The organism is Sphingomonas sp. Leaf343 (assembly GCF_001423765.1).
In the GTDB taxonomy this organism is placed as follows: Bacteria; Pseudomonadota; Alphaproteobacteria; order Sphingomonadales; family Sphingomonadaceae; genus Sphingomonas.
On sequence record NZ_LMPG01000001.1, the window covers coordinates 60,172 to 117,842 of the forward strand.

General features: G+C 68.4%; 43 protein-coding genes (2 of these 43 only partly in view). 29 read left to right on the forward strand and 14 right to left on the reverse strand.

Annotation, left to right across the window (positions count from 1 at the left end):
• The 10 genes in view from ASG07_RS00235 to ASG07_RS00280 are tightly spaced (at most 46 nt apart) and all read left to right on the forward strand, a layout consistent with a single transcriptional unit that may run on beyond the window.
• Positions 1–1,214, forward strand: the 3' portion of a protein-coding gene (locus ASG07_RS00235; RefSeq protein WP_236694454.1) for a methyl-accepting chemotaxis protein. It extends 223 nt beyond the left edge of the window; 1,214 of the gene's 1,437 nt are visible here — the last part of the coding sequence; the start codon falls outside the window, past its left edge; it ends in the stop codon at positions 1,212–1,214.
• 43 nt (positions 1,215–1,257) lie between these two features.
• The gene (locus ASG07_RS00240; protein ID WP_236694455.1) at positions 1,258–1,536 is read left to right on the forward strand and encodes an STAS domain-containing protein; all 279 of its coding nucleotides are present in this window, start codon (positions 1,258–1,260) and stop codon (positions 1,534–1,536) included.
• 15 nt (positions 1,537–1,551) lie between these two features.
• Entirely contained in the window at positions 1,552–3,678 is a 2,127-nt protein-coding gene (locus ASG07_RS00245; RefSeq protein ID WP_055840612.1) for a chemotaxis protein CheA, read from the forward strand.
• Positions 3,678–4,544 carry a CheR family methyltransferase gene (locus ASG07_RS00250; protein WP_055840615.1) on the forward strand — a complete coding sequence of 289 codons (867 nt, stop codon included), beginning with the start codon at positions 3,678–3,680 and terminating at the stop codon, positions 4,542–4,544. The genes ASG07_RS00245 and ASG07_RS00250 overlap by 1 nt, the downstream gene beginning before the upstream one ends.
• Positions 4,541–5,575, forward strand: coding sequence for a protein-glutamate methylesterase/protein-glutamine glutaminase (locus ASG07_RS00255; protein ID WP_055840619.1), 1,035 nt, complete (start codon positions 4,541–4,543; stop codon positions 5,573–5,575). The genes ASG07_RS00250 and ASG07_RS00255 overlap by 4 nt, the downstream gene beginning before the upstream one ends.
• Positions 5,572–6,123 carry a chemotaxis protein CheD gene (locus ASG07_RS00260; RefSeq protein ID WP_055842648.1) on the forward strand — a complete coding sequence of 184 codons (552 nt, stop codon included), beginning with the start codon at positions 5,572–5,574 and terminating at the stop codon, positions 6,121–6,123. The genes ASG07_RS00255 and ASG07_RS00260 overlap by 4 nt, the downstream gene beginning before the upstream one ends.
• A complete protein-coding gene (locus ASG07_RS00265) occupies positions 6,123–6,500 on the forward strand; it encodes a response regulator (RefSeq protein WP_055840622.1) in 378 nt (125 codons plus the stop codon). Before ASG07_RS00260 ends, ASG07_RS00265 begins: the two co-directional genes overlap by 1 nt.
• Before the next feature lie 26 nt (positions 6,501–6,526).
• Positions 6,527–6,967 (forward strand): chemotaxis protein CheW, encoded by a 441-nt coding sequence (locus ASG07_RS00270; RefSeq protein WP_055842651.1) that lies wholly within the window; start codon positions 6,527–6,529, stop codon positions 6,965–6,967.
• A gap of 46 nt (positions 6,968–7,013) precedes the next feature.
• The gene (locus ASG07_RS00275) at positions 7,014–8,024 is read left to right on the forward strand and encodes a chemotaxis protein CheB (protein WP_055840625.1); all 1,011 of its coding nucleotides are present in this window, start codon (positions 7,014–7,016) and stop codon (positions 8,022–8,024) included.
• Positions 8,021–8,296, forward strand: coding sequence for a hypothetical protein (locus ASG07_RS00280; protein WP_055840628.1), 276 nt, complete (start codon positions 8,021–8,023; stop codon positions 8,294–8,296). Before ASG07_RS00275 ends, ASG07_RS00280 begins: the two co-directional genes overlap by 4 nt.
• On the opposite strand, the gene ASG07_RS00285 is transcribed toward ASG07_RS00280, so the two are convergent.
• From ASG07_RS00285 to ASG07_RS00300, 4 genes are all read right to left on the reverse strand, one after another.
• Positions 8,293–9,927 (reverse strand): glycoside hydrolase family 43 protein, encoded by a 1,635-nt coding sequence (locus tag ASG07_RS00285; protein ID WP_055840631.1) that lies wholly within the window; start codon positions 9,925–9,927, stop codon positions 8,293–8,295. The two genes, ASG07_RS00280 and ASG07_RS00285, sit on opposite strands and share 4 nt — an antisense overlap.
• On the reverse strand, positions 9,924–12,449 hold the full coding sequence (locus tag ASG07_RS00290) for a glycoside hydrolase family 9 protein (protein ID WP_055842654.1): 2,526 nt from the start codon (positions 12,447–12,449) through the stop codon (positions 9,924–9,926). Before ASG07_RS00290 ends, ASG07_RS00285 begins: the two co-directional genes overlap by 4 nt.
• A 104-nt stretch (positions 12,450–12,553) precedes the next feature.
• The gene (locus ASG07_RS00295) at positions 12,554–13,717 is read right to left on the reverse strand and encodes a sensor histidine kinase (protein ID WP_055840634.1); all 1,164 of its coding nucleotides are present in this window, start codon (positions 13,715–13,717) and stop codon (positions 12,554–12,556) included.
• Between the two features lie 27 nt (positions 13,718–13,744).
• On the reverse strand, positions 13,745–15,058 hold the full coding sequence (locus tag ASG07_RS00300) for a sigma-54-dependent transcriptional regulator (protein ID WP_082474389.1): 1,314 nt from the start codon (positions 15,056–15,058) through the stop codon (positions 13,745–13,747).
• A gap of 50 nt (positions 15,059–15,108) precedes the next feature.
• On the opposite strand from ASG07_RS00300, the gene ASG07_RS00305 reads away from it, so the two are divergent.
• Genes ASG07_RS00305 through ASG07_RS00330 form a run of 6 tightly spaced genes read left to right on the forward strand, consistent with a single transcriptional unit; the run spans position 15,109 to position 22,596 of the window.
• The gene (locus ASG07_RS00305) at positions 15,109–16,389 is read left to right on the forward strand and encodes an efflux RND transporter periplasmic adaptor subunit (RefSeq protein ID WP_236694457.1); all 1,281 of its coding nucleotides are present in this window, start codon (positions 15,109–15,111) and stop codon (positions 16,387–16,389) included.
• An 11-nt stretch (positions 16,390–16,400) separates the two neighbouring features.
• Positions 16,401–17,081 carry an ABC transporter ATP-binding protein gene (locus ASG07_RS00310; RefSeq protein WP_055840640.1) on the forward strand — a complete coding sequence of 227 codons (681 nt, stop codon included), beginning with the start codon at positions 16,401–16,403 and terminating at the stop codon, positions 17,079–17,081.
• A gap of 23 nt (positions 17,082–17,104) precedes the next feature.
• On the forward strand, positions 17,105–17,842 hold the full coding sequence (locus ASG07_RS00315; protein WP_055840643.1) for a head GIN domain-containing protein: 738 nt from the start codon (positions 17,105–17,107) through the stop codon (positions 17,840–17,842).
• A 31-nt stretch (positions 17,843–17,873) separates the two neighbouring features.
• Positions 17,874–20,297 carry an ABC transporter permease gene (locus ASG07_RS00320; RefSeq protein ID WP_055840645.1) on the forward strand — a complete coding sequence of 808 codons (2,424 nt, stop codon included), beginning with the start codon at positions 17,874–17,876 and terminating at the stop codon, positions 20,295–20,297.
• The gene (locus tag ASG07_RS00325) at positions 20,290–21,549 is read left to right on the forward strand and encodes a TolC family protein (protein WP_055840648.1); all 1,260 of its coding nucleotides are present in this window, start codon (positions 20,290–20,292) and stop codon (positions 21,547–21,549) included. The genes ASG07_RS00320 and ASG07_RS00325 overlap by 8 nt, the downstream gene beginning before the upstream one ends.
• A gap of 45 nt (positions 21,550–21,594) precedes the next feature.
• The gene (locus tag ASG07_RS00330; RefSeq protein WP_156361673.1) at positions 21,595–22,596 is read left to right on the forward strand and encodes a glycoside hydrolase family 43 protein; all 1,002 of its coding nucleotides are present in this window, start codon (positions 21,595–21,597) and stop codon (positions 22,594–22,596) included.
• Between the two features lie 18 nt (positions 22,597–22,614).
• Here ASG07_RS00330 and ASG07_RS00335 read toward each other — a convergent pair whose 3' ends face one another.
• The 3 genes from ASG07_RS00335 to ASG07_RS00345 form a co-directional block, all read right to left on the reverse strand.
• Positions 22,615–24,021 (reverse strand): efflux transporter outer membrane subunit, encoded by a 1,407-nt coding sequence (locus ASG07_RS00335; RefSeq protein WP_055840652.1) that lies wholly within the window; start codon positions 24,019–24,021, stop codon positions 22,615–22,617.
• Positions 24,022–24,032: 11 nt separating this feature from the next.
• A complete protein-coding gene (locus ASG07_RS00340; RefSeq protein WP_055840654.1) occupies positions 24,033–27,212 on the reverse strand; it encodes an efflux RND transporter permease subunit in 3,180 nt (1,059 codons plus the stop codon).
• Positions 27,213–27,299: 87 nt separating this feature from the next.
• Positions 27,300–28,556, reverse strand: coding sequence for an efflux RND transporter periplasmic adaptor subunit (locus ASG07_RS00345; RefSeq protein ID WP_055840657.1), 1,257 nt, complete (start codon positions 28,554–28,556; stop codon positions 27,300–27,302).
• A gap of 420 nt (positions 28,557–28,976) precedes the next feature.
• Between ASG07_RS00345 and ASG07_RS00350 the strand changes: the two genes are divergently transcribed.
• The 3 genes from ASG07_RS00350 to dinB are packed head-to-tail and all read left to right on the forward strand — an operon-like array spanning position 28,977 to position 34,393.
• Complete coding sequence (locus ASG07_RS00350; protein ID WP_055840662.1) at positions 28,977–30,767, forward strand: thiamine pyrophosphate-requiring protein; 1,791 nt, start codon at positions 28,977–28,979, stop codon at positions 30,765–30,767.
• Positions 30,768–30,820: 53 nt separating this feature from the next.
• Positions 30,821–33,265 (forward strand): DUF3772 domain-containing protein, encoded by a 2,445-nt coding sequence (locus tag ASG07_RS00355; protein WP_236694458.1) that lies wholly within the window; start codon positions 30,821–30,823, stop codon positions 33,263–33,265.
• Between the two features lie 45 nt (positions 33,266–33,310).
• Positions 33,311–34,393, forward strand: coding sequence for a DNA polymerase IV (gene dinB / locus ASG07_RS00360; protein WP_055840668.1), 1,083 nt, complete (start codon positions 33,311–33,313; stop codon positions 34,391–34,393).
• Positions 34,394–34,397: 4 nt separating this feature from the next.
• Here dinB and ASG07_RS00365 read toward each other — a convergent pair whose 3' ends face one another.
• Both ASG07_RS00365 and ASG07_RS00370 read right to left on the reverse strand, forming a co-directional pair.
• Complete coding sequence (locus ASG07_RS00365) at positions 34,398–35,471, reverse strand: patatin-like phospholipase family protein (protein WP_082474390.1); 1,074 nt, start codon at positions 35,469–35,471, stop codon at positions 34,398–34,400.
• Positions 35,468–35,989: a ferritin-like domain-containing protein gene (locus tag ASG07_RS00370; RefSeq protein ID WP_055840672.1), complete on the reverse strand. Its 522-nt coding sequence runs from the start codon at positions 35,987–35,989 to the stop codon at positions 35,468–35,470. Before ASG07_RS00370 ends, ASG07_RS00365 begins: the two co-directional genes overlap by 4 nt.
• 179 nt (positions 35,990–36,168) lie before the next feature.
• On the opposite strand from ASG07_RS00370, the gene ASG07_RS00375 reads away from it, so the two are divergent.
• The 5 genes from ASG07_RS00375 to ASG07_RS00395 all read left to right on the forward strand — a co-directional run bounded on the left by ASG07_RS00375 (position 36,169) and on the right by ASG07_RS00395 (position 44,439).
• Positions 36,169–37,392: an MFS transporter gene (locus ASG07_RS00375; RefSeq protein ID WP_236694459.1), complete on the forward strand. Its 1,224-nt coding sequence runs from the start codon at positions 36,169–36,171 to the stop codon at positions 37,390–37,392.
• A 341-nt stretch (positions 37,393–37,733) separates the two neighbouring features.
• Positions 37,734–40,670 carry a TonB-dependent receptor gene (locus ASG07_RS00380; protein WP_236694460.1) on the forward strand — a complete coding sequence of 979 codons (2,937 nt, stop codon included), beginning with the start codon at positions 37,734–37,736 and terminating at the stop codon, positions 40,668–40,670.
• 163 nt (positions 40,671–40,833) lie between these two features.
• The gene (locus ASG07_RS00385) at positions 40,834–43,020 is read left to right on the forward strand and encodes a GH92 family glycosyl hydrolase (RefSeq protein WP_055840676.1); all 2,187 of its coding nucleotides are present in this window, start codon (positions 40,834–40,836) and stop codon (positions 43,018–43,020) included.
• Positions 43,017–43,949 (forward strand): glycoside hydrolase family 43 protein, encoded by a 933-nt coding sequence (locus tag ASG07_RS00390; protein ID WP_055840677.1) that lies wholly within the window; start codon positions 43,017–43,019, stop codon positions 43,947–43,949. Before ASG07_RS00385 ends, ASG07_RS00390 begins: the two co-directional genes overlap by 4 nt.
• A gap of 88 nt (positions 43,950–44,037) precedes the next feature.
• On the forward strand, positions 44,038–44,439 hold the full coding sequence (locus ASG07_RS00395; RefSeq protein ID WP_055840679.1) for a hemerythrin domain-containing protein: 402 nt from the start codon (positions 44,038–44,040) through the stop codon (positions 44,437–44,439).
• Positions 44,440–44,443: 4 nt separating this feature from the next.
• On the opposite strand, the gene ASG07_RS00400 is transcribed toward ASG07_RS00395, so the two are convergent.
• Both ASG07_RS00400 and ASG07_RS00405 read right to left on the reverse strand, forming a co-directional pair.
• Complete coding sequence (locus tag ASG07_RS00400) at positions 44,444–45,187, reverse strand: glycosyltransferase family 2 protein (RefSeq protein ID WP_055840681.1); 744 nt, start codon at positions 45,185–45,187, stop codon at positions 44,444–44,446.
• Positions 45,188–45,210: 23 nt separating this feature from the next.
• Entirely contained in the window at positions 45,211–48,159 is a 2,949-nt protein-coding gene (locus ASG07_RS00405) for a TonB-dependent receptor plug domain-containing protein (protein WP_082474392.1), read from the reverse strand.
• Between the two features lie 122 nt (positions 48,160–48,281).
• Between ASG07_RS00405 and ASG07_RS00410 the strand changes: the two genes are divergently transcribed.
• The 3 genes from ASG07_RS00410 to ASG07_RS00420 are packed head-to-tail and all read left to right on the forward strand — an operon-like array spanning position 48,282 to position 51,336.
• A complete protein-coding gene (locus tag ASG07_RS00410; protein ID WP_055840683.1) occupies positions 48,282–49,604 on the forward strand; it encodes an extracellular solute-binding protein in 1,323 nt (440 codons plus the stop codon).
• Entirely contained in the window at positions 49,601–50,482 is an 882-nt protein-coding gene (locus tag ASG07_RS00415) for a carbohydrate ABC transporter permease (RefSeq protein WP_055840685.1), read from the forward strand. The genes ASG07_RS00410 and ASG07_RS00415 overlap by 4 nt, the downstream gene beginning before the upstream one ends.
• Complete coding sequence (locus ASG07_RS00420; RefSeq protein WP_055840687.1) at positions 50,473–51,336, forward strand: carbohydrate ABC transporter permease; 864 nt, start codon at positions 50,473–50,475, stop codon at positions 51,334–51,336. The genes ASG07_RS00415 and ASG07_RS00420 overlap by 10 nt, the downstream gene beginning before the upstream one ends.
• On the opposite strand, the gene ASG07_RS18075 is transcribed toward ASG07_RS00420, so the two are convergent.
• Both ASG07_RS18075 and ASG07_RS00430 read right to left on the reverse strand, forming a co-directional pair.
• Positions 51,326–52,381 (reverse strand): ABC transporter ATP-binding protein, encoded by a 1,056-nt coding sequence (locus ASG07_RS18075; protein ID WP_055840690.1) that lies wholly within the window; start codon positions 52,379–52,381, stop codon positions 51,326–51,328. The genes ASG07_RS00420 and ASG07_RS18075 overlap by 11 nt on opposite strands.
• 191 nt (positions 52,382–52,572) lie before the next feature.
• Entirely contained in the window at positions 52,573–53,649 is a 1,077-nt protein-coding gene (locus ASG07_RS00430) for an extracellular catalytic domain type 1 short-chain-length polyhydroxyalkanoate depolymerase (RefSeq protein WP_055840693.1), read from the reverse strand.
• Between the two features lie 124 nt (positions 53,650–53,773).
• Here ASG07_RS00430 and ASG07_RS00435 point away from each other — a divergent pair, with 124 nt between their 5' ends.
• On the forward strand, positions 53,774–54,670 hold the full coding sequence (locus tag ASG07_RS00435; protein ID WP_055840696.1) for a cell wall hydrolase: 897 nt from the start codon (positions 53,774–53,776) through the stop codon (positions 54,668–54,670).
• Between the two features lie 4 nt (positions 54,671–54,674).
• On the opposite strand, the gene ASG07_RS00440 is transcribed toward ASG07_RS00435, so the two are convergent.
• Complete coding sequence (locus tag ASG07_RS00440; RefSeq protein WP_055840700.1) at positions 54,675–56,171, reverse strand: glycoside hydrolase; 1,497 nt, start codon at positions 56,169–56,171, stop codon at positions 54,675–54,677.
• 137 nt (positions 56,172–56,308) lie between these two features.
• Between ASG07_RS00440 and ASG07_RS00445 the strand changes: the two genes are divergently transcribed.
• Positions 56,309–57,671: the beginning of a glycoside hydrolase family 2 TIM barrel-domain containing protein gene (locus ASG07_RS00445; protein WP_055840702.1), read on the forward strand. Its footprint extends 1,856 nt past the window's final position; 1,363 of the gene's 3,219 nt are visible here — the first part of the coding sequence; it begins with the start codon at positions 56,309–56,311; the stop codon falls past the right edge of the window.

Genomic DNA, 57,671 nt, shown 5'->3' on the forward strand with positions numbered 1-57,671 from the left:
CCGTCGTGCGCATGGAGGGGCTGGCCGCCGGCGATCTGTCCTCGCCGATCGCGTACATCGATTTTACCGACTGCGTCGGCCGCATGACCAAGGCGATGCAGGTATTCCGCGAGAATGGCGAGGCGATCCAGGCTGCGGGCAAGGCGCAGGAACAGGTCGTCGGTGCCCTCGGCACCGGGCTGGCCCGCGTTGCGATCAGCGATCTCAGCCACCGGATCAACGATCCCTTCCCGGCGGATTACGAGGGCCTGCGCCTCGATTACAACCGCGCGATGGACGCGGTCGGCGCGGCATTGACCGCCGTCAGCGACGCCAGCAGCGGCATCAACAACGGCGCCAGCGATATCCGGCAGGCATCCGATGACCTGTCGCAGCGCACCGAGCAACAGGCCGCCAGCCTGGAGGAAACCGCCGCCGCGATGGACGAGATCACCGGCACGGTGCGTGAGACGGCCGCCGGTGCGATCCGCGCCAATGCCGTGGTCGGCGAGGCCCGCACCGAGGCGGAACAGTCCGGCGACGTCGTGCGCCGCGCGGTCGAGGCGATGAGCGGCATCGAGCGCGCCTCCGCCGAGATCAGCGAGATCATCAGCGTCATCGACGGCATCGCCTTCCAGACCAACCTGCTGGCGCTGAACGCCGGCGTCGAGGCGGCACGGGCCGGCGATGCGGGTCGCGGTTTCGCCGTGGTCGCCTCCGAAGTCCGGGCGCTGGCGCAACGTTCCGCGGACGCGGCGAAGGACGTGAAGGCGAAGATCATGGCGTCGTCCGAGCAGGTCGAGGCCGGCGTCGAACTGGTCAGCGAGACGGGCAAGGCGTTGCAGCGGATCATCGGCCGGATCGGCGAGATCAGCGTGCTGGTCGGCACGATCGCCACCTCTGCCGAACAACAGGCCACCGGCTTGCAGCAGGTCAACACCGCCGTGTCCGAGATGGACGGCGTGACGCAGCAGAACGCGGCGATGGTCGAGGAAGCGACGGCCGCCGCGCGCAGCCTGGCGGAGGAGGCCGATCATCTGGCGCGCGAAGTGTCGCGTTTCACGCTCAGCGGCGCGACCCGCCCGGTGGCGGTGCCGGCATCGACGTCGGTGGTCCACACCTTGCAGGCGCGGGCTGCGCAGGCCGGACGCGATATCGCCCGGACGGCGAAGCGCCGGGTGGCTGGCGGGGGCGGCGGCAGCGCCGCGGCCGAGAGCGACTGGTCCGAATTCTGACCGTTCGCCCCCGTCCCATCCGCGCCTTGCCGGGAGCCGTCCAATGACCCTGACCGCATCGACCCTCAATCTCGCCACCATCATGGACACGTCCGCGGCCGGGCCGCTGCGTCAGGCGCTGAAGCAGGCGCTGGGCCAGGGCGGACCGCTGGCGATCGACGGCAGCGGTGTGGAACGGGCGGGGCTCGCCTGCCTTCAGGTGCTGGCCGCCGGCCGATCGGCGGCGGCGCAGGCCGAGGTCGATTTCCGGATCGACCCGGTCAGCCCGGCCCTCGCCGGCATGGTGTCGCTCGCCGGGCTCGACGCCCTCCTCATCGCCTGATCCAGGAGCGTTCCCGTGGACCTCAATGCCATCCAGCAGATGTTCTTCCAGGAGTGCGACGAAGGTCTCGCCGGCATGGAAGCGAGCTTCGCCACCCTGCGGGACGGCGACCGCGATGCGGAGACGATCAACGGCGTGTTCCGTTGCGTCCATTCGATCAAGGGCGGGGCCGGGGCGTTCGGTCACGAACGGCTTCAGGCCTATACCCACCACTACGAAACGCTGCTTGACCTGATCCGCAACGGTACGCTGGAGCTGACGCCGGCGCTGCTCGACATCGTCATCGGCGCGTTCGACATGCTGTCGGACCATGTCGCCGCGGCGCGTGACGACACCGCGGTTCCCGCCGATGCCGCGATGCTCGTCCGGCTGGAAGCGGCGGCGGGCGGCGACACCGCGGCGACGCCGGCCTCCCCGCCGACTGGCACGCCGGCACCCGCGTCGGAACCGGCGTCGGCCGGGATCGGCGACGATTTCGACGACCTGATGGCGATGCTGGGCGATGTCGCTCCGCAGGCCGATACCCCGGCGGAGGATGCGCCCGCGGGCTGGCGGCTCGTGTACCGCCCGACCGCCAATGCGCTGGATCACGGTGCCGAACCGTTGTTGCTGCTGCGCGAACTGTCGCTGCTGGGCGGCGTCGTCGTCGAATGTGACGTCGGCGCGCTGCCGACGCTCGACGCGATCGATCCGGAATGTGCCTATCTCGGCTGGACGATGGCGCTGCCGGCGCAGGCCAGCGAAGACGATATTCTGGCGGTCTTCGAGTTCACCGATGCCTGCGCGATCACGCTGACGCGCGATGTCGTGCCGGCTGCGCCCCTCGCACCGGCGCCCGCTCCGGTCTCGACGGCGATCGTCCAAGCCGTGGTCATGCCGCAGGACGACGCCCCGTCGACTGCCGCCTCCGTGTCGTCCGACGAACCGAAGGCGGCCGCCAAGGGGGCGGCGACGCCACCCGCCGCGCAGACGATCCGCGTCGACCTCGACAAGCTCGACCGGTTGGTCAACCTCGTCGGGGAACTCGTCATCACCCAGTCGATGCTCGCGCAGCGGCTGACCGAGAGCCGCATGGGCGGGATTTCCGAACTCAGCGACCTTGAACACCTGACGCGCGAGTTGCAGGAATCGACGATGGCGATCCGCGCGCAGCCGATGAAGACCGTCTTCAGCCGCGTGCCGCGCATCATCCGCGAGCTGGAGGGCGAAGTCGGCAAGCGCGTGCGGCTGGAAGTCGAGGGCGAGATGACCGAGGTCGACAAGACCGTGGTCGAGCGCATCGGCGAACCGCTGACCCACCTCATCCGCAACGCCGTCGACCACGGCCTCGAATCGACCGAGGGCCGCATCGCCGCCGGCAAGTCGCCGGAGGGGGTCGTGCGCCTGTCCGCCGCGCATCACAGCGGCCGGATCGTCATCACCGTCTCCGATGACGGGCAGGGCATCAACCGCGCCCGCGTCCGCGCGAAGGCGATCGAGCGCGGCATCATCCTGCCCGACGCGACCCTGAGCGACGAGGAGATCGACAACCTGATCTTCGCACCCGGCTTCTCCACCGCCGCAACAATTTCCAACGTGTCCGGCCGTGGTGTCGGCATGGATGTCGTGCGCAAGAACATCCAGGCGCTGGGCGGCCGCATCAGCATCCAGTCGCGCGAAGGCGTCGGATCGAGCTTCTCGCTCAGCCTGCCGCTGACGCTGGCGGTGCTGGATGGCATGATCGTGACGATCGGGTCGGAGACGTTCGTGATCCCGCTCAGCCATATCGTCGAAAGCCTGCGCCCGACGCAGGAGACGCTCAACCGGTTCGGCGTCGACGGTGCGCTGCTCGACGTCCGCGGTTCCTATGTGCCGGTCTTCCCGCTCGCCGACCATCTCGGCATCGCCGATGCGGAACGTGACCCGACCAAGGCGGTGCTGATCGTCGTGGAGGGCGATCAGGGTCAGGCGGCGCTGCTCGTCGATACGATCCGCGACCAGCGGCAGGTCGTCGTGAAGAGCCTCGAGGCCAATTATCAGGAGATCGAAGGCGTGGCAGGGGCGACCATTCTGGGCGACGGGCGCGTCGCGCTGATCGTCGACATCGACACGCTGACGGCGCGTAGCCGCCTGTCGCGCGTCGCACTGGCGGAGGCAGCGTGATGGGCGCTCCGGCAACCGCCGCCTCCCCGGAACGGGGACGCGAATTCGCTTTCACCGCGACCGACCATCGCACCATCTCGACGATGGTTTATGACGAGGTCGGCATCCTGCTGCCCGACGGCAAGATGCAGCTCGTCTATGGCCGCCTGGCCCCGCGCGTCCGCGCCTGCGGCCTGTCCAGCGTCGCCGACTATATCGTGGCGATCGGCGACGATGCCGAAGAACGGGCGAAGGCGATCGATGCCCTGACCACCAACCACACCAGCTTCTTCCGCGAGAGCCACCATTTCGACGATTTCGGCACGCGGATGTGGCCGTCGCTGTCCGAACGGCTGGCGAAGGGCGGGCGCGTCCGCCTGTGGTCGGCGGCGTGTTCCAGCGGGGAGGAGCCCTATACGTGGCTGATGGCCGCGCTGGGCAGCGACCGGACCGCGGCGCAGCGGCTGCTGGGACGCGATTTCAAACTGTTGGCGACCGACGTCTCGGCCAGCGTCCTCGCGACCGCACGGGAAGGGCGTTACAGCAAGGCGACGCTGGCGACCGTGCCGGGTGCGCTGCGGACGGCGTGGGTCAAGGGACAGGGCGACCTGCTGACGGTCGATCCGATGTTGCGCGACGCGATCGCGTTCCGGCCGCTCAACTTGCTCGGCGAATGGCCGATCAAGGGGCGGTTCGATGCGATCTGCTGCCGGAACGTCATGATCTATTTCGACGAGCCGACCAAGGCGCGGCTCCAGTCGCGGCTCGCCGATCGGCTGGAAGTGGGCGGCATGCTGTACATCGGCCATTCCGAGCGGCTGGTGGGCGGCGTCGAGAAGCGTTTCGAGAATGTCGGTCGCACCGCCTATCTGAAGGTGTCGGCATGAGCGTCCGGACCCTGATCGTGGACGATTCCGCGACCATGCAGGCGATGATCCGGCGCAAGCTGGAATGCGATCCGGCGATCGAGGTGGTCGGGACCGCCGGTTCCGCGGACGAGGCCCGCGCGCAGATCAAGGCCCTGGACCCCGACGTCGTGACGCTCGACATCGAGATGCCCGGCATGAACGGGCTGGAGTTTCTGGAGCGGCTGATGCGGTTGCGGCCGACGCCCGTCGTCATGCTGTCGACGCTGACGTCGCGCGGCGCGGATGTCAGTCTGGCGGCGCTGGAGCTGGGTGCGTTCGACTGTTTCGACAAGGCGGCGTTGCCGCTCGCCGCCGACGCGAACGGCGCGTTGAGCCTGACCGATCTGGTCCGCGCCGCAGCGAAGTCGCGGCCGTCGTCGTCGCTGCGTCCGACGGCACCGCCGATCCAGCCGAAATCGGAGGTATTTCACCCCCGCGCGAGCAGCATGATCGCGATCGGCGCGTCGACCGGCGGCGTCGAGACGCTGATCGCCCTTCTCGCCGATTTCCCCCAGAACTGCCCGCCGACGGTGATCGTCCAGCATATGCCGGCCAGCTTCACCGCCAGCTTCGCCGCGCGCCTCGACCGGTTGAGCCCGCCGCGCGTGCTGGAGGCGCGGGCCGGCGCACCGCTGGTGGCGGGGACGGTCTATCTGGCCCCCGGCGGCGACCGGCATCTGGAGATCGCGGGCACCGGAACCAAACGACATTGCCGGCTGGTCGAGGATGCCAAGGTCAGCGGCCATCGGCCTTCGGTCGATCGGCTGTTCCAGTCGGTCGCCCGTGTCGCCGGCGCTGATGCGGTGGGCGTGATCCTGACCGGAATGGGCGGCGATGGAGCGGAAGGATTGAAGACCATGCGAAACACGGGGTCGACGACGATCGGCCAGGACGAGGCGACGTGCGTCGTCTACGGCATGCCGGCGGTGGCGCACCGGATCGGCGCGGTGTGCGAACAGCAGCCGCTGGGCCGCATCGCGGCGCGGCTGATCGTGGAGTGCCGGGCATGATCGCGGCCAAGCCCCGCGACGGCTTTCGCCGGATCACCGTGGCGCAGGGCGAGACGCGGGTATCGGACGAGCAGGACGTCGTCATCACGACGGTGCTGGGCAGCTGCATCGCCGCCTGCTTCTACGATCCGGTCGCGCAGATCGGCGGCATCAACCATTATCTGCTGGCGGACGGCACCTCGACCGACACCGGATCGATGCAGCGTTACGGCGTGTATGCGATGGAGGTGCTCATCAACGCGATGCTCGCGATGGGCGCGTCGCGGCACCGGCTGAAGGCGCGGATCTTCGGCGGCGCATCGATGCGCAGCGGCTTTCGCGACATCGGCGGCACCAACATTGCTTTCGCCCGGTCGTTCCTTCGCGACGAGCGCATCCCGCTGGTCGGCGAGGATGTCGGCGGCACCGGCGCGCGCCGGGTCGAGTTTCGCGCCGCGCTGGGGCTCGCCCGCTGCACCACCGTCAACGACACCGTGCCGACACCCGTCGTCCGGCGTCCCGCCCCCGTGATCGCACCTGCCGCTCTCGGCGACGTGGAGTTCTTCTGATGACCGATACCGTACCCAAGACGATCATGACCGTCGACGACTCGCCCAGCATGCGGATGCTGCTGCGCGCCGCCCTGACCGACCTCGGCTATAGCGTGATCGAGGCGGAGGACGGCGTCGACGCGCTGGAGACGCTGGCGACGACACCGGAACCGGACCTGCTCATCACCGATATCAACATGCCGCGGATGGACGGGTTCGGCCTGATCGCGGAGGTTCGCGGCGCGGGCCGGCGCAACCTGCCGATCCTGGTCCTGACCACCGAAAGCTCCGACGAGAAGAAGCAGCGCGCGCGTGATGCCGGCGCGACCGGCTGGATCGTCAAGCCCTTCCACCCCGACAAGCTCGCCGCCGCCATCCGGCGCGTGCTGCATTGATCCTCCTGACCAACGAGGCGACACCCATGTCCCGTCAACTCATCACCTTCCAGCTCGGCGACCAAGTTTTGGGCGTCGACATCATGGCGATCCGCGAGATTCGCGCATGGTCGCCGGCGACGCCGCTGCCCAACGTGCCCGCGCATGTCCGCGGCGTCGTCAACCTGCGCGGCGTCGTGCTGCCGGTGCTCGACCTGCGCTGTCGGCTGGGCTGGGGCACGACCGATCCCAGCGCGCGCCACGTCATCATCGTCGTCCGCATCGGCGAACAGTTGCAGGGCATCATCGTCGATGCCGTCAACGACATCGTCACGGTCGCGGCGGAGGATATGCAGCCGCTGCCCGAGATGGGGGATGCCGACGCATCCCGTTTCCTCGAAGGACTGGCGACGATCGACCAGCGGATGATCCTCGTCCTTGCGCTGGAGCGGCTGGTCGATGCCGTTCCGCTCGCCGATGCGGCCTGACGACCGCCGATCATAACCTCTTAACCGTACAAGAAAGATCAAGCCGATGGCTGCCACCAAGGTTCTCGTGGTCGACGATTCGCTGACGATGCGCGCGCTGATCTCCGGTGCGCTCGAACGCATCCCCAATGTCGAGGTCGTGGGTCTGGCCGATGGCGCGGCCGAGGCGCGGGAGATGGTCGCCCAGTTGCGCCCGGATGTCATGACGCTGGACGTCGAGATGCCGGGCATGAGCGGGATCGAATATCTGGCCGAGATCATGGCGACCAAGCCGATGCCGGTCATCATGTTCTCGACCCGCACGACGGACGGTGCGGCCGAATCGATCGAGGCGTTGCGGCTGGGGGCGATCGACTGCTTCCCCAAGCCGCGCGTCGCCGCCCCCGCCGAACTGAACGCGATCATCGCCAAGCTGGGCAAGCGGCTGAAGGCGGCGAAGACCGCGGCGCTGCGGGCGGCGAGCGCCGCGCCGCCGGTGCCGGTGGCGATGGGGCCGATCGAATGGAACGGCCGCGTGCTGGTGGTCGGCGGTGATGCGTCGACCACGGCGGCGTTGTTCGAGATCTTCGGTGCCTTCCCCGCCAACTGCCCGCCGACGCTCGTCGTCCAGCATCTCGGCCCCGGGCTGGTCGAAACCATGGTCGCGCAACTCGGCGAGAAGGTCGCGCCAAGGGTGGTCGTGGCGACGGACGGCATGCCGGTCGAACAGGGCACGATCTATTTCGCGCCCGCTGGCGATCATCACATGGTCGTCGACAGCTGGCCGGCGGGCAAGCTGCGGCTGCTGCCGCGCGATCCGGTGGGGGGCGAGCGGCCTTCCATCTCCCTGTTGTTCGCGGCGGCGGCGAAGGCTGCGGGCGCGGCGGCGGTCGGCGTGCTGCTGCTCGACGGCAGCGAAGACGGCGGCGGCGGATTGAAGGCGTTGCTCGGTGCGGGCAGTTACGTGTTCTCGCCGGCGCCGGAGACCGGCGGCTACACGCTGGCCCGCAACATGGTGACGCAGCCGACCGCGCGCGACGCGCTGCCGGCCAGCATCCTCAAGATGTGCGCGAAATGAGCGCGGCTCCCCGCGACGCGATCCCGCTGGCCGAGGCGCTGGCGGAGGAGCTGGTGCTGGCATCGCGGATGCTCAACGACCTGGCCTATGATCTCGGCAGCGACGAGGGCACGCTCCGCCTGCACATGGCCAGCCTGCAAAAGGTCGACCACATCACGCAGATCCAGCTCGCGGTCGCCGACCTGCTCCGCAACCGGGAGGAGACGGAGGCGTGCCTCGCCGGCGTCACGCTGGAGGGGATGGCGGACCGGCTGCGCGCGGCGATCCGTTAACGTGTCGCCGCATAGGGGCCGATCAGCGTCCCAACGAAGCCACCCGCAGTCTTCGTGCTGAGGAACCGCGCATCGATATCGCGCGCCAGCGTGCGGAGGCCGGTTCCGCCCCGATAGTCGAACGCCATCGTGCCGCCGGTCGCGCGGATCGTCAGCGTCACCGGTTCGCCGGCCGCGATCGGTGCGGAGGCGACCAGCGTCTCGCGACCCTTGTCGGCGGTGTAGAGCGCCACGACCGGCTTGCCCGCGATCCGCGTGACGCCGAACACCAGATAATTCTCGTCGCTCTGCGTCGCGGCAAGACCCGCGCGTTCGCCGTCCGTGTCGGGCGCGAAGCGGACCGACGTCGATACCGTCGCGATATGATGCTGCTGGCGGCGCGCCATGAAGGCGGGGGCGCTCGACAGGTCGCCGATGCGCGGGCCGGGCGCGAGGATCAGGTCGCCGTCCGCCACGCGGTACACGGGCCGCTTGGGCGTGCGGACGCCGATCCACTGCATTGCCAACCGGTCGCCGTCGAACTCGTCGGTGTAGGCGAAGTCGCCTGCGGTCGCGACCGCAGGCGAATGCGGCAGCTTGGGAGCCCCGGCGACGAACGGCACCGTCCGACCTTTGGGCAGGATGACCGGCCAGCCGTCCTTCCACGTCACCGGCAGCAGGAACGTCTCGCGGCCGATGTTGTAGTAATCGCCCTCATAGGGCCGCACCGCGAGGAACGTCGCCCACCAGTCGCCATTCCGGGTCTGTACCAGCTCGGCGTGGCCGGCGGAGGTGATCGGATGCGGTCGCGCAGGGTCGAGGTCGCGCTGCGTCAGGATCGGATTGCCCGCATAGGCCAGATACGGACCGCGCAGCGCGCGTGACCGCAACACGACCTGCGAATGGTTGACGCTGGTGCCGCCCTCCGCCGCGGTCAGGTAATACCAGCCGTCCTTGTGGAAGATATGCGGCCCCTCGATCCAGACCGGTTTTTGGGTGATGTCGACGCCGCCATTGACCAGCTGAATGCTGTCGCCGACCATCTTTCCGGCCCGCCTATCATATTCCTGCAACCAGATCGCGCGATGCCCGTCGTAGCGCGGCGTCTCGTTTGGTGCGCGGTTGTTGACGATGTACGCCCTGTCGCCTTCCCAATAGATCGATGGATCGATGCCCTCGAACGGCAACCAGATCGGGTTGGACCACGGACCCTTCGGGTCTTTTGCGGTGATGACGAAGTTGCCTTTGCACGCGACGCAGGTGTTGACGATGTAGAAGACGCCGTTGTGATACGAGATGTCGGGCGCGAACACCGCCTCCGACGTCCTGCGCCCGGTGAAGTCGAGCTGTTCGGGCCGGTCGATCGCGTTGCCGATCTGCGTCCAGTGGACGAGGTCCTCCGAGTGGAAGACCGGCAGGCCGGGAAAGTGCGCGAACGACGAATTGACGAGGTAGTAATCGTCGCCGACGCGCGTCACCGACGGATCCGGGTAATAGCCGGACAGGATCGGGTTGCGATACTCGCCCGGTGCTGTGGCGACCCGCTCCTCGCTCTGCCCCCGATAGGTGAAACGGCTGAACCGTGCCGGTTCGGACGCCGCCGCGGCCACGGCCACGCCGGCCAGCGCCAGAGCGAGGAATTTCAGCATCATTTCGCTCCCGCCAGATCCTGTGCGGCGTGCGCCAGTTCGATCCACATCGCGCCTTCTGGGATGACATACTCGTTCTCTCCCCAGAAGAACGGCCAATCCTCATGGTTTTCCGGGAAGTCGGGCTTGATGACCAGCACGCCCGGCACGACGCCGCCGGCGATGAACGAGAAATCGGCGCGGTTGTTGCCATAGGCGACTTCCTTCGACACCGTGCCGACGCCCGACACGAACGAGATGTCGGAGCCTGGATGATGACCGAGCAGAAACTCGATGCCGCGAAATACCGGCTCTGCGGGCATGATCTCCGGAAAGGCCTTGTGAAGCAGATACGCGTTGAGGGCGGTACCGAGCACGGTGCCGCTGCCTGCCCACCCGCCGGTCGTGATCGGTACGCCGAACGGATTGGCGGCCGCGCCCTTCTCGGTCGCGGCGGCATAGGCGCGGGCGGCGGGGATCATCCCCTGACGATAGCTGGCGGGCATCGCCGGGATCACCGCGACCGCATCGCGCAGGTGGAGGCCGAATTTCGCTTCGATCGTCGGCCATAGCGACTGGACGGCGGCGGCATATCGCGGATCCCGCGTGGTCCGCAGCAATTCCACCGCCGCGGCGAAGCGTTCGGAGTCGAGCGGCCCGCCGGTCGTGTTGCCGTGGCTGAACAGGTCGGGCGCGTGGCCCTGCTCTTCCGCCCAGATTTTCGTCGCGATGCCCAGCGCCTTTTTCGACAACGCCGGGTCCATCTCTGCCAGCGCGCGCGATGTGGCGGCCAAGGCCGCGATCGAGCCATAGTTGAGCGCCGACGCCTTGCTGGTGAAGGCCCAGCGGTCGTCGGGCGTCCCGCTGCGTCCGTTCTTCTCCTCGCCGATCTTCAGCGACGGGTCGTAGATCAGGCCATCGGTCTTGGTCGAGGCGTCGCCGAGATGCGTATATTGCGCAACGTCGGGCTCGACGATGCCGTGGATCGCATGGCCCACCGCATCAAACTGCGCGATCAGTTGCAGCGCGCCGTGGCGGATCTGCTGGAGCAGGTCGGGCGTGCCGTCCGGCACGTGCATCTCGGTGCGGCGGCGCGTCCAGTCGACGCTGGTGGTATCCCGCGTCGGCCGCCACCGCTCCCATGTGTCGACCAGCGAGCGGACGACCTGATATTGCGACTGGGTGCGAATGTCGAAGTCGCCCGCATCGAACCAGCCGCCGATCGCGAGGCCGGGAATATGCTCGCCGGGCTTGAAGCGCGTGTCGGTGGTCGGCCCCTGCCGGTAGAGATCGATATGCTCGTGATCGACGGGGGCCTGCCGCGCGTCGTCCTTATGTGCGTCGCCGTGCCAGACGCGGTAGCCCTCGTTGACGAACATGTGGTCCATCGCGACCGGAAAATACACGTCGAGCGTCGGGTGCCACGCGCCTGCATAGGCATCGGCGGCGATGCGGAACGGGGCGGTGCGGGTCGGTCCATATTCCAGCACGTACAGGCCGGGATCGCGTACCGCGCTGAAATCGAGCTGGAGATAGCTGTAGCGGAGGTAATCGCCCCAGCGTTTGGCGGGCGGGGTGCGGACCGGCGTCATCCGACCGTCGTCACCGATGCGCAGCAGGCGTGCGGGCAGCGCGCGGCGGTCACTGCGGTCGAGTTCGATCGTCGCGATCTTGCGCGCGTTCGGTGTGTAGCCGAGTTGCGAATGCGCGATCACCGGCGGACGCAGCCAGCCGGGAACGCTGTTGGGTTGGATCGTCCATTCCAGCACCGTGCCGGTGCGGCCGGCGGGCAGCAGCGAACGCAGCACGAACCAGCCGTTCTGCGCCTGATTGCGGCCGTCGAACAATTGCACCGGTGCGGTAGAGCTGATCGTCACGCGCCGCGCCGGGTCCTCGGGTGCCAGCACGAAGCGGTTGCCCTGCGCGATCGGTGTCGGCTCCGCGCCGGGACCCTCGTTGCGGCCGCTGGCGGCGTTGCGGTCCGGCGTCGCCGTCATCGCGTCGGCGGGATAGAGCGGGAAGGTGCCGGTACGGCCATCGGCCATATAGCTGTGGTGGAAATAGGCGGTCGGCAGGAATTCAAGGTTGAAGCCGGCCTTGCCCGCTAGCGCGGCGGGCACGGGCGTGTCGAGGATCACCGTCACGGCGACCGCCCCGCCGCGCCGTTCGGAGCGGATGCGATAGCGCCAGTTATGGTCGGGATATTCGAGCGTGACCGTGATCGTGCCGGTCGCGGCATCGACCTTGCGGTCGATCAGCCGCCCGGTCGCGTCCCACTGACCCGGTGTCGAGGACAGGCGGATATCGCCGTTGGTGGCGATGCGCGTGCCCTGCTGGATGATCTCGACACCAGAGATCTTCGCGTCCGCGAACAGGCCGTCATACCAGTTCGAGAAGACGAGGACGTTTGCGGCTGGAACTTCGTAATAGCCTGCCGCGCCCAGCGACATCGCCGGAACCGCCCGCGATGTCACGGTCTGCGCCTCTACATTGCTCGTGCCGGCCAGCAGCAGCGCCAGTACGCCGCATGCGATCTTCCCCGCCATCATCCTCTCCCTGTAACGCTCTATGCGCCTGTTTCGATAGGGTTATACCGCTAACATTAATGAGCGCCAGAGGCATCCGGCCGACTAGTGGTACCGATATCAGCCTATCTAGGGATGGTCAGCGAAAAGGTCGTCGGCATCCCCGCGTCCAGGCTCAACTCTCCACCATGCGCCTGTGCGATCTGGCGCGCGGCGGCGAGGCCGATGCCGTTGCCTTCGGCCTTGGTGGTGAAGAAGGGCAGGAAGATCGAGGCGCGGTCCGCCGGGGCGACGCCGCCACCGTCATCCCGGATCGCGAAGACGAGGCGGGCGGCCGTCGTGGTCACGCCGAGCCGGACGACGGGGTGCGGACCGACGGCGATACCCGCCTCGGCCCCGTTTCGAAGCAGCGCGAGCAGCGCCTGCGTGATCTGGCCACGATCGATCGCGGCGACGATCTCGCCCGGATCGTCGACCGCCAGACGGACATGATGCCGCCACTCGCTCTCGAACAATCGGGCGCAATCGGCGAGCAGGTCGGCGAGTCGGACCGGCTCCACGGTCGGTTCGGGCAGACGGGCGACCTGACGATAAGCCTCGGTGAAGCGTTGCAGGCCGTCGGTGCGGCGGGCCAGCGTACCCAGAATGTCCGGCAACAGCCGGTCGCGCCGCTCGGCCGGGGCATCGAGCACGTCCAGCGCGCTTTCCGCAAGCGAGGTGATCGGGGCGAGCGCGTTCATGACCTCGTGGCCCAGGACGCGCAGCAGTTCGCGGGTGGCGCGTGCTTCGGCGGCATGTTCCTCCGGCTCGACATCGACCAGCGCCACGAGGGTGCGGGGCATGCCCGGCGCATCCACGACGGCACGATCGATCCGCCAGCTCCTGCCGCCGTGACGCAGGCGTGCGGCATCCGGCGACAGCAACGCGACCGGGGCCGGCAGCACCCGATCGTCGGTGGCGAACAGTCGTCGTGCCGCACGGTTGAGGGCGCGGACCTGCCCGCCTTCGATCGCCAGCAACGCGCCGGGAGCCTGATCGAGCAGGACCCGGAGCATGATGCGTTCGTCGTCGGGCTGTTCGGCGTTCGCAGGGCGCTCCTGGCTGTCTGCCCGCGCGACCGCCACGGCCAGCAGCGCGCCCAGCCAAAGGACGACCAGCACCGCGACGGCGATGGTGCCCCAGAAGCGATGGTCGAACGCCCGGACGATCGTACCGCCGGCCGCGGCGAGGCCGATCGCCATGGCGATCATGCCGATGCCGCGGATGTAGCCTGGACGGCGTGACGCCATCAGTGCGTCCCGCGCGTCATGGCCGCATTACAACCCATGCCGCGTCATCCGGCGGTACAGCGCCTGACGGCTCAGCCCCAGCGCAGCGGCGGCGTGGGAAACATTATGGTGGTGGTGGCGCAGGGCAGCCTCGATCATCACCCGCTCCGACTGTTCGAGCGACACGTCGAGCGGCGGCGTGGCGTTGGCGGCCGGCGACACCGCCTCCACCAGTCGTGGTGCCAGTGCGGCGGCATCGACGACGCCGTCCTGATCCAGCAGCACCGCACGCTCGATCGCCTGCGCCAGTCCGCGCACCTCGTCCGGCCAGTGGCGCGCGAGAATCAACGCCTCGGCGGAGGCGGTGAAGGGCGGCACCGCACGACCGTGACGGGTCGCTGCCAATGCCGCGAAGTGGCGCGCGAGCAGCAACGCGTCGGCCTGTCGCTCGATCAGGCGCGGGACGGTGAGTTCCACGGTACCGAGCCGTGCCCGCAGGCGTGGCGACAGGCCGGCCGTATCGTCCACGATCGCGACGGTCCTCACCGTCGCGGGCAGGCGGTCGAGCAGGCGTGCCTGCTGGATATCGTCCAGCCGTTCCGGGTGGCGCAGGATCAGCGTACCGCCGACGGCGTCGATCCGCTCCCATGCCGCCGCATCGCGCACGTCGACCGTCACCGCGTCGCGATCGGCATGCGGCGATCCGTCGTGCAATGCGGCGGCGACAAGGCTGCGCCCGGAGCCGGACGCTCCCCTGACGATCACGCTGGCGGGACTGGGTGCAACCCGGCGGATCAGGTCGCGCAGGCCCGTCATCGCGGGCGAGTCGCCGAGCAATCGGTGCAGGCCGCTGGCACGGTCGGTCGAGGACCCCAAAACGGGTATCGTCGCGACAGGACGGCGTCGCTTGCCGATCGCGGCGTCGACCCGCGCGATCAGGTCCGCGTTGCGCCACGGCTTCATCACGAAGTCCGACGCGCCGGCCTGCATCGCCGCGACCGCGATGCGGATGCCGCTGTGCGCGGTGATGACGACGATCGCGGCGGTCGGATCGTCGGCGACGATCCGCGCGAGACAGGCGAACCCTTCCTCGCCGCTGGTCTGCCCCTGCGTGAAGTTCAGGTCGAGCAGGATCGCATCGTAGCGGTGCTGCGCGAGCAGGGAGAACGCCTCTGGCGGCGCGACGGCGGTGTCGACCCGGTGGCCGGCGCAGTCGAAGGCCAGGGTGACCGCCTGCGCGATCTGACGATTGTCGTCGACGAGCAGGATCCGGTGTCCGCTTGACGCGTCGTGCGGTGTCCGATCGCGGACACCCTGTCCGGCGGCGGACGATGTGCCCTCCAGAGGATCTTGCTTAGTCATTGAATTTACGTGCTTTCGGCATTTCCGGATTCCTGCGCGACACTGTCCGCATGATGACCGAACCGAACATACACGCAAACCTTTCTCCCGGCGCGGGAATGGACCGGCAGGTCGCGAAAAAGCCGCGACCGTGGTGGCGGTCGCGGGCGGCGTTGATCGCTGTGGCAGCCGTGCTGGTCGCGGTGGCGGTGTGGCGCTTCCTGCCCGCCTCCGGATCGACCGACATCGCGTCGGCGGATGTCGAGACCGGGCTGGTCGGACGCGCGCCGTTCGCCGACTATCTGCCGGTGCGCGCGACCGTCGCGCCAAAGGTGACGACCCTTGTCGGCGTGCTGTCGGGCGGTCAGGTCGAGAGCCTGCTGGTGCAGGACGGTGCGATGGTCGCGGCGGGTCAGCCGCTCGCACGGCTCGCCAACCCGGAACTGCGGCTGGAGGTGCTGACGCGCGAGGCGCAGATCGCCGGGCAGCTGGGCGACGTGTCCGGACAGGATCTGGGGATCGAGCGCAACCGGCTGGATCGCGCCAGCCAGATCGCGCAGGCGAACTACGACCTCATCAAGGCTCGGCGCGAGCTCGGCATTCGCCAGCAACTGCACGACAAGGGTTTCGTGTCGGACGCGGGCGTAAAGAGCTTCGCCGAAGAGGCCGCCTATCAGGAGAAGCGGCTGGCGCAGTTGCAGTCGGGCGGCGCGACCGAGGCGCGGATCACCGCGTTGCAGGAATCGCGGCTGGCGGACACGCGCAACCGTTTGTCCGGCAACCTGACGGCGGTGCGCGCGGGTCTCGACGCGCTGGTCGTGCGCGCGCCCACCGGCGGCCGGCTGACCAATTTCGCGATCCAGCCTGGCCAGACGCTGAAGCCGGGTGATCCCGCCGGACAGGTCGACAGCGAAGGCGCGTGGAAGCTGGAGGCGGATGTCGACGAATTCTACCTCGGCCGCGTCGCGGTCGGGCAGAAGGGTACGGCGAACGACGCGCGGCTGACCGTCAGCAAGGTCCTGCCCACGGTCAAGGACGGCCGGTTCCGCGTCGAGCTTATCTTCGACCGGGCACCGGACGGGCTCAACCGCGGCCAGACGCTCGACGTTCGCGTCACGCTGGGCAGCACCGCGCCGGCGCTGGTCGTGCAGGTCGGCGGCTGGGTCGACGCTGGCGGCGGATCGTCGGTCTTCGTCCTCGACGGCGACGGCGCGCATGCCCGCCGCCGAACCATCAGGATCGGCCGCCGCAATCCCGAGCAGGTCGAAATCCTGTCCGGCCTCGAACCCGGCGAACGCATCGTCACCAGCAACACGTCGGCCGTGAAGGGCGACATCCTCAACATCCGCTGAAAGGCCCCGTCATGATCCGCCTAGAGAATATCCAGCGCCGCTACGTATCCGACGAGGTCGAGACGACCGCGCTCCACGACATCGACCTGCACGTCCAGTCGGGCGAGTTCGTCGCGATCATGGGGCCGTCCGGCTGCGGCAAGTCGACGCTGCTCAACACGCTGGGCACCGTCGATCGTCCGACCGGAGGCCGGTACATGTTCGGCGACCGCGATCTGGCCGCGATGGACGAGGCCGCGCTGGCACGTTTCCGCGGCGAGACGCTGGGCTTCGTATTCCAGAGCTTCAACCTGATCGACGAGCTCACGATCGCCGAGAATGTCGAACTCGGCCTCGCCTATCGCAAGGACAGGAGCGGCGACCGGCGTGCGCGGGTGGCGGCGGCGATGGACAAGGTCGGCATCGCCCACCGCGCCCGTCATTATCCGCACCAGTTGTCGGGCGGTCAGCAGCAGCGCGCGGCCATCGCCCGGGCGATCGTCGGCGATCCGAAGCTGATCCTGGCGGACGAGCCGACCGGCAATCTCGACACCGAAAACGGCGCGCAGGTGATGAACATCCTGAACGGCCTGAATGCGGAGGGTGCGACGATCGTGATGGTCACCCACTCGCCCAGCCACGCGGACATGGCGAAACGCCGCATCGACATGCTCGACGGGCGCATCGTCGCCTCCGTCGCCCGCGCCCTCTGATCTTCGAAACAAGGACCACGATCATGAACCACCTCGCCTTCGCCGCCCTGATCCTCGTCACTTCCACCGCCGCTATCGCGCAGTCCGGGGAGCGCCGGTTCGATGTCGGCCGCTTCGACGCGGTCGAGCTGACCGGCTCCGATGCGGTGCGCATCGTGCCCGGCGCGGCGTTCTCCGTCGTGGCGAGCGGCGATCCGCGCGCCGTCGCGGCGCTGAGCGTCGACGTCCGGGGCAACACGCTCCGGGTCGGACGTCGACCGGGCAACTGGCGCGACAAGGGCGCGGTCGTCACCGTAACGATGCCCGCCATCCGCGCCGCGACGATCACCGGATCGGGCGATCTCGACGTGGCGCGGGTCGCCGGTCAGGGCTTTACCGGCCGGGTCGGCGGTTCGGGCGATTTGCGGCTGCACGACGTTCGCGTCCGCGACGCGCGGATCGAGGTCGGCGGATCGGGCAACGTCACTCTGGACGGCAGCGTCGGCGGCGCACTGGCGATCGACGTGTCCGGATCTGGCGACGTCGTCGCGCGCGGGACGGCGGGCGCTGTCGCCGTCCGGCTGGTGGGATCGGGCGATATCGACACGAGCGCGGTCCGGACGCCGCAGGTGCAGGTCGACCTGTCCGGATCGGGCGACGTGAAGACCTATGCCAGCGACGCCGCGCGGATCGCCGCACGCGGCACGGGCGACGTGTCCGTCGCGGGCCATCCACGCTGCACGGTCCGCAAGACCGGCACCGCCGACGTGTCCTGCGGCTGATCCTCCTGACCTCGAAATCGGACTCCGGCTCATGAACCGCTTCGCGCTCCTGACGCTCTATCGCTCGCTGACCCGCCACAAGCTCTACGCCGCGCTGAACATCGGCGGACTGGCGGTGGGCATCGCCGTCTTCCTCGTCCTGTCGCTCTATGCGCGGTTCGAAACCAGCTATGAGAGATGGCTGCCGCGATACGACCGCATCTATCTCGTCCAGTCGGTCTGGAACATGCCCGGCAGCGCCTTCAACGGCGCGATCCCGTGGACGATGGGCGGGCTGCTGGACCAGATGCGCGAGGATTTTCCCGGCACGGTGGGTACGCGGGTGCGCGGCGGCGAGGATGCCGGCAACGTCGTGCGCAGCGGTGTCGCGGTCAGCGAGGATGTCGCCCAGGTCGATTCGACCTTCTTCGATGTTTTCGACCTGCCGATGGCGCAGGGTGACGGTCGCAGCGCGCTGCGATCACCGGCCAACGCGATCATCAGCGAAAGCGCGGCGAAGAAATATTTCGGGTCCAGTGATCCGATCGGCCAGACCATGACGGTCGCGATGGACAGCGCCAACAGCTACCGCGTGGCGGGGGTGTTCCGCGACCTGCCGAAGAACAGCGATTTCCAGCTGTCGATCCTGATCCCGCTGGCGAAGACGCCGCCGAACGAAAACTGGTATCACTGGGGCAGCAGTCACCTGCAGACGTTCCTGCGCTTCGACACACCCGAGGCGGCGCGAGCATTCGAACGGAAGACGGCGGCGTTCGTCGATCGCCGTGCGACCAAGGATATGGGCAAGGATGCATCCAGAACGCTGGCGCTGGCCCTGCTACCGATCGAACGCGGGCATCTGGAGCCGACGGGGACACAAAGCGCCGGACAGAAGCTGACCGTGGTCACGCTGGGCATCGTCGGTCTGCTGACGCTGCTGATCGCGATCGTCAATTACGTGAACCTCGCGACGGCGCGGGCAGGATTGCGCGCGCGTGAGGTCGCGATGCGCAAGGTGCTCGGCGCGGATCGCGGAGCGCTGGTCCGCCAGTTTCTGGGCGAGGCGGTGCTGACGGTCGCGCTCGCCGCGCTGATCGGGCTGATGCTGGCGGAACTGAGCCTGCCGCTGGTGAACGCCGCGGGCGGGCTGTCGCTGACGATCCCGTATCTGGTGGTCGTGCCGTTGCTGTTGCTGCTCGTGCTGGTGGTGGGTGTCGCCGCCGGCTTCTATCCGGCGATGTTGCTGTCGCGCTATCCGGCGGCCGCGGTGCTGGCGTCGGCCCGGTCGCCGGGTGGCGGTCGTGCGGGAACGCGGACGCGTGAGGCTCTGGTCGTGTTCCAGTTCGGCCTCGCCATCGCCTTCATCGTCGGCACGATGGTCCTGTTCGCGCAGACGCGGCACGTCCGCCAGTCCGATCTGGGGTTCAAGCGGGACGGACTGCTCATCGTGCGCTCGCTGGCCGACAGCCTGATCTCCACCCCGCAGAAGCGTGCCGTGATGCAGGCGCTGGCCGCTCTGCCGGGCGTCCATTCCACGGCGGTCGCCGACAGTGCGGTCGGGGGCAGCGGCAACGACAGCAGCGACAATGTCAAGCTGCCGGGCGTCGCCGGGAGTGGTCCCTCGTTGCGCTGGATCGTCGTCGGCCCGCGCTTCTTCTCCGTCTATGGCAGCCGTCTGATCGCCGGACGAGTGTTCGACGACGAACACCGCGCCGACGATAGCGACGGGGTCGCGAAAGGTCAGCCAAGGGCGATCGTCATCAACCGGCGTGCCGTGCCCACGCTGGGCTTCCGGTCACCGGAAGAGGCGATCGGCAAGACGGTCGGCGTCGACCGGCCGCGCACGATCATCGGCGTCGTCGACGACATGCGGTTCGACTCGCCACGCCAGGCCAACACCGCGACCTATTATGTGTACAGCCGCAAGCCCGAGGAATTGGGGTCCAGCGTTGCGGCATTGCGCTTCACGGGCGACCCCAGGGCGATGGTCGCCTCGGTGCGCGGCGTGTGGCAGCGGATCGTGCCGCAGGTGCCGTTCGTCGGCGGCACGGCGGACCAGCGACTGGCGCAGTTCTACGAGGCGGACGACCGCGCGACGCGGCTGTTCGCGATCGGGGCGGGGCTGGCGGTGCTGATCGGCTGCGTCGGGCTGTGGGGGCTCGCCTCGTTCAACACCGCGCGACGGGTGAAGGAGGTCGGCATCCGCAAGACGCTGGGCGCGTCGTCCACCGACATCGTCAAACTGCTCGTCGGGCAGTTCCTGCGGCCGGTGCTGATCGCCAACGTCGTCGCATGGCCGCTCGCCTTCGTCGCGATGCGGACGTGGCTGGCGGGGTTCGACGACCGGATCGCGCTGTCGCCGCTGTTCTTCATCGGCGCGAGCGTGGCGGCGACGTTGATCGCGGTGCTGACCGTGATCGGCCAGTCGCTGCGCGCCAGTCGTGCCGCGCCGGCATGGGCATTGCGTCATGACTAGGTGGATCGCGACGGCGGCGGGCCTGGTCTTCGCGGTGTCCGCGCCGACCTCTGTTTCGGCGGAGACGTTGCGGGAGGCGGTGGCGGCGGCGTTCGCCACCAATCCGCAACTGGCGGCGGCGCGGGCGCGGCAGGAGGCGCTGGCGGAAACGCCGGAGCAGGCGCGGGCGCTCGGCCGGTTGACCGCGGCGGGCGGCGGGACCGCAGGCTATGACCGGTTCGGATATGGCAGGGGCGGGATCGCCACCGTATCGGCCACCCTGCCGATCTGGACAGGCGGCCGGGTGCCGGCCGCGGTCCGCGCCGCCGGTCGCGACGTCGCGGCCGGCGAGGAGGGGCTGCGCGATACCGGGGCGGCGATCCTGGAAAGCGTCGTCGCCGCCTATGCCGATCTGCTCTACAACCAGCAGGCGGTGGAGGTCGCGCGCGTCGGTATCGAGCGGCTGGATGCGCAGGTGGCGGAGGCACGCTCCCGCTTCGGGCTGGGGCAGGCGACGCAGACCGACGTCGCGCAGCTGGAGGCGCAACGGGCCAGCGTTGTCGCCAATCTGGCCGATGCCGAGGGTACGCTGGCGATCGTCGCGGCGGCGTATCGGGCGATCGTCGGCCGGCCGGCGGGCACGCTGGCGGCGGAGGTGCCTTCGCCCGTCCGTCTTCCCGCCACCCGCGACGAAGCGCGGGTGGCGTCGATCGCCGACAATCCGCTGCTGCTCCAGCAACGCCGTGCCGCGGAGGCGTCGGCGGCGCGCATCGCGCAGGAGCGGGCCGAGCGGGCGCCGTCGCTGGGGCTGGCGGGTAGCTACGGCTATGGCGGGCGCTTGGGTGGCGGCGATCTGCGCGGCTATGATGCCGGGGCGGTCGGCGGCGTGGCGCTGCGCATCCCGCTGCTGACGGGTGGCCTCGTCGCGGCGCGGGTGCGGCAGGCGGAGGCGAACAACCGTGCCGATCGCTTCGGCGCCGATGCCGCCGCGCGGGAGGCGGAGCGTGGTGCGGATGCCGGCTGGGCCGCGCTCGCGGCGGCGCAGGGCCGGCTGACCGCCAATATCGAGGGGCTTCGCGCGGCCGATCTGGCGTTGCGCGGGGTGCGCGCCGAATATGGGTTCGACCTGCGGTCCACGATCGACATCCTCGTCGCGGACCAGAGCCTGCGCGCGGCGCAGCTTGCCGTCGCGCGCAGCCGGGGCGACGTGCTGATCGCGCAGGCCGCGCTGCTCCGCGCGACCGGACGGCTGACGGTCGATGCCTATGGCTGAACGCCCGCCGTTCGGCTTATGGGCTGGCGAGAGGAGATCATGCCGATGACATCGTTCCGCCTGTTGGCCGTCCTTCTGCTGGCCGCGACCCCTGTCGCGGCCGCGCCCGCCGATCCGGTCCGGCCGGGATCGAACCCGATCGTCCGCGACACTTTCACGGCCGATCCCGCGCCGCTGGTCGTCGGCGACCGGCTGTATCTGTACGTCGGCCATGACGAGGCGCAGCGGGACGAGATGTTCACGATGCGCGAATGGCTGGTCTATTCGACGACCGACATGAAGCACTGGACCGCGCACGGTCCGATCATGAACGTCAAGGATTTCAAATGGGCGAAGCAGGACGCCTGGGCATCGCAGACGATCTTCAAGAACGGGAAATACTGGTTCTACGCCGCGGTCGAGCACGACGCGACGCATCCCGGCAAGGCGATCGGGGTCGCGGTGTCGCACTCGCCCACGGGCCCCTTCGTGGATGCGAAGGGATCCGCGCTCATCACCAACCAGATGACCCCGAAAGGCCCGCATAGCTGGGAGGACATCGACCCGACCGTCTTCACCGACGGCGACGGCACGACGTGGATCGCATGGGGCAATCGCAACTGCTACATCGCGAAGCTCAAGCCGAACATGATCGAGATCGACGGCCCGATCCGCGAGATCACGCCCCCGCATTTCGAGGAGGGACCTTGGCTGCACAATCGCGGCGCGACCTATTACCTGACCTATGCCTCGCTGGACCGCAGCACGCACCGCGACGAACGCATCTCCTATGCGACCGCGCCGTCGATCCAGGGTCCGTGGACCTATCGCGGCGAGCTGACCGGATCGGGCAAATACAGCTTCACGATCCATGCCGGCATCGTCGAGTTCAAGCGCAACTGGTACATCTTCCTGCATAATGCGGCGCTGGCGATCGGCGACCTGAACGGCGCGATCGGCCGTCGCGCCGTGACGGTGGAGCATCTCCGCTACAATCCGGACGGCACGATGATCCCGGTCGTGCAGACGGAGGCGGGCGTTTCGGGCGACCCGGCCAAGGGACACTAGCCCGGAGCGCCTCCACGCTCAGACGTTCCAGCCGCCACCAAGCGCCCTGAACAGGTCGACCTGCGCGGTGGCGATCTGCGCATCGGCCAGGGCGAGCGCCGCCTCCGTGTCGGCCAGCGTGCGTTCGGCGTCCAGCGCGACGAGGCTGTCGATCTGGCCCTCGCGCTGCTGGGCGCGGGTGATCCGGGCGGCGGCGGCGGCCTGATCGCGCGCCGATTGCAGCGCGGTGCGGCGTTGCAGGACGTTTGCATAGGCGGACAGCGCGGTTTCGCTTTCCTCGAGCGCCTGCAACACGGTGCCGTCGAAAGTGGCGAGCGCCGCCTGCGTATCGGCCTCCGCGCCGGCGATACGCGCGCGCGCCTTCGTCGGGTTGACGTTCCAGTTGATGAGCGGGCCGAGCAGCCAACGCAAAGGGCCGCCGCCGAACAGGTCACCGAGGCCGGTGCTGGTCTGGCCGATCGATCCGCCCAGACTGATCTTCGGGTATAGGTCGGCGGTGGCGACGCCGATCCGCGCGGTGGCGGCGGCGAGGCGGCGTTCGGCGGCGCGCACGTCCGGACGGCGGGCGAGCAACTGCGCTCCGTCGCCGATCGGGATCGGGCGATCGAGCCGCAGCGTCGTCGTGCGGGCGGCGGCGATCGGCGGCAGGTCGGCGGGCGCGCGTCCGGTCAGCGTCGCGAGCCGGAACAGCGCCGCCTGACGCTGCGCCCGGATCGCGGGGATGTCGGCGAGGCGCTGATCGCGCAGTGCGGCGATGCGCGCGGTGTCGAGGCCGGTGGTCAGGCCGACCTTGGCGCGGTTCGACGTGACGCCGAGCGAGCGGTCGATCAGCGCGACGATCCGCTCCGCCACGGCGATGCGTTCGGCGGCGGAGGCGGCGTCGGCATAGGCGCGGGCGGTCTCGGCGGCGATCGACACGCGGACCGCGTCGAGGTCCGCCTGCGCCGCGCCGACGTCGCCCCGCGCCGCCTCGACGTTGCGGCTGATGCGGCCGAACAGGTCGACTTCGTAGGAGACGTTGAGGCCGCCGTCGACGCGCCAGCCCTCTCGATCGACGCCGGGGATCGTCTGGATTTCGGACACGCGGCCGTAATTGCCGCTGGCGCTGACATTGCCCTGCGGCTGGCGGTCGCCGCGAACCTCGCGAAGCGACGCGCGCGCCCGGGCGAGGCGGGCGGCGGCGACGCGCAGGTCGGTGTTCGCCCTGAGCGCGTCGGTGACGAGGCCGTCGAGGACGGGGTCGTCATAGAGTTGCCACCAGCGGTCGCTGGCAGGCGCGGTCGGGTCGATCGCGGTGCTGGTCGACAGGAACGGCCCCGCCGCGGCGGCGGGCGTCTGCGGGGCGACATAGTCTGGGCCGGTCGCGCAGGCGGCGAGGGCCAGCGCTGTGGCCAGTGCGGAGACGGTGGCGAGGATGGCACGCATGGTTTGGCTCCTTATTCCGCCGGCAGCGCGTGGGGCGCGGGGCTGGCGGCGTGCCGGCGGCGGGCGAGACGATCGCCCAGCGCGCGGCACACGACGTAGAAGGTGGGCGTGAACAACAGGCCGAAGCCGGTGACGCCGATCATCCCGAAGAACACCGCGGTGCCCAGCGCCTGCCGCAGTTCGGCACCGGCACCCTTCGCGATCAGCAGCGGCACCGCGCCCAGGATGAACGCGAAGCTGGTCATCAGGATCGGCCGCAACCGGTCCTGCGCCGCGCGCACCGCCGCCTCGACCGGCGACAAGCCGTCCTGTTCCTCCGCCTGTTTGGCGAACTCGACGACGAGAATCGCGTTCTTGGCGGCGAGTGCGATCAGCACGACGAGGCCGATCTGGGTCAGGACGTTGTTGTCCATCCCCCGCAGGTTCACGCCGATCATCGCCGCGAGCAGGCACATCGGCACGATCAGGATGATCGACAGCGGCAGCACGAGGCTTTCATACTGCGCCGCCAGCACGAGGAAGACGAACACCACCGCCAGCGCGAAGACGATCGCCGCCGTGCTGCCCGCCGCCTTCTGCTGGAAGGCGATGCCGGTCCATTCGGTGCCGTAGCCCGCCGGCAGCGTCTCGGCCGCGACCTTTTCCATCGTCACCAGCGACCGGCCCGAGGAATAGCCGGGCGCGGTATCGCCATCGACCTCGACCGCGGGGAAGAGGTTGTAGCGGGTGACGCGGTACGGCCCGGTCTTGTCGCGGAAGGTCGACACCGATCCGATCGGGACCATCGCGCCGCTGTTCGACCGCGTCTTCAGGTTGGCGATGTCCGCCGTGTTCGCGCGGAACGGCGCGTCTGCCTGCGCCGTGACGCGATAGGTCCGGCCGAGCAGGTTGAAGTCGTTGACGAACGCCGAGCCGAGATACACCTGCAACGCCTCGAACACGCGTTCCGGGGGGACGCCGAGCATGTCCGCCTTGGCGCGGTCGATGTCGGCGAAGATGCGCGGCGTGGCGCTGTCGAAGAAGGTGAAGACCTGCGCCAGCCCCTCGGTCTGGTTCGCCTTCGCGAGCAGCTTGCCTGTCTCCTCGCCCAGCTTCTGGTAGCTGCCGCCGTTCTTGTCCTGCACGATCAGGCGATAGCCGCCGGCCGAACCGATGCCTTGAATCAGCGGCGGCGGAATGACGAGGATGCGGGCCTCGTCGATGTCCGCGGTGACCTTGCGCGCCTCCGCCATGATGCCGGCGAGGGTGACGCCGAGCGCCTGCCGGTCCTCGAACGATTTCAGCGGGATGTAGGCGGCGGCGGCATTGGGGGCGAGCGTTTGCGACGGGCCGTCGAAGCCCGCGAGCATCACCGCGCCCTTGACCCCCGCCAGCGGCAGGATGCGCTTGGCGACCTTTTGCACGACGGCGTCGGTGCGTTCGACCGACGCGCCGGAGGGAAGCTGGACGACGGTCAGGAAGTAACCCTGATCCTGCGCCGGGATGAAGCCCGATGGCGTCGCCCAGAACAGCGCGCCGGTGGCGGCGATCAGGCCGAGATAGACCGTCATCATCCGCTTCGGCCGGGCGACCAGTGCGGCGGTGAGCGCGGCGTAGCGGGCGCTCATCCGTTCGAAGCCGCGGTTGAACGCATCGCCGGCGCGCCGGACGGTGCGGGTCAGGCGGTTGCCGTGCTCCGCATGGACGTGCGCCTTGAGCAGCATCGCGGCGAGCGCCGGCGACAGCGTCAGCGACAGCAGCAGCGAGATGATCGTCGCCGTCGAGATCGTCACGGCGAACTGGCGGTAGAAGGCGCCCGACAGCCCGGTGAGGAACAGCGTCGGCACGAACACCGCGCACAGCACCAGCACGATCGCCACCAGCGCGCCCGACACCTCGTCCATCGATGTGCGGGCCGCCTCCAGCGGAGTCAGCCCGCGCTCCAGGTTGCGCTCGACATTCTCGACCACGACGATCGCGTCGTCGACGACGATGCCGATCGCCAGCACCAGCCCGAACAGCGACAGGTTGTTGAGGCTGTAGCCCAGCGCCGCCAGCACCGCGAAGGTGCCGATCAGCGACACCGGGATGGCCACGATCGGGATGATCGCCGCACGCCATTTCTGGAGGAAGACGAGGATGACGAGCACGACGAGGATCATCGCCTCGACCAGAGTATGCTTCACAGCGTCGATCGACTGGGCGATGAACTCGGTCGGGTTGTAGATGACGCGGTATTCCAGCCCCTTGGGGAAGTCCTTCGCCATCGCGTTCATCTCCGCGCTGACCGCCTCGGCGGCGGCGAGCGCGTTCGATCCGGGGCGCTGGAAGACGGCGGCGATAACCGTGGGTTCGCCCGACAAATAGGTGTTGGAGCCGTAATCGGCCGCGCCCAGTTCGACGCGCGCGACATCGGCGACGCGGACCTGACGACCGTCCGCATCGGTGCGGATCACGACCTGCGCGAACTGCGCCGGATCGACGAGACGACCCTGCGTTTCGACGTTGAGCTGGAACGCGCTGCCGTTCGCGTAGGGCGGTTGGCCGAGCGTGCCGGCGGCGACCTGCACGTTCTGCGCGCGCAATGCCTGGACGATGTCGCCCGCCGTCAGGTTGAGCGCGGCGGCGCGGCCGGGATCGATCCACACGCGCATCGCATAGTCGCGTGCGCCGAACAGCCGCACGTCGCCGACGCCGTCGATGCGCGCCAGCCGGTCGCGGACCTGCGTCAGCGCGTAGTTGGAGATGTAGCCGCGATCGAGGCTGTGGTCCGGTGATACGAGGTTCACGACCATCAGGAAGTCGGGCGAGGTCTTGCGCGTGACGACGCCGAGGCGCTGCACCTCCTCGGGCAGGCGGGGCACGGCGACGGCGACGCGGTTCTGGACCAGCACCTGCGCGGCGTCGAGGTCGGTGCCGAGCTTGAAGGTGACGGTGATCGTGACCGTGCCGTCGCCGGTCGACTGGCTGCTCTGGTAGAGCATGTTGTCGACGCCGTTGATCTCCTGCTCGATCGGCGCGGCGACCGTCTCCGCGACGGTTTCCGCCGACGCGCCGGGATAGGTGGCGGTGACCGTCACCGTCGGCGGCACGATGTCGGGATATTGGGAGACCGGCAGGCCCCAATAGGCGATCGCGCCGACGATCGTGATGATGACCGCGATGACCGCGGCGAAGATCGGGCGCGTGATGAAGAAGCGCGAAAAGCGCATGGCAGGCTCCCCGGAAGAGGATGAAGTTCGACAGGCATGTCGGTCTCACCCTCACCGGCGATAGGCCCGGGTGAGGGTGAGTAGGTGTTACCGGGCGAAGGTCACTTCGCCCGCAAGCGGAGCGCCGCCGCCGCCGGGTGGCGCGGCTTCGGATACGGGCGCGATGCGGCCGGGCCTGGCGGTGACCTTCGTGCCGGGCATCGCCATCTGCGTGCCGCTGATGACGACGCGGTCGGTGAGCGACAGGCCGGCGCGGATCACGCGCAGCCCGCCCAGCACGGGGCCGAGCTGCACCGGCTTGGCTGCGACGGAGCCGTCCCGCGCGACCGTCAGCAGCGTCTTGCGCGCCTGGTCGGTCTGCACCGCCGAATCGGGGACGAGCAGCGCGCGGGTCGTGCCGCCGCTGCCAAGGCGCATGTTGCCGAACAGGCCCGGCGTCAGGAACAGGCCGGGATTGGCGAGCACCGCGCGGCCACGGATCGTGCCCGACTTGGGGTCGAGGCCGTTGTCGGTGAAATCGAGGCGACCCTTCCAGCGATAGTCGCCCTCGTCCTGCAACTTCACCTCGACCGGGGTCACGTCGGCACCCGAGGCGGCGGCGCGTCTGGTCTTGAGGAACAGCGCCTCCGACCCCTCGAAGGTGAAGTAGATCGGATCGAGCGCGTTGATCGTGGTCAGCAGCGTGCCGTTCGAGTCGCCAGCGGCGACGAGGTTGCCGGCATCGATGCGGCGGTCGGAAATGCGGCCGGCGATCGGCGCGCGGACCTGCGTGAATTCCACGTCCAGCGCGCGCGAGCGGACGCGGGCCTGCGCGGCGGCGAGGCTGGCGGTGGCGGCGCGCAGGCGGGCGTTGAGCTGGTCGACGTCGCTTTTCGAGACTGCGTCGTCGGCGACGAGCCGGTTGGCGCGGTCGAGATTGGCGCGGGCGAGCGCGACGTCGCTCTGCGCGCTGGCAAGCCCGGCGCGCGCTTCGGCGAGCGAGGCGGCGAAGGGGCGGGGGTCGATGGTAAAGAGCAACTGGCCCCTCCGCACGATCGCGCCGTCGGTGAAGTGGATCGCGGTGACCGCGCCCGATACGCGCGGGCGCACCTCGACGCTGCGGCTCGCCTCGAAGCGGCCGACATAATCGTCCCACTCGTTCACCTCGCGCACCAGCGGCTGCGAGACGGTGACGGTGGGCGGCGGCGGTGCGGCGACGGCGGGAGCCTCGCGGTCGATCAGCGTATAGCCGAGCGCGACGGCGGCGACAGGCAGCAGCACCAGCGCCGGCTTGCGCCAGCGTGTTTTGGCGGGGGCGGGCGACGCGTCATCCTGCCGGGCCTCGACGGGCGAATACATGTTCATGCGCGGGCTCCCTTCGGAAAGGCGGCGGCGGAAGTCTGGTGGGCCATGATGATCTCCCTCGATCATGTCTGATGGACGCAGCGGGTCGTTGCCCGCGGACCCCGTGTCGACGGGGCGTCCGTGGCGGATGAAATTCGGCACAGGGGTGTGATCGGCTACGCAGTCGCGCGCCGTGGATCGCTCCGGCAAGGGACAGGCTGGCCCTCCCACTCCGCGAGGGCCATGCGTTACGCTGGGACGCGATCGGTCGTTGGGGCCGTCACGTTCTATACTGAACGGTATATAAACGGAGCGACACGTTCGTCAATAGCATTGTGTACCGACAGGTATGTTTCGTGTCCAGCGTGTTCATTCTCGCGTGCCCGGAACCCTCCCGACTCCCCTGACGTACTGGACCCGAACAACCGCAAGGACGTCGGCATGAGCAAATCGACCAGCGACTTCATCGTCGAGCGTCTGAAGGCGTGGGGCGTGACGCGCATCTACGGTTACTCCGGCGACGGTATCAACGGCGTGCTCGGCGCGCTGCAGCGCGCGGAAAAGGCAGGCGAGGGGATCGAGTTCATCCAGGTCCGGCATGAGGAGATGGCCGCGTTCATGGCCACCGCGCATGCAAAGTTCACCGGCGAGCTGGGCGTGTGCCTGTCGACCGGCGGGCCGGGCGCGACCCACATGCTGACGGGGATGTACGATGCCAAGCTGGACCACGCGCCGTTGCTGGCGATCTGCGGGCAGGCCGAGTCGACGGTCCGCGGGGCAGTATACCAGCAGGAACTGAACCTCGACCGCGTCTTCGCCGATGTCGCGGCGTTCGTGCAGGAGGCCGCCGCGCCCGCGCAGATCCGGCACCTGATCGACCGGGGCCTGCGCGTCGCGATTGCTGGCAACACCGTCACCGCACTGATCTTCCCGAAGGACGTGCAGGACGAGCCGTGGGAGGAGCCGGCGCGCGCGCATGGCTTTACCCGGTCCGGCCCCGGCTATTCGCGGCCATTGGTCGTGCCGAAGGACGCGGACCTGCGCCGGGCCGCCGAGGTGCTGAACGCTGGATCTAAGGTCGCCATCCTGATCGGCGCGGGTGCGCGCGAGGCGGCGGCGGAGGTCGAGCATGTCGCCGACCTGCTCGGTGCGGGCGTCGCCAAGGCGCTGCTGGGCAAGGACGTGCTGCCCGACGACCTGCCCTTCGTCACGGGATCGATCGGGCTGCTCGGCACGAAGCCGTCGTCGGACATGATGGAGGGATGCGACACGCTGCTGATGATCGGCACCGGCTTTCCGTGGGCGGAGTTCCTGCCGAAGGACGGGCAGGCGCGGGCGGTGCAGATCGACATCGCCGCCGACATGCTCGGCCTGCGCTATCCGGTGGAGGTGAATCTGCACGGCGGCGCGGCGGAGACATTGCGCGCGCTGCTGCCGTTCCTCCGGCGCAAGACGGACCGTGGCTGGCTGGACGGGATCGTCGCCGACATGGCCGACTGGCACGAGACGCTGAAGAAGCGCGCGTTCGCCGCCGCCAGCCCGGTCAATCCGCAGCGGGTCGTATACGAGATGTCGCCGCGCCTGCCGGCGGATGCGATCGTCACCTCCGACTCGGGGTCCTGCGCCAACTGGTATGCGCGCGACTATCAGGTGAAACGCGGCCAGCGATCGTCGCTGTCGGGCGGGCTGGCGTCGATGGGTGCGGCGGTGCCCTATGCGATCGCGGCGAAGTTCGCGTTTCCGCATAAGCCCGTCGTGGCGCTGGTCGGCGACGGCGCGATGCAGATGAACAATATGGCGGAGCTCATCACCGTCCAGAAATACTGGCAGCGCTGGGCCGATCCGCGGCTGATCGTCTGCGTCTTCAACAACGAGGATCTGAACGAGGTGACCTGGGAGCAGCGCGTCATGGAGGGCAATCCGCGCTTCGCCACGACGCAGGACATTCCCGACGTGCGCTATTCGCAGTTCGCGGAGATGATCGGGCTGACTGGGATCTTCCTCGACGATCCGGAGCAGCTCGGTGCGGCGTGGGACAGGGCGCTGGCGGCGGACCGGCCGGTGGTTCTGGAAGTGAAGACCGATCCGGAGGTCGCACCGCTGCCGCCGCACGTCACGTTCGAGCAGGCGAAGGCGTTCATGTCGTCGATGGCGAAGGGCGACAAGGGTGCCGGTCGCGTGATGATGGAGACGGTGCGCCAGTTGATCGGCGGCAACCCGAAGGCGGACTGACGGAATCGGAGCGGGGGTCGCCCCCGGCGTGACGGACGGTTAAGGAGAGGGCCGTGTCCCGTCGCCCTATCCCGTTCGTCGCCGCGCTGCTGGTGTATCTCGCCGCCGCGTTCCTGCTCGCCGTGCCACTGGCGGCGCAATCCGACGATCCCGTCGGCCGCGCGATCACCAGCCTGTCGACGGCATCCGGCGAAGTCCGCGCGGTCGAGCGTGCCGCCGATACCGCCGATACGCGCGAGGATCGCGCCGCGCTGACCGACCGACTCTCCGCCGTCCGCGCCACCGCCGCCGATATGGCCACGACGCTGGAGGCGGAGATGGCGCTGGTCGACGCCAAGATCGCGGAGATCGGCCCGGCCACCCCGGGCATCGTCGATGCGCCCGACATCGCCGCGCAGCGCAAGCTGCTGGCGCAACGACGTGCGACGATCGACTCCGCCGTCCGCCGCGGCAAGCTGCTGAACGTCGAGGCGCAGCAACTCGCGGACCGGATCGTCGCGGATCAGGCGGCGGAACTGGGACGAAGCTGGGCGACGCGCAATGCGTCCCCCCTGACGCCGGGTTTCTGGGCGGCGATGCTGGAGGCGACGCCGCGCGACATCGGGCGCGTCGCCCGGATCGTCGAACAGGTGATGGCGGACATCGGTCGTGGCCTGTCCGGCGGCGGCGTCTGGATCGCGCTGCTCGGCGTGGTCGCGGCGGTCGCGCTCGGCTGGCCGGCGCGCATCGCGCTGCGGGAGGCGGGTCGCCGCTATGCGATCGGTGCCGCGCCCGGCCACCGCGTCCGCCGCACCGGCTATGCGATGTGGCGGCTGGTCACGGGCACCGCGCTGCCGACGCTGGCGGCGCTCGCGCTGGTGCAGGGGTTGCGCTGGTCGGGGCTGACCGGGGCGACGGTCGATCCGATCCTGACAGCGGCCGTGTTCGCGATCGGGATGGGGGCGTTCATCGGCGCACTGGGGGCGGCGCTGTTGATGCGCAGCCAAGGTTCGTGGCGGCTGTTGCCGATCGATGACGATGTCGCGCGCGCGCTGATGCCGTGGGTGTGGGTGCTGGCGGTGCTGACCTCCGCCGACATCCTGCTGTCCGCCATCGTCGAGACGATGCGGCTGAGCACGACCGCCGTCGCCGTCACCGATGCGGCGATCGCGGCCGTCCGGCTGCTGGCGATCGGCGGCCTGCTGTTCACGCTGGGCCGGCTGCGCAGTCGTGCCCGCGCCGAGGCGGAGGCGGCGGCGACGGACGACGCGCCCGTCAGCGGTGCGGGCGCGGCGCGGGCGGGCGTCGGGATCGTCACGCTGGTCGTCTGGCTGGTGACGCTGGCGAGCGCGGGCGCGCTGTTGGCAGGCTACACCACCTTCAGCCTGTTCCTGACCCGCATTGCGATCGAGTGGCTGGCGATCGTCGTCGGCACTTTCTATCTGTTGCTCGCCTTCGTTGACGACGTCGTGACGACGGTCTTTTCCGCCGACAGCCGTACCGGCCACGTCCTGGCGCGCGGCGTCGGCATCCGGCCGGGCGCGATCGACCAGTTCGGGGTGCTGTCGTCGGGCCTGCTTCGCCTCGGGCTGGCGCTGGTCGCGATCGTCATGCTGCTGACGCCGTTCGGGTCGGGCATCGACAGCACGGTCGAGCGGTTCGGTACCGTCGCCGGCGGCATCACCGTCGGCGATGTCAGCATCTCGCCCGGCGCGATCATCCGCGCCGTGCTGGTCCTCGTCGTCGGGCTGACGCTGGCGCGGCTGTTCCTGCGCTGGCTGAACGACCGGTATCTGCCGACGACCGCGATGGATGTCAGCGCACGCAATTCGTTCGCGATGATCGCGCGGTACATCGCGATCATCCTCGCGGTGCTGTGGGGCCTCGCCTCGCTCGGCATCGGTATGGAGCGGATCGCGCTGCTGCTGTCGGCGCTGTCGGTGGGCATCGGGTTCGGTTTGCAGGCGATCACGCAGAACTTCGTGTCCGGCCTGATCCTGCTGGCGGAGCGGCCGGTGAAGATCGGCGACCTCGTCCGCATCGGCACCGACGAGGGCGACGTGAAGCGGATCAGCGTACGATCGACCGAGATCGAGCTGGCCGACCACTCGACGCTGATCGTGCCGAATTCGGAACTGATTACGAAGACGGTGCTGAACAAGACGATGTCGAATGCGCTGGGCCGGTTGCAGGTGCAGTTCTCCGTTCCGCTGAATATCGAGCCGCAGCGTATCCGCCAGATCGTGCTCGACGTGTTCGCGGCCGAACCCTCGATCCTCGACGATCCCGCGCCGGTGGCGTTCGTCGACAATATCGTCGACGGCCGCATCCTGTTCAACTGCTTCGCCCACACATCGAGCCCGCGGACATCCTATCCGGCGCGCAGCAGCGCGCTGCTGATGATCCTGCAACGGTTGGCGGAGCAGCATATCGACGTCGGCACGGTGCCACAGCAATTGCAATTGCTGCCCGCGCATCGGCGGGACGACGAGCAGGGCCACCACGACCCAATCGGCTGATAAAGCGGCGTTCCCTGTCCGTTCCGATGTTGCTATAGGTCGGCCATGCCCGGCGGATCGGTACGCAAGATCATCCATGTCGACATGGACGCGTTCTTCGCGTCCGTAGAGCAGCGCGACGACCCGTCGCTGCGCGGCAAGCCCGTCGCGGTCGGGCACGGAGCGGCCCGCGGCGTGGTCGCGGCGGCGAGTTACGAGGCGCGTGCGTTCGGAGTGAAGTCCGCATTGCCGTCGGTGACCGCGCAGCGCCGGTGCCCCGACCTGATCTTCGTACCGCCGCGCTTCGACGTGTACCGCGCCGTGTCGCGGCAGATCCACGCGATCTTTGCGGAGTTCACGCCGCTCATCCAGCCGCTGTCGCTGGACGAAGCGTATCTGGACGTGACCGCCAATCTGGCCGGGCTGCCGACCGCCTGGGCCACCGCCAGGGCGATCCGGGCACGCATCCTGGAGGAGACGGGGCTGACCGCATCGGCGGGTATTTCGTACAACAAGTTTCTCGCGAAGCTGGCGTCCGATCACCGCAAGCCCAATGGGCAGTTCGCGGTGACGCCCGACATGGGGGCGGACTGGGTCGAGGCGCTGCCGGTGTCGCGCTTCCACGGGGTCGGGCCAGTGACGGCGGCGAAGATGAAGCGGCTGGGGATCGAAACGGGGGCAGACCTGAGGGCCAAGTCGCTCGATTTCCTCGAACGACATTTCGGGAGTTCGGCGGGCTGGTATCACGCGATCGCCCGGGGCGAGGACGATCGCCCGGTCAACCCCGATCGCGTGCGCAAGTCGTCGGGATCGGAAACCACCTTCGATCGCGACCTGACCGAACCGGCGGAGATCGAGGCGGGCGTGCTGCGCATGGCCGACGATGTCTGGGCGTGGTGCGAGAAGGCGCGGATGTTCGGGAGGACCGTGACGGTGAAGGTCAAGTTCCGCGACTTCCGCCAGATCACCCGCAGCCGGAGCCACACGGGCGCAGTGGCCGACCATGCCATTTTGCGTGCCGCCAGCCTCGACCTGATCCGGTCGATCTACCCGCCTGAAACCGGCATCCGGCTGGTCGGCGTCACCGTGTCCAACTTCGAGGATCCCGCCGACCGGGATGCGACGGGGCTGCCCCTGTTCGACGCCTGACCGTTCAGATGTGCGGGCGGAACGGTCGCGGTGCCAGATCATGGCGGACCTTCCGCAGAAACGGCGGACCGGATGCCGCGGGGTCCGACTCATACGCGGTCAGCCCCGGCTCTCCGATCGCGATACGCCCGGCGTCGAGATCGGCCAGCGCCCGCTGCATGTCGCGCTGCCCTGCCAGCCAGCGAGCCCGCACCGATCCCGGCGAGAAGTCGAACGCTTTGCCGACGACCTCCTCGTCCTGATCCGTATAGGCGATGTGCAGCAGCGTCACCGACGCGGTATCGCCCCGTGCCGCGCGTTCGTCGAACACCGCCTGCCACGCGGCGATCGCGCGTCGGCTTTGCGTCGCGAAGATCAGGTCCTGCATTCGCTCGGCCGCTTCCGTCACCGTGGTGGGAGCCGGACGGTGCAGGGGCAGCAGGTCGACCGCGATGCAGAGCAAGGGTCGTTCGGCGGGTTCCGCGAGTATCGCATCGAGCGGCAGATTGGCGGAGATGCCCGCATCCGCGATCAGACGGCCCTCGATCCATTGCGGGGGGAACGCAGGCGGCAGCGCGCAACTCGCCCGCAGATGCGCAATCGAAACCGGATCATGCGCGGTGTCGAACATCACGTCCTCGCCGCTGTCCAGATCGATGGCGGTGGCGGTGAAACGGGGCGATCCGCCGTTCAGGCGGTCGAAGTCGATCAACTGCTCCAGCGAACGGGCGAGGAGCGCGGTGTCGTAGAGGCTGGGCGGCTCCATGTTCATCGTCATGGCACGCGGTGTGAACAGGCCGGGCTGTCCGGTCGCCGCCACCGAAGCAGCCGCCGCGGACCGGCGTAAAGTTTCCATTGCGGGGAAAAGCGGTGGCCGGGATGCCGGTTGCCAGAACGCCTGCAGCGCGGACAGCCGCTGCTCGCGGCGATTGCCGCAGATCAGCGCCCCGACGATCGCCCCGGCAGAGGCACCCGCCACCCGGTCCGGCTCCAGTCCGTGATCGTGCAGCGCCTCGTACACACCACCATGATAGGCCCCCAGCGCGTTGCCGCCGCTTAGGGCCAGCGCCAGATCATGGCATGCCGCCCTGTCGCTCAATGGCTGGCTGTCTCTCCGGCGGCACGGCGAGCAGCATATTTCAACGTCAGCGGCGCGTTATGCTCATCGATCCAAGCGGCCATGGACCGTTCCTCGCGCAGCGAGGTCTGCAGCAGCGCGGTCGGTCCGCCGAAGCTGCCCGCCTCCGCCAGCGCGATCAGCGACGTGTAGCTCGCCGCCTCGAAATTCTCGAACGCATAGTTAGCGAAGCTGTTCTTCAGGATCTCGTCGGGCGCGAACACATGCGCCAGCGCGGCGAGATTGCCGGAGATCGACAGCGCGAAATCCTTCACCGCCGAATGGGTTTCGCCGAAGCCGGACAGAATCTCCTCGACCCGCTGGATCTGCTGCTCCGTCTCGCCGCGATGCCGGCGCAACGCCTCCTCGACCTCGGGATAATCCGCCAGGTGGTCGAGCTGGCGGTCGATCAGCGCCAGCGCCTGATGCTCGACGCCGTGGACGTTCTTCAGGCCGGTGACGAACAGCGACTGAACGACTTGGTTGGGAAGGGTAGCCATAGGGCGCTCCTGTATCAGGTAATGGGTACGCACTTCGAACGCGGTCGCTCCCCTAAATGTCCTTGTAAAATCAATAGCATGATGTGGATCAGCATCCTGCTTGGGGCCGCCGGGCGCGCCGGCGCTGGCAATCGGCCTCCGATGCGCCGACACAGCGTGGGCACGGAGGGGAGCGAGCGTTGCAGGATGGAATATCGGGCAGGACGGACAGGCGCGTCTTCGCGGCGCCGGTCGGTGGGCTGGCAGCGTTCGCGGTGGCGAACATCGGTGGGGTGGTCGCCTATCTGCCGCTGCTGACGCTGTTGCTGCCGATCAAGGCCGATCTCGTCGCGGGCGATGCGCGGATCGGCGTATTGACCGTTGCGGTCGTGGCGGGTGCGCTGGCCGCGAGTGGCGCGAATATCCTGTTCGGCTGGCTCGGCGACCGTGCGCTGGAGCGGGGCAAGGGTCGGCGCGGCGGGATGGCGGCGGGCCTGATCGCGACGATCGCCGCCTATGCGCTGGTGGCATTCGCCGTAACCCCGATTGCGCTGGTGCTGGCGATCCTCCTGTTCCAGCTCGCGGTCAACGCGCTGCTGTCACCCTTGTTCGCGTTGATGGCGGAGGAGGTGCCGGACCGTGACAAGGGCGTTGCGGGCGGCCTGCTCTCGCTCGGCAATCCCGTCGCCTCCGCCTTCTCCGCGGCGATCGTCGCGACGTGGTTCCTGAACGAGGGCGCGCGGCTTGCCGCCGTGGCGGTGGCGATCACCGCATGTTTCCTGCCGCTGCTGCTCCGCCGTGCAAGTCCAGTCGTGGAAGCGCCGGCCGAGGCCGCTGTCCGCTCACCTGGATTGGACCGGCGCGACCTGGTCGTGGCGCTCATCGCCCGGCTGCTGGTTCAGGTCGCGAGCAGCGTGCTGTTCGTCTACCTGCTCTATTACCTGAACGGCATATCGCCCGGCGACGCACCGTCGACTGTCGCCACGCGGGCGGGTCAGGTCCTGACGATCGCCTTCGTCGCGCCGCTGCCGGTAGCGATCCTGGTCGGCCGCCTGTCAGACCGCATCCGCCGCCGCAAGCCGTTCCTGCTGGGCGCGGCGATCGTATCGGCGGCGGGTCTGCTGGGCATGGCGGCGGCGGACGGACCCATGTTCGGTGCGACGATGTTCGGTATGTTCGTGATGGGTCATGCCGTGTTCGTGGCGCTGCACTCGGCCTTTGCGATGCAGTTGCTGCCCGATCCGCGTCGACGAGGGCGCGACCTTGGCCTGCTCAATCTGGCGAATACGCTGCCCTCGCTGCTCGGCCCGCCGCTGACATGGTGGCTGGCGAGCCCGACGGATTTCGACGCGGTGCTGATGGTGCTGGCCGCATTGACGGTTTCGGGAGGCGTGATGATGCTCGGGGTGCGGGGGCGACCCTAACGACATCCCGTTGTGGGGGGAGCCGTCTCATGAGATGGTGGCGGAGCGGCCTGTTCGCGGACGCGGAAACTGGCCCCGTCGCCTTCGAATCAGCGATCGTCGCATTGACACGAAAGCTCATCCGGCCGTAATTGGCCTTGCCAAAAGGGTCGACCAATCGATGACGATCATCGCTTGGTCATTTTTTTGGCAGGTATTACAATCGTTTGTTCGCGATGGATCGAGTCGTAAGATACCGATCACGCGGATGTCGAAGGGGGGGATTTTTTATGAGCTACGCCGTGTATCCGCGTCATCGTCGACTTGTTACCTTGCTGGGCGCAACTGTCCTGACAACTGGTATGATTGCCTCGCCAGCGTTGGCGCAGGAGGTGCAGCCGAACCCGCCGACGCCGACCGTCGCGACGCCCGCCAACCCCGACCAGTCGACCGCTGCCGACCCGCAGTCGCAGCCCGAGACGCTGGACGCGCCGCAAAGCGACATCGTCGTCAACGGCTTCCGCCAGAGCTATGCGGATGCGATCCGGTCGAAGCGTAACGAGGTCGCGATCACCGACGGCATCTCGTCCGACGGTCTGGGCCGCTTCCCGGACCTCAACGTCGGCGAGGCGCTGCAGCGCGTGCCCGGCGTCCAGATCAACCGGGAGGCGGAGGGCCGCAACGCGACGATCAACCTGCGCGGCCTGCCCGGGGAATATGCCCGCCTGACTCTGAACGGCGTCGCCTTCGCCGAACCGATCCTGACCGAGGCCGCGCCGCTCGGTGCGTTCAACGCCGATATTTTCAGCGCGATCGTCGTCGACAAATCACCGCTCGCCAATGCGCAGACCGGTGGCCTGTCGGGCAATGTCGACCTCCAGATCGCACCTGCCCTCAGCCGCAAGGAAGGTGGCTTCGTCAAGGCGGCGCTGGAATACAACCAGCTCGGCGACAAGCTCGCCCCGGCCGCGACGATCGGCTACAACCACATCTTCTCCGACAGCTTCGCGGTCTTTGGCGTGCTGGCGTACAAGAAGGAGAATTTCCGCAGGGATACGGTACAGTTCAACAGCTACTCCGCCTTTTCCGCGGCGCAGGCCCAGGCGAACGCATCGACGCTGGGTGCCTATTATCCGCGTTCGGCGGCATGCCCGTCGTGCACCGGTTCGACCGCGACCACGGGCGTGCTCTACAACTCGCAGATCCGGCAATATGCGCGGCTCAACAACGGCGACCTCTATACGGGCGCGGCCGGCGCTGAATGGAAGCCCGACGATCATACCCGCGTCGGCCTGACCGGCTTCTACACCGACCGCAAGCTGCCCAAGACCAACCAGTATTTCTCGATCGTCGGCAACAACGACGTCAGCAGTCTGACGCCGACCAGCGCACCGATCCAGTTGTCGGACGGTCGCTACGTCGTCACCGACTATGATTTCCGTAACGCCGCCGATCCGCGCATGTCGACGCGCCGCCTGTCGTTGCGGCAAAAGGCGTGGGGGCTGAACGGCAAGGCGGAATGGTCGGACGATGTCTGGCGGCTGAGCACCATCCTGACCGCGTCGAAGGCGAACAACCGGTCGGAAGAAAGCTCGATCGATTTCGACCGGTTGCAGACCGCGGCCGGCAACGGCGTCAGCGGCACGATCCGCACCGGCGCGGGCGAGATCGGCGACCTGTTCTACACGATCGCGCCCGATCCGCTCGTCTCCAGCGTCGTGCCGAACGGCTGGTATTGGGGTGGCGTGTCCGACCCGACGCAATATTACGACTCCCCCGTGGCCGCCAACCGCCGCCAGCGTTTGCAGGTGACGGGCACCCAGAGCTACGCCCAGACCGACCTGCTCGCCTATCAATGGGATGTGGAGCGCAGCTTCGAGGGTAGCGTGCTGAGCGGTATCCAGGCCGGCTTCCGCTTTGAACACAACAAGTTCACGTCCGAGGGCTATCGCACCTCTGCGTTCGGTATCCAGACGCAGAACATCGACGGCACCTTCCTGCGTACCGCGCCGCCGGTTGGCGATTTCTTCGGCGGCAAGGCAGGTACGACCAGCAGCAACTGGCAGTCGACGCCGCTCGACTATGCGTTCGACAAGCTGCTGCCGGTGCAGGTGTTTCCGGGCGGGGCGCTGTCGCCGCTGGGTTTCAACATTCGCTACAACGACAACAACTACGCGCTCTACAATTTCTCGAACCAGACGGACATCGCGGCCGGCTACGCGCAGTTGAAGTACGAGGTTTCGGTCGCGGGCGTCCGTATCCGCGGCAATGGCGGCCTGCGCTATGAACAGGCACGCAACGTGATCGAGGCGCTGGATCGCATCTCGCTGACCGGCACGATCGGTTCGCCGTCGGACTTCCGCACGAACACCTATTCGCGCAACTACGGCAAGCTGCTGCCGTCGTTCATCGCGGTCGCCGACATCACGGACAAGCTGCTGCTGCGCGGTGCCGCGTACAAGACCTATGTCCGGCCCCAGCCGCGCCAGTTCACGCCGGCGACGATCGTGGGCAACCCGGTCAACGGCGTCTACTCGGTCACGCTCGGCAATCCCGACCTGAAGCCGTACGACTCCACGTCGCTCGACCTGTCGCTGGAATGGTACAACCGCCCCAACGGCATCGTCTCGGTCGCGGGATTCCAGAAGCGGATCACCGGCCTGATCGCCAATATCAGCGATCCCAAGCAGCTCTGCCCTGCGGATGCCAGCGAGCTTGGCCTGGGCACGCTGCGCGTCAATGGCGACCGGTGCGAAAGCAGCCTGATCTTCACCGGCGGTGCGGTGCCGACGCCCTTCATCGTCGCCGCGACCGGTTTTGTGAACCAGGACAAGCCGGTCACCGTCCGCGGTCTGGAGTTCAACCTTCAGCAGACGCTGGACTTCCTGCCCGGTGCGCTGCGTCATCTGGGTGGCGGCTTCAACTATGCCTACACCACGATCAGCGGCAAGACGTCGAGCGGCGCGGACGCCACGCTGCCTGGCGTGTCGAAGCACAACGCCAACCTGATCGGCTATTACGAGGGCGATCTGGGCGGCATCCGCCTGGTCTACAATATCCGCAGCAAGTACGATCTGGCGTCGGCGGGCACGTTCACCGGCGCGGCGCGGTCGGTGAAGTCGCGCGGACAGTTCGATCTGTCCGCCTCGCTCAATATCGACGAGCGGACGTCGCTGTCGTTCGATGCCTACAACCTGACGAACGCGCTGCGGATCGAATATGAGAACGACCCGCGCCTGATCCGTCGCGGCGATTATGACGGGCGCACGTTCACGATCACGGCGCGTTCGACCTTCTAGACCGGTTCCCCACCTCGGCGTCCCTCCCGTTCGGGGAGGGGCGCCGTTTTTCCGGACCGCTGCCGTTCGGTAAATGTTCAAGCCAGCCCCAGCCGGTGGTAACGCCGCCATCGGTCCATTAGCCACGATACGTCGCCGGCCCCGCACCGGCCGGGAGCACAATATGTCGACCAGCCGTCGTTTCGCCACCGCCGCCACGATCGTCGCCACGCTGGGCGTTCCGGTCATCGCGCAGGCGCAGCAGGCACGCGAGCTGTACCGTTACGTCGATCCACGCGTCGGCACGGGCAACGACGATCAGGGCGATACCGTCCCCGGCCCGACCCGTCCCGCCGGATCGATCCACCCCAGCCCGGAAACCCTGATCGGCAGCAATGCGGGGTACGACAAGGACGCGCCGCTGAGCGGATTCGCGCAACTGCATACGCAAGGCTCGGGCGGGCGAACCACCTACGGCACGTTCCTCGTCTCTCCGCAGACGGGTGAACCGCAATTCGACGAGGCGCAGCATCTGTCGCCGAAGGCGGACGAGCGGCTGGCGGCGGACGCCTATGCCGTCACCCTGTCGCGGTACGGTATCCGCGCCGAGGTGACGCCGGCCGAGAACGCGGCGCTTTACCGCTTCGCCTATCCAGCGGGTACGCCCGCGACGATGGTGTTCGACATCACCCGCAAGATCCGCGGCGAACTCGGCAGCGCCGGGGCGGAGGTGACGATCGACCCGGCGCGGGCGCGCATCGTCGCACGGGTCCGGGCCAAAGATTACTGGAACCCGGCGCAGTCCGACATCTGGTTCGTCGCGCAGCTCGACCGGAAGCCGACGCGCTGGGGCGTGCGCGCCGGCGATCAGGTGCAATCCGGATCGACCGGCGCGTCCGTGCCCGCCGACACCAGACTGAACGCCTGGTGGCAGTTCGACGCGGGAACACCGGTGATGATGAAGGTCGCGGTGTCCTTCACCAGCGCCGAACGCGCCGCGCAGTTGCTCGATCAGGATATCCCCGGCTATGATTTCGACGGGGTCCGCATCGCCACGCAGGCGGCGTGGAACCGGGAACTCGGCCGCGTAACGATCGACGGCGTGGGGGAAGCGGACAAGCGCCGCTTCTACACCGCGCTGTATCACAGCGTCATCCAGCCGCGCGACCGCACCCGCGACCAGCCTGCCGCCGACCGCGCCACGCCGCACTGGGACGACTATTATACGCTGTGGGACACGTACCACACCGGCTTTCCGTTGATGTCGCTGCTGCGGCCCGGCGTCTATGCGAGCAACATCGCGTCGATCGGGGCGACCTTTCGCAAGTATGGCGCGGCGCACACCGCGTTCATCGCCGGGCGAAACTATCAGGTCGGGCAGGGCGGCGACGAGATCGACAACGTGCTGGGCGAAGGACTGATCCGCGGCGTTCCCGGCGTCGACTGGAAACAGGCCGCCGAGGTCGCGCTGCACAACGCATGGCAGGAACGACGCCCCCGCTATCAGGTCGACGGCTATTTCGCGGTCGGCGATCGCAGCCCGGAACCGGACAACCAGCGCGCCCGATCGGGATCGTCGACGCCCGCCTATGCGCTGAACGACTTCTACGCGGCGAAGCTGGCCGGGGCCGCCGGTCGCACCGACGATGCCGCCGCGCTGCTGAAGCGCTCCGGAAGCTGGCGCAACGTCTGGAACCCGGATGCCGCCAGCGACGGATACAAGGGCTTCATCATCCCGCGCTATGCGGATGGTCGCTTTCAGGATCTGGACCCGAAGACCGGCTGGGATGGCAAGAAGTACGAGAATGTCGGCTTCTACGAAGGCACGGCATGGGTGTATTCCTACACGATGCTCCATGACCTGCCGGGGATGGTCACGGCGATGGGCGGGCGTGACCGGTTCGTCGAACGGCTGCGGCATGCGCTGGACGCCAACCTGATCGACATCACCAACGAACCCAGTTTCGCGACGCCGTGGCTGTTCAGCGATGTCGGTCGTCCCGATCTGGCGAGCTATTGGGCGAACCGCATCTTCCGCCGCTTCACGCCCGATGCCTATCCGGGCGACGAGGATAATGGCGCGATGAGTTCGCACTATGTCTTCAACCGGATCGGCCTGTTCCCGAAGCTGACGACGGACCTGTTCTATCTGCATGCGCCGCACCAGCCGCTGGCGACGCTGACGCTGGAGGAGGGGCGGACCTTCACGATCCGCACGAGGAACTGGAAGCCCGGACGCATCTACATCGCCTCCGCCCGGCTGAACGGGGTTGCGCTGACGACGCCGTTCGTGAAGCAGGGGGATATCATGGCGGGCGGGGCGCTGGAGCTGACCGTGTCCGCGACGCCGACGAAGTGGATGCGCCGATGACGATCCCGACCCGCCGCGACATATGCGCCGGTCTTGCCGTCAGCATGTTGGCGGGACCGACGCTGGCAGCCCGGTCGACGCAGCATTTCGCGTTCAGTTATTTCGCGAACGCGGATGACGGGCGCGCTGGCATGCGGATGGCGATCAGCGACGACGGCTATCGCTACCGCCCGGTGCGTGGTGGTGTGCCGATGCTGGTACCCACCGTGGGGGAGAACCGGCTGATGCGCGATCCGTGCGTCGCGCGCGATCCTCGAACCGGTCTGTACCACATGGTGTGGACGACGAGCTGGACGGGCACGACGATCGGCCACGCCGCCTCGCGCGATCTGGTGACGTGGTCGCCGCAACGGGCGGTGCCGGTGATGGCGGCGTTCGCGGGCACGCGGAACAGCTGGGCACCCGATCTGGTGTATGACGATCGTCGTCGCCTGTTCACGATCGTGTGGGCGAGCACCGTCGGGGAAGCGGGCAAGGAGGGCGACCACCGGCTGTACGCCACCGACACCGCCGACTTCGTCACCTTCACGCCGACGCGCATATTCTACGATCCCGGTTTCAGCGTGATCGACGGCACTTTCCTGAAACGCGACGGTCGCACGATCATGTTCGTGAAGGACGAGCGCAAGGAACCCGTCCGCAAGATCATCCAGTGGACGCAGGCACCCTCGCCCGGCGGCCCCTACGGTCCGTTGTCGGACGCCATCACCCCCGCCTGGAGCGAGGGACCGACCCCGATCGAGATCGACGGGGAAGTCGTGGTGTTCTTCGATCGCTATACGGAAAAACGCTGGGGCGCGGTGGCGTCGCGCGATCTGGTGACGTGGCGCGATGTGTCGAACCGGATCGCGATCCCCGCCGGCGCGAACCACGGCACGGTCTTTCCGATCGACGCACGGCGGTATGCCGCGCTGGCGGCATTGACCTGAGGGATCGATCGGCGGGATCGTCCCCGCTTCGGGCGATTAACGGCTCCGCAAGCCGGATCTTCTACGGGAGGGCCGAAGGGAACGTTCCATGCTGAGCAGAGCCAATCTATCGCGGGAACATGCCGAGCTGGCCCGGCTGGCGTCGGCGCTGGGCGCGCAGGCGCAGGCGGATCGGCCCGCGGTCGTCGGGGTGGCGGGAGTGCGGTGGGAGTTGACGCGGAAGCTGTTGCTGCACCTCGCGAAGGAGGACAAGCTGCTGTATCCGAAGCTTCGCAGCGGATCGGACCCCGTCGCGGCGCGGCTGGCAGAGCGATTCAGCGACGATATGGGCGAGCTGGCAACGACGTATAACGCCTATATCACGAACTGGTCGGCGACGCGGATGGAGGCGGAGTGGCCCGCCTTCTGCACCGAGACGCAGGCGATCGTCGCCGCGCTGACCGACCGGATCGCGCGCGAGGAGCGCGAACTCTACCGGCATATCGCCTGAACCCTCAGCTGGCGACCAGATCCGCCAGATAGGGATGCGCCAGCACGCGCGCGGCGTTCCGCACGCCGATCGCGTGGTCGGCGACCAGCCGGTGGCCGGCGACCGTGCGGTACAGCGCCACGGTCGGCTCGATCCGTGCGAAGCCGGCTCCCGCAGCCGCGGCGCGCGTGTAGAAGTCCCAGTCGTTGCAGTTGTGGAAGCTGGGATCGAACCCCGCGACCGTGTCGAACGTCGCACGGCGGACGATCGACCAGCTCGGCCCGATCACGCCGCCGGTGGTCAGCGCGCGGCGGATGTCGTCGCCATCCCAGCCGCATTCCGGCTGCCCCGGTGCCCCGCCACCCTCGACCCGCGCGAAGCGGCCGACGATCACGTCCGCCGTTTCCGTCACCGGCCATGCGAGCAACGCCGCCGCCGCACCCGGCAGCCACACGTCGTCGCTGTCGAGGAAGGCGATCCACGGCGACGAACACAGCGCCGCCCCGACGTTGCGCGCGTTCGACGCGCCGGCATTGCGGGGCAGCACCATCGCCTCGACGCTGGCGTGCCGTGCCGCCAGCCCGCGGATCACCGCTCCGCTGGCGTCGCGCGACCCGTCGTCGACGATCACGATCCGCGCGGGCGGCTGCGATTGCGCGAGGACGCTCGCCACCGCATCCGCCACGACATGCGCCCGGTCGAAACACGGGATGACGACGTCGTAAGCAGGCAGAACGGGGGCGAGCGGGATCGGATCGTTATGGGGCATAATATCGCTTGGCAGGAGAGGGGTTAACGCCCGCCGAAACGGACCTTCGCGCCCATGTAGAAATACCGGCCCAGCGAGGGAATGGGCAAATCGTAGCTGTCTTCGTCCGGTTTGCGATCCGCCAGATTGTTGACGCCGCCATAGAGCGCAAAGCCGCCCGGCAGCGCATACTGGACCTGCACGTCATGCTGCCACAGCTCGTTGTAGCGAAGCAGATCGGCGGGGGCGTAATCGGGATTGTTGGCGGTCGTGTTCTTCGAGAAACGACGGACGCGGTCGAACCAGCGCAGATTGTAGCTCAGCGTCAGACCCTCCAGCGTCCAGCTCGGCGACAAGACGAAGTTGTATTTGGGCCGCCCAGGCTGATCGACCTGATCCTCGACCTGCGCCCCCGGCGTGGCGACCGTGTCCAGCCGGTACAGGTAACCGCCGACGAACCGGATGTCGAAATCGCCGGCCCGGCCCGCGCGCAGGCGATAGGCGATGTTGAGATCGAGGCCGGCGGTGCGGAAGCGCGAGACGTTCTGCGGCTGCACGGTGAAGCCACTGATATAACCCGTGCCCTGCTGCCGGCTGATCGCGGCGCAATAGACGTTGTCGACGGTCGGCTGATCGACGCACAGCTCCGCGATCGTCTGCGCGCCCGGCGTGCTGATCGCGTTGCGCAGGCGGATGTCGTACCAGTCCGCCGCGATTGTCAGGCCGGGGACGAAGCGAGGGCGCAGCACCGCGCCGGCGGTCCAGGTCCGCGCCGTTTCCTCGCGCAGGTCGGGATTACCCTGCTGCGATCCGGGGATGAACGACACCGCATTGGGGTTGTTGGCGGCGGTGAAGCTGCCGAGCGTGCCGCCCGCCGCGGCGATCAGCGCAGCGCAATTGGCGGCGCGTGTGGCGGTGCCGTTGCCGCGCTGCTCCGGATAGCAGGGGTCGGTGAAGAAGCTGCTGGCCCCGGTCAGCGGCGTGAACAACTCGCCGATATTGGGCGCGCGCACCGCCTCCCCGTAACTGCCGCGGAAGCTGAGGTCGCGGATGGGGGCGTAAACACCGTTGAACTGGTAGGCGCGGGTCGAGCCGATCGTCGAGTAATCGGAATAGCGGCCCGCGGCGCCGACCGACAGCGTCTCGGCGAAGCGCTTCCCCTCCAGGATGGGTGCGTTCACCTCTCCGAATGCTTCCCACACGTCGAACGCGCCACGCGACGGCGACGGGATCACGAACTCGTCATATTGGTAGAACAGGCCGCGCGTCAGGTAATCGTTGGGCGAGAAGCTGCTGCGTTCCTTGCGATATTCCGCGCCGGTCGCGAATTGGACCGGGCCACCGGGCAGGCGAAAGAACTGGCCGAGATCGCCGGTGATCGACGCGTTGACGACATGCTGCTCGATCCGCGCCGCGCTGCTGTTGTCGAGCTGGAAGAAGTCGAGGCTGGCCGGGTCGGCGGTGCCCGCGCCGAACGTGTTGATCGGGATGCAGCCGCTGCTTGCGCCGGGGGTGAAAGTGACCGCGGGCGTCTGCAACGCGGCGGGGTTCAGGTTGGACCGACACGTCGCGCGGCCCGTCGCCGGATCGATCACCGCGTCCAGCGCCGCGAGGTAGCGGTCATTCAGCCGGTCGTTGATCTTGGTGATGCGGACGTCGGTGCGGCCATAGGTGTAATACATGTCGTAAGTGGCGTGGTCGGAGATGCGGCCGGTCAGGTCCGCGACGCCGCGCCACGTCTGCCGCCGGTCGCTTTCGCCGTGACGCCCGAAATCCAGATTGTCGCGCACCGACGACACGCTGGTCAGCCCGGCGGCAAGCGCGGCGTTGCGGATGCTGGCGGGCAGGAAAGCGTTGTCGAGCGTGAAGGTGGCGGGGTAATTACCGGTCGGGCTGTCGAACGTGGTCGCGCGCACCTGCACGAACTTGCCCTCCAGCGACAGCTTGGCCGCGTCGCTGAAATCGTAATGCGTCAGTATGTTCGCGCCGTGGCGGCGGATGCGCGGCAGCAGGTCGCCCACGAAGCCCGCGACCGGCGTCGCGTCGCCACCGGTGGCGTAGAAGGCGGCGGGGGTGCCGGGATTATAGAGCTGGCCGTCGCCACGGAACAGCGTGCCGGCGACGTCGATCAGGCCGAAGGGCGACTCGCCCGGATAGCGCAGATCGCCCTGCAGCACGTTGTCGGGCACGTTCGGATCGTCGCCGACATCGGCATCGTTGGGGATCAGGTAGCGGCGGCGGTTCTGACGCAGGTAGGACCGGTCGTCGTTCGCCAGCGGATCGTCGGCGTTATATTCGTACGCGACGGTGACGTTGCCGCTCCCGTCGCCGAAATTCTGCCCCGCCTGAATCGATGCAAACCGATTGGCCGCGTCGCCCCGCTGGGAGATACCGAACTGGCTGCGCGCCGACACGCCTTCGAAATCGCGCTTCAGGATGAAGTTGACGACGCCGGTGACGCCGTCCGCGCCGTAGACCGCCGACGCGCTGCCGGTCAGCACGTCGACCCGCTCGATCAGGTCGGTCGGGATGGAATTGATATCGACTGCGGCGGAGTTGATCTGGCCCGCGACGTGCCGGCGGCCGTTGACCAGCACCAGGGTCCGCGCCGGCCCCAGACCGCGCAGGTCGAGCAGGTTCAGCCCCGCCGCGCCGAACGGCTGCGAATTCAGCCGGTCCGATCCCGCCGTCTGCGTGCTGTCGACCGAGTTGGTCAGCGCGGGCACGCGTTGCAGGAAGTTGGTGACGTTGGTGTTGCCCGACTGCTGGATGTTGGCCGCATCGAACGACACGATCGGGTTGGGCGCGGCGAAGTCCGGCCGCACGATGCGCGATCCCGTGACGACGATGTCGGCGGCGTCCGGCTCGGCCTGCGGCGTCTCGGCCGCTGCGTCCTGAGCGGGTGCGGGCGCAGCTACGGTCTGGGCGTGGAGCGGCATCGCGATCACGGCGGCGGTGCCGGCCAGCCAGGCGCGGAAACGGAACGAGGTCATGTGGTCTTCCCCTGCCGACGCAGCCCCTTGGCCGTCGTCCTAGCCGCAGGGGTGGACGGTCGACGTCATGCGATCAATCAACTGGATCGTGTCCGACCGCTGCCAAATCCTTGAGAAGAAACATGGATCATCACTTGATGCTGGCCGGTGCGGAGCCTGCCTGTCACAAAGCGCAAATGGGGTGCGGGCACGAGCGCAGCGGCGGCGTTACGCGACGGGGTGTGCTGGCCGGAGCGGCGGCGACCGGGCTGGTTGCCTGCACCGCGCGCCGCGATCCGAACGCGCTGCGGCTGTGGGCGATGAGCTACGAGGGGGATTATTCGCCCCATCTGATGCCCGCCTTCACCCGCACGACCGGCATATCGGTGGAGGTGCAGTCGCTACCCTGGACCGCCGCGCACGAGAAACTGCTGACGGCGCATGCCGGTGGCGCGCTGCCCGACGTAATGATGCTGCCGAACGGCTGGGTGGGCGAGTTCGCGTTGGTCGGCGCGATCGCGCCCGTAGCGGACGGTGCGTTGCTGGCGGATTTGTTCCCCGCGACGCTGGCCACCGTCGAACAGGGCGGCGTCGCGCATGCGGTGCCGTGGTCGGTCGCGCCGCAGGTGCAATTCTATCGCCGAGATCTGCTCGCCGACGCTGGCTATGGTGCGCCGCCGGAGGGCTGGGCGGGCTGGCGCGAGATGGGCCGGCGGCTGAAGCGGCGGCGGCCGGACGATTACGCGTTCCTGATGCTGCTGAACTGGTGGGACGCGCTGTTCACCTTCGCCAGCCAGACCGGCACGCCGCTGCTGCGCGAGCGCGATACGCGCGGCAATTTCCGGAACCCGGCATTTCGCGAGGCGCTGTCCTTCTACCGCTCGCTGTTCGACGAGGGGCTCGCGCCGCCGATCGTGTCGACCGAGATGCAGGACCCGCTCGCCGCCTTCGCTCAGGGGTATTTCGCGATCTATCCCAGCGGCCCGTCGCTGCTGCTCGACCTGCATCGCCGCCGCAGCGAGATCGCCGCCGATCGCTGGGGCGTCGCGCGGATGCCCGGTCCGCGCGGTCCCGGTCCGGTGTCGGGGGTCAGTGCGGCGCTGGCGGTGTCGCGCACCTCGACGCGGCCGGATGCGGCGTGGGCGCTGGTACGACACATGACCTCCGCGGCGACGGAGTTGCGGTTCCAGACGCTGATCGGCAATTTGCCGGCGCGGCGCAGCGCGTGGTCGGACCCGCAACTGACCGCGCCCGCGCTGGCGCCGTTCGCCGCGCAGATGCTCGACGTGTCCGTCGACCCCAACATCGTCGAGTGGGAGCGCGTCCGCATCGAGGTGCAGTTGATCGCCGAACGCGTCGTCCGCCACCTGATGACGATCGACGAGGGGCTGGCGACGATGGACCGCCGCGTCGACCAGTTGCTCGCGAAGCGCCGCGCGCTGGTGCAGGCGGGGAGGCTGGCATGACGCGTCAGGAACGCGTCGCGTGGATGTTCACCGCGCCGGTATTGGCGATCATCCTGCTCGTGCTGGTGCTGCCGACCGTGCTGGCGCTGGCGCTCAGCGTCACCGACTACAGCCTCTACGCGCTGGCGGACTGGTCGAACCTCGGCTTCGTCGGGTTCGGCAACTTCACCGATCTCGCGCGGACGCCGCTGTTCTGGCGCTCGCTCGCCAATACCGCTTTGTTCGCACTGCTCGGCGTGCCCGCGGCGATCGGGCTGTCCCTGGCGACCGCGCTGCTGCTCGATGCGAAGACGGTGCGGTGGAAGCCGCTGTGGCGCGTGCTGCTGTTCGCGCCCTACGTCACCAGCGTCGTCGCGACCGCGGTCGTCTGGCGGTTCCTGCTGAACACGCGGTTCGGGCTGGTCAATTACGCGCTGGGCTGGGTCGGCATTCCGCCGGTCGACTGGCTGGGCGATCCGCACGCGTCGATCCCGGCGATCATGATCTTCGTGACGTGGAAGATCTTCGGGTACAATATGATCGTCTTCACCGCCGCGTTGTCGGCGGTGCCCGGCGACCTGATGGAGGCGGCGCGGCTGGACGGGGCAGGGCGGTGGGCACGGTTCCGTCACGTTACGCTGCCGGCGATCGGGCCGACGCTGCTGCTGGCGGCGGTGATGAGCGTCGCGGGCTTTCTCCAGATCTTCGCCGAGCCGTACGTCATGACGCTGGGCGGCCCGGCGCAGAGCACCACGACGGTGCTGTACTTCATGTATCAGGAGGGGTTCACGTGGTGGAATCTCGGTCGCGCATCGGCGGTGGCGTTCGTGCTGTTCGTGCTGATCCTGATCCTGACTTTTATCCAGGCGCGGATCGGGCGGCGGTACGAATGGCTGTGACAGCGCCCCGTTTCAGGATTGGAGCGATCCTGACCAACGCATTGGTTGCGGCGATGACATTGGTCGTGACGCTGCCGCTGGCGTGGATGGTGACCGTGTCGTTCATGCCGCGCGGGGAGTCGAACGCATTCCCGCCGCCGTTCTGGCCGAGCCGCTGGAGTCTGGAGAATTACTACGAGTTGCTCGCCCGGCGACTGATCGACGGCGCGTGGTTCGATTACCGGATCGTGCCGGCGATCGGCAACAGCCTGTTCGTGGCGGCGATGTCGACGCTGCTCGGCCTGCTACTGACGGTGCCCGCCGGCTATGCCTTCGCCAAGCTGCGGTTCCGGGGGCGCGAACGGCTGCTGAAACTGCTGATCGCGTCGCTGGTGGTGCCGGGGCAGGTGGCAATGCTGCCGCTGTTCCTGATCTTCAAGCAGCTTGGTCTCATCAACAGCTATGCGGGCGTCATCCTGCCCTCGCTGGCGGGTATCTTCGCGGTGCTGTTCGTGCGGCAGGCGACGCTGGCGATCCCGGACGAGATGATCGACGCGGCGCGGCTGGACGGCGCGAGCGAGGCGCGCATCTTCCGCACGATCGTGCTGCCGCTGCTGACGCCGGTCACCGTCACGCTGGCGCTGTTCATGTTTCTCGGTAGCTGGAACGACTTCCTGTGGCCGCTGATCGTGCTCGCGGACCAGCACCTCTACACGCTGCCCGTGGCAGTGGCGGCGATTGCGCGCGAACATGCGGCGGACGGCGAGCTGATGATGGCGAGCGCGGTGGTGACGACGATGCCGGTGCTGCTGCTCTTCCTCGCGCTGCAACGCTATTACATCGGCGGGCTGCTGGGCGGCAGCATCAAGGGGTGAGGGCGCGGCCCTCCGCATCGAACAGCTGCGTGTCGGCCGGATTGACCCCGAACCGCAACGTCTCGCCCAGCGCGACGCGGCGATCCCCCGGCAATTGCGCGACGATCGGGTCCGGCCGCGTGCCGAGATGTGCGAACGACAGCGGGCCGAGCCGCTCGAACAGCTCCACCGCGCCGGCGATCGGCCCGCCGTCGGCGGCGAACAGATGCTCCGGCCGGATGCCGAGCGTCGCCTGCCCGCCCACGATGCCTTGCGCCGCAACGGTCACGACCGCGCCGTCCGGCAGTCGCACCGCGCCTGGGGCGACCACCGTCACCGGGATCAGGTTCATGGCCGGCGACCCGATCGCCTTCGCCACCGCCAGATTGGCGGGACGGGCATAGAGCTCGAGCGGCGCGCCGACCTGCTCGACGCGGCCCTTCGCCATCACGACGATCCGGTTCGCCAGCGTCATCGCCTCCAGCTGGTCGTGCGTGACGTAGATCATCGTCGCGCCGAGTTGCTGGTGCAGCCGCGCGAACTCGTGCCGCATTCGCACGCGCAACTCGCTGTCGAGGTTCGACAGCGGCTCGTCGAGCAGCAGCACCTGCGGCTGGCGGACGATCGCGCGGGCGATCGACACGCGCTGACGTTGACCGCCCGACAGAGCGCGCGGCTTGCGGTCGAGCAGGTCGGTCAGGTCCAGCGACGCCGCGACGGCAGCGACCCGTTCGGCGATTTCCGCATTTGCCCTTCCTGCGACCTTCAGGGGGAAGGCGATGTTCCCGGCGACGGTCAGATGCGGGTAGAGCGCATAGGACTGGAACACCATCGCCACGCCGCGATCCGCCGGAGCGGCATCGGTGACGTCGCGGCCGCCGATCGCGATATGGCCCGCGTCCGGCGTTTCCAGCCCGGCGATCAGCCGCAGCAGCGTCGACTTGCCGCAGCCTGAGGGGCCGACGATGACGACGAACTCGCCATCCTCAATCGTCAGGTCGGTCGGCGAAAGGACGTGTGTGTCGCCGAAGCTTTTCGCCAGACCTGAAACGCTTACGCTCGCCAATCCGGCTCTCCCTTGGTGCCGTCCTCTATCGGGGCGGGGCGGGAGGCAAGGGGTGAGCGGTAATGTCGGATACCGGCGAGGGTGATTTCTCATGTGTTCCTGCGAAGGCGGGAACCCAGTGCCTGCGCATATGACACTGGTCAGGCAGAACTGGGCTCCGCCTTCAAGGGAGAACGTCGATCGATGGCAGGTTACCGCATCAGTCCCGCCGCGCGCATCGCGCGGTCGATCGTGTCCTGCACACCGGCCGGCATCGACCCCAGCGACGGCATCTCCGGAAAGGCCGAAGCCTTCGCCGGCTCCTCTCCCGTCCGCTCGACGCTCACCTGCTCCGTCAGGCCCCAGGATCGCGCGATCGCCAGCGTGCTGGAGAGGCCGACATCCAGCATGTACGGTCCCGCATGTCCCAGCGCGGCGGGATCGACGGGCACGCCGTGGCCCATGCCGGCGATCGCCCATTGCTCGACCGCATCGCGCCCCGCGGCGTCCGCCCACACGCGGCGTTCCCAGCGTGGTCCCGTTTCGACCCGGCTCACGGCGGCAGGAAGTCCGTGGACGGTGCGCCATTGGCCGGTCAGGCGGTCCATATTGGCCGCGGTGACGGTCGAGTCCGCGCTGCCGTGCCACACCGAAACGCGTGGCCAGCGCGTGGCCCCGCCAGCGGCGCGCACCGCGTCGGCGGCTACATCGTCACCGGCCAGTCCGTGGCCGCGCATCCGGTCGAGCGCCTGCGACACGTTCGATGCGCTGCCATAGGGCAGGCCGCCGATGATCGCGCCGCCCGCGAACAGCTCCGGCCAGGTCGCGAGCATCACCGCCGTCATTGCCCCGCCCGCCGACAGGCCGGTGACGAAGACGCGGGCCGGATCGATGCCGTGACGGGAGATCGTCGTGCGGATCATCTGCGCGATCGACTCGGCCTCGCCGCCGGTGCGGCGGATGTCGCCCGGCTCGAACCAGTTGAAACACATATTGCCGTTGTTGCCGCGCTTCTGTTCCGGCAGCAGCACGACGAAGCCCTCTGCATCCGCCAGCGCCGACCAGCCGGTGCCGTGGTCGTAGCCCGCGGCGGTCTGCGTACAGCCGTGCAGCGCCACGACCAGCGCCGCACCCGGCTTCAGACCGTCGGGCACATACAGCCTCGCGTGCAAGTCGCCGGGATTGCTGCCGAAGTCGGCTAGCGTGTCGAGCCGGTCGCTGCCGGCGGTCGGCATCGAAGGCGGCTGGAACCTGGCGAGGCGGGCCAGCGTGTCGGAGATACGTCGCATGTCTGCTCCTCAAGGTGAGCCGCTCACGCGACCGTCGTCCAGCAGGATATGGGATTTATGTTGCGGCGCACAATAAGCGCGGGTCTTTAACGGGTGGTCAACCATATCCCGGTAGTCCGCAGCCATGCGATGCCGCCTCAGCCTGTCGATCGCCGCCACCGTGGCCGCCACGGGCTGCACCCCGGAACAGCGGGTGCGGGTGGTGCAGGCAGTGCCGCCGCCCGCCCTGTCGAAGGCGCAGGCGAAGTTGCTGGCCGATTTCGGCCTGACGCCGGACCAGCAGCCCGAGGCGACGGTCGGCACCCCTGCCGCGCCCGCCGAGCCGTTCACGTCCGCCGCCCGCTCGCTGTCGGACGCGAACCGCGCCGAGGACTGCCTGACATCCGCGATCTACTACGAGGCGCGATCCGAAACGGACGACGGCCAGCGCGCCGTCGCGCAGGTCGTGCTGAACCGGGTGCGTGACCGTGCCTTTCCGTCCAGCGTTTGCGGTGTGGTGTATCAACGCTCGTCCAAGGGGTGCCAGTTCAGCTTCGCCTGCGACGGATCGATGGACCGGCCGCGGGACATCGGTTCGTGGGAGCGCGCCCGCCGCGTCGCCGCCGCCGCGCTGGATGGCGCGGTCTATGCGCCGGTCGGTGTCGCAACCTTCTATCACACCTTCGCCGTATCGCCCTGGTGGGCACCCAGCCTGTCGCGCATCGGCCAGATCGGCGCGCATATCTTCTATCGCTGGCGCGGCGCGATGGCGGGCGCGCTCAGCCTGCGCCAGCGTTATGCGGGCGTGGAGCCGGGCACCGACACGCTGCTCGCCGCCGCCGATCCGCAGCCGAGCGGCGATACCGCGCACGGGGTGGCGATCCATCGCGGCACGGCCGAGTTTGCTGCCGCCGCAGAACCGACCGCCGCCGCCGCCGCAGTCGCTGCCGAACCCGTGAAGCTCGCCGCCATGTCCGGCGTTCGCATTCACCGCGGCGTCGCGATGCCCGGCGGCGACATGGATACGACCGCCGCCGAATAGCCAGTCAGCAGCGGGTCGCGGTCCGCACCAGGCTCAGCGTCGTGATCCCCCGCGGCGGCGCGACCGAGCGGATCGTGCCGCATGCCTGCATCGATCCGGTCGTCTCCGCCTTGTGCGCGGCATCGGTCACGATCGTATCGACGCGCCATTGGCCGGGAAGCGCCAGCACGAGATTGCGTGGCGACCAGCCGGGATTGACGTGGACCAGCGCCATCTCGCTCCCGTCGGCATTCATCGCCGCGACGCTGTCGACATCATCGACACGGACGAGCTTCATTCCTGGCCGGATATAGCGGCTGAAGTTCGCCATCGCCCAGTATTTGGGCGTGATGGTGATCCGGTGCGGCCCGGCGGCGGGGGCGCGCAGGTCCATCTTGATGAGACCCCAGTTCGATCCCGGCTTGCCATCGCGTGCGCTGTCGTCCTCGACCGCCTGCCAGAACACCCAGGCGGCCGGCTCCAGCTTCTTCAGGTCGCCGACGATCCGCTCGCCGAGCGCCAGCGCCGGGCGGATGTCGGTGAAATCCTCCACCGTCTTGTCGGCGGACAGGTCGACTTCCGACATCCACAACCGGATGTTGGCCGCTCGCGCCGCATCGCGCACCCCGCTTTGATTCAGCGTTCCGTAGGAGTGGACGTTCAATTGCCCGATCCGCGCCCGCGTCGCGGCCGGGTAGCCGGCCCAGTCGTCGAGGAACAGGTTCGAACTCGTCTCGTCGGGGGCGGAGACGACGGTCTTCAGCCCGCGCGTCTTCAGCGCCGCGTCGCTGGCGTCGATCATCATCGCCTGCCGCGCCGGCGACCAGTGCGCCCCCTCCTGCTTGTTCGCGGCGAACCAGTAATCGGTATTGGGTTCGTTGACCGGCGACAGTGTGCGGAACGCGATCCGGTGGCGGCGCTGCAATTCCTCGACCACGCGCGCCAGATAGGTCGCAAAGGCTGGCTCGTGGCCGCGGCGAAGATTGTCGTCGGTCGCCTTTTCCGCGCCCGACACCTTGCCGCTGACCGTCATGAACCAGGGGGGCGAGTTGGAGAACGCCTCGTAGATCGGCGTCTTCACGCGCACCCGGATCGCGTCCAGCCACCAGCGTTGCGACGCGTCGGCGGACCAGTCCCACATCCGCGCATCGTCCGCCCGCCACCAGTTGTTGCCCGTCGTCCCCGCGGGTTGCCGCCAGAAGCCGGGGATCGCGCCACCGACGCGCAGATAGCCCGACGTGCCCGGCGGGTTGCCACCGCCAATATTATACCGCGCGATCGTCCAGCCGAGCCCGTCCTGCCCATAGAACAGGTCCGCCAGCCGGTTGCGGGTCGCATCCGGATACCCGCCGGTGATGCTCGCGAACCATGCCAGCGCGGTGCCCCATCCCTCGAACGCCGTTCCCGGATGCTCGATATCGACGCGGATCGGCAGCGTTACCGCCGGGTCTGCCGCCAGCGCGGGCGCGGCCGTCAGGGAGGCCAGCGTGGCGGCCAGGATCGTGCGGCGTGACATCGTCATTCGGTACCTCTCCCGCCATCCAAATGGCGTCTGCAATCGTTCGGGCAGGCACTGCCTACCAGTTGCGCAACCCTATTTCATCTGTATTGTCATACAAGATCAGCAGGCTGGTGAGGCCGCGGGCAGGGAGAGACGTTTTGAAGCACTGGACCATTCTGGCGAGCGGTTCGCTCCTCGCAGTGACGGCGGCTGCGGTTGCGCAGGACGGCGCGCCGCGTGTCCAGCCGGTGCAGGTCGATCCCGCCCGTCCCGACTGGGAAAACCCGGCGGTGTTCGCGCGCGGCAAGATGCCCGCCAGCGCGACGCATTTCCCGTACGAAAGCCTCGCCGCGGCGACCGCCGGCGACATGACCAGGTCGTCGCGCTATCTGTCGCTCGACGGCCAGTGGAAATTCGCGTTCTCCCCCTCGTCCGACGCCGTGCCGGCCGGGTTCGAGCGGCCCGATTACGATGTCGCCGCGTGGAAGAGCATCAAGGTCCCGGCCGACTGGCAGACCGAGGGTTACGACCAGCCGCGCTACAACAACATCACCTATCCGTTCCCCGCCAACCGCCCGCTGATCCCCCACGCGACCAACCCGGTCGGTTCGTACCGGCGCGATATCGACCTGCCTGCCGGCTGGGCGGGGGAGGATGTGATCCTGCACATCGGCGCCGCCGGTTCCGCCTACCGCGTGTGGGTCAACGGACAGGAGGCCGGCTATTCGGAGGATTCCAAGCTTCCCAGCGACTTCGACGTCACGCGGCTGGTGAAGCCGGGCCGCAACACGGTGGCGATCCAGGTGCATCGCTGGTCGGACGGCAGCTATATCGAGGATCAGGATTTCTGGCGTGTGTCGGGGATCGAGCGGTCGGTCTATATGGTCGCCGCACCAAAGGCGCGCTTGCGCGACCTGTTCGTGAAGGCGGGGCTCGACGCATCCTACCGCAACGGCACGCTGGCGACGGAACTGGCGGTGACGGCCTCCACGAAGCCGATGACCGCGCGCATGACGCTGATGGACGGCACGACGCCGGTGCTGGTGAAGGAGGCGCGCATCGCCCCCGGCCGGGCCGAGCGCACCGTGACGCTGGCCGCGCCGGTGCCCGGAGTACGGGCGTGGTCGGCGGAGACGCCCAATCTGTATAACCTCATGGTCGAATTGCTCGACGCCGACGGCACCGTCATCCAGGCCACGCCGCAGCGGATCGGGTTCCGCACCGTCGAGATCAAGAACGGCCGCGTGATGGTCAATGGCCGCCAGATCATGATCCGCGGCGTCAACCGTCACGAGCATGATCCGGAGACGTTCCACGTCATCTCCGAAGCATCGATGCGCCGCGATATCGAGTTGATGAAGCGCAACAACATCAACGCGGTGCGCACCTCGCATTATCCGAACGATCCGCGCTGGTACGACCTTGCCGACGAATACGGCCTGTACGTGATGGACGAGGCCAATATCGAGAGCCACGCGTATATGGATTACGCGAACAAGCACCCGGAGCTTCGCCCGAAAC

What these genes read in the sequence shown, in the direction of transcription:
- ASG07_RS00435 (WP_055840696.1), top strand. Translation starts at nt 53,774, where the DNA reads ATGCGATGCCGCCTCAGCCTGTCGATCGCCGCCACCGTGGCCGCCACG.
- ASG07_RS00335 (WP_055840652.1), bottom strand. Translation starts at nt 24,021, where the DNA reads ATGCGTGCCATCCTCGCCACCGTCTCCGCACTGGCCACAGCGCTGGCC.
- ASG07_RS00390 (WP_055840677.1), top strand. Translation starts at nt 43,017, where the DNA reads ATGACGATCCCGACCCGCCGCGACATATGCGCCGGTCTTGCCGTCAGC.
- ASG07_RS00320 (WP_055840645.1), top strand. Translation starts at nt 17,874, where the DNA reads ATGAACCGCTTCGCGCTCCTGACGCTCTATCGCTCGCTGACCCGCCAC.
- ASG07_RS00400 (WP_055840681.1), bottom strand. Translation starts at nt 45,187, where the DNA reads ATGCCCCATAACGATCCGATCCCGCTCGCCCCCGTTCTGCCTGCTTAC.
- dinB (WP_055840668.1), top strand. Translation starts at nt 33,311, where the DNA reads ATGCCCGGCGGATCGGTACGCAAGATCATCCATGTCGACATGGACGCG.
- ASG07_RS00240 (WP_236694455.1), top strand. Translation starts at nt 1,258, where the DNA reads ATGACCCTGACCGCATCGACCCTCAATCTCGCCACCATCATGGACACG.
- ASG07_RS00330 (WP_156361673.1), top strand. Translation starts at nt 21,595, where the DNA reads ATGACATCGTTCCGCCTGTTGGCCGTCCTTCTGCTGGCCGCGACCCCT.
- ASG07_RS00260 (WP_055842648.1), top strand. Translation starts at nt 5,572, where the DNA reads ATGATCGCGGCCAAGCCCCGCGACGGCTTTCGCCGGATCACCGTGGCG.
- ASG07_RS00300 (WP_082474389.1), bottom strand. Translation starts at nt 15,058, where the DNA reads ATGACTAAGCAAGATCCTCTGGAGGGCACATCGTCCGCCGCCGGACAG.
- ASG07_RS00275 (WP_055840625.1), top strand. Translation starts at nt 7,014, where the DNA reads ATGGCTGCCACCAAGGTTCTCGTGGTCGACGATTCGCTGACGATGCGC.
- ASG07_RS00290 (WP_055842654.1), bottom strand. Translation starts at nt 12,449, where the DNA reads ATGGCGGGGAAGATCGCATGCGGCGTACTGGCGCTGCTGCTGGCCGGC.
- ASG07_RS00310 (WP_055840640.1), top strand. Translation starts at nt 16,401, where the DNA reads ATGATCCGCCTAGAGAATATCCAGCGCCGCTACGTATCCGACGAGGTC.
- ASG07_RS00265 (WP_055840622.1), top strand. Translation starts at nt 6,123, where the DNA reads ATGACCGATACCGTACCCAAGACGATCATGACCGTCGACGACTCGCCC.
- ASG07_RS00315 (WP_055840643.1), top strand. Translation starts at nt 17,105, where the DNA reads ATGAACCACCTCGCCTTCGCCGCCCTGATCCTCGTCACTTCCACCGCC.
- ASG07_RS00250 (WP_055840615.1), top strand. Translation starts at nt 3,678, where the DNA reads ATGGGCGCTCCGGCAACCGCCGCCTCCCCGGAACGGGGACGCGAATTC.
- ASG07_RS00255 (WP_055840619.1), top strand. Translation starts at nt 4,541, where the DNA reads ATGAGCGTCCGGACCCTGATCGTGGACGATTCCGCGACCATGCAGGCG.
- ASG07_RS00380 (WP_236694460.1), top strand. Translation starts at nt 37,734, where the DNA reads ATGATTGCCTCGCCAGCGTTGGCGCAGGAGGTGCAGCCGAACCCGCCG.
- ASG07_RS00395 (WP_055840679.1), top strand. Translation starts at nt 44,038, where the DNA reads ATGCTGAGCAGAGCCAATCTATCGCGGGAACATGCCGAGCTGGCCCGG.
- ASG07_RS00370 (WP_055840672.1), bottom strand. Translation starts at nt 35,989, where the DNA reads ATGGCTACCCTTCCCAACCAAGTCGTTCAGTCGCTGTTCGTCACCGGC.
- ASG07_RS00345 (WP_055840657.1), bottom strand. Translation starts at nt 28,556, where the DNA reads ATGAACATGTATTCGCCCGTCGAGGCCCGGCAGGATGACGCGTCGCCC.
- ASG07_RS00270 (WP_055842651.1), top strand. Translation starts at nt 6,527, where the DNA reads ATGTCCCGTCAACTCATCACCTTCCAGCTCGGCGACCAAGTTTTGGGC.
- ASG07_RS00410 (WP_055840683.1), top strand. Translation starts at nt 48,282, where the DNA reads ATGGATCATCACTTGATGCTGGCCGGTGCGGAGCCTGCCTGTCACAAA.
- ASG07_RS00295 (WP_055840634.1), bottom strand. Translation starts at nt 13,717, where the DNA reads ATGGCGTCACGCCGTCCAGGCTACATCCGCGGCATCGGCATGATCGCC.
- ASG07_RS00305 (WP_236694457.1), top strand. Translation starts at nt 15,109, where the DNA reads ATGATGACCGAACCGAACATACACGCAAACCTTTCTCCCGGCGCGGGA.
- ASG07_RS00285 (WP_055840631.1), bottom strand. Translation starts at nt 9,927, where the DNA reads ATGATGCTGAAATTCCTCGCTCTGGCGCTGGCCGGCGTGGCCGTGGCC.
- ASG07_RS00415 (WP_055840685.1), top strand. Translation starts at nt 49,601, where the DNA reads ATGACGCGTCAGGAACGCGTCGCGTGGATGTTCACCGCGCCGGTATTG.
- ASG07_RS00350 (WP_055840662.1), top strand. Translation starts at nt 28,977, where the DNA reads ATGAGCAAATCGACCAGCGACTTCATCGTCGAGCGTCTGAAGGCGTGG.
- ASG07_RS00385 (WP_055840676.1), top strand. Translation starts at nt 40,834, where the DNA reads ATGTCGACCAGCCGTCGTTTCGCCACCGCCGCCACGATCGTCGCCACG.
- ASG07_RS00420 (WP_055840687.1), top strand. Translation starts at nt 50,473, where the DNA reads ATGGCTGTGACAGCGCCCCGTTTCAGGATTGGAGCGATCCTGACCAAC.
- ASG07_RS00440 (WP_055840700.1), bottom strand. Translation starts at nt 56,171, where the DNA reads ATGACGATGTCACGCCGCACGATCCTGGCCGCCACGCTGGCCTCCCTG.
- ASG07_RS00405 (WP_082474392.1), bottom strand. Translation starts at nt 48,159, where the DNA reads ATGACCTCGTTCCGTTTCCGCGCCTGGCTGGCCGGCACCGCCGCCGTG.
- ASG07_RS00325 (WP_055840648.1), top strand. Translation starts at nt 20,290, where the DNA reads ATGACTAGGTGGATCGCGACGGCGGCGGGCCTGGTCTTCGCGGTGTCC.
- ASG07_RS00430 (WP_055840693.1), bottom strand. Translation starts at nt 53,649, where the DNA reads ATGCGACGTATCTCCGACACGCTGGCCCGCCTCGCCAGGTTCCAGCCG.
- ASG07_RS00280 (WP_055840628.1), top strand. Translation starts at nt 8,021, where the DNA reads ATGAGCGCGGCTCCCCGCGACGCGATCCCGCTGGCCGAGGCGCTGGCG.
- ASG07_RS00340 (WP_055840654.1), bottom strand. Translation starts at nt 27,212, where the DNA reads ATGCGCTTTTCGCGCTTCTTCATCACGCGCCCGATCTTCGCCGCGGTC.